This is a genomic window from Calothrix anomala FACHB-343 (assembly GCF_014696435.1).
Classification (GTDB): Bacteria; Cyanobacteriota; Cyanobacteriia; order Cyanobacteriales; family Nostocaceae; genus Aulosira; species Aulosira anomala_A.
The window spans coordinates 1-57,671 of sequence record NZ_JACJQG010000022.1 but is presented as its reverse complement, the minus strand read 5'-3'; the positions used below and the strand labels follow the sequence as shown (position 1 = coordinate 57,671).

General features: G+C 41.6%; 42 protein-coding genes and 1 pseudogene (1 of these 43 running past the window's edge). 26 read left to right on the top strand and 17 right to left on the bottom strand.

The genetic code is table 11. The features are described from left to right. The 3 genes from H6G08_RS14515 to H6G08_RS14505 all read left to right on the top strand — a co-directional run. Nucleotides 1-106: the 3' portion of a hypothetical protein gene (locus tag H6G08_RS14515; RefSeq protein WP_190543632.1), read on the top strand. Its footprint begins 74 nt before the window's first position; 106 of the gene's 180 nt are visible here — the last part of the coding sequence; its start codon lies off the left edge, out of view; it ends in the stop codon at nt 104-106. 175 nt (nt 107-281) lie between these two features. Continuing rightward, on the top strand, nt 282-944 hold the full coding sequence (locus H6G08_RS14510) for a hypothetical protein (protein ID WP_190543629.1): 663 nt from the start codon (nt 282-284) through the stop codon (nt 942-944). Nucleotides 945-1,175: 231 nt separating this feature from the next. Further along, nucleotides 1,176-1,904, top strand: a complete 729-nt coding sequence (locus tag H6G08_RS14505) for a chromophore lyase CpcT/CpeT (protein WP_190543627.1) — start codon at nt 1,176-1,178, stop codon at nt 1,902-1,904. A gap of 60 nt (nt 1,905-1,964) precedes the next feature. Here H6G08_RS14505 and H6G08_RS14500 read toward each other — a convergent pair whose 3' ends face one another. From H6G08_RS14500 to H6G08_RS14490, 3 genes are all read right to left on the bottom strand, one after another. Then, nucleotides 1,965-2,351: a type II toxin-antitoxin system death-on-curing family toxin gene (locus H6G08_RS14500; protein WP_190543623.1), complete on the bottom strand. Its 387-nt coding sequence runs from the start codon at nt 2,349-2,351 to the stop codon at nt 1,965-1,967. Next, nucleotides 2,351-2,548 carry a DNA-binding protein gene (locus H6G08_RS14495; protein WP_190543620.1) on the bottom strand — a complete coding sequence of 66 codons (198 nt, stop codon included), beginning with the start codon at nt 2,546-2,548 and terminating at the stop codon, nt 2,351-2,353. Before H6G08_RS14495 ends, H6G08_RS14500 begins: the two co-directional genes overlap by 1 nt. A gap of 183 nt (nt 2,549-2,731) precedes the next feature. Then, nucleotides 2,732-2,986 carry a TIGR03643 family protein gene (locus H6G08_RS14490; RefSeq protein ID WP_096644949.1) on the bottom strand — a complete coding sequence of 85 codons (255 nt, stop codon included), beginning with the start codon at nt 2,984-2,986 and terminating at the stop codon, nt 2,732-2,734. A 270-nt stretch (nt 2,987-3,256) separates the two neighbouring features. Between H6G08_RS14490 and H6G08_RS14485 the strand changes: the two genes are divergently transcribed. From H6G08_RS14485 to uvrA, 6 genes are all read left to right on the top strand, one after another. Then, a complete protein-coding gene (locus H6G08_RS14485) occupies nt 3,257-3,511 on the top strand; it encodes a hypothetical protein (protein ID WP_190543617.1) in 255 nt (84 codons plus the stop codon). A 141-nt stretch (nt 3,512-3,652) separates the two neighbouring features. Continuing rightward, entirely contained in the window at nt 3,653-6,022 is a 2,370-nt protein-coding gene (purL, locus tag H6G08_RS14480; protein ID WP_190543614.1) for a phosphoribosylformylglycinamidine synthase subunit PurL, read from the top strand. A 78-nt stretch (nt 6,023-6,100) separates the two neighbouring features. Beyond that, complete coding sequence (locus H6G08_RS14475; protein WP_190543612.1) at nt 6,101-6,262, top strand: hypothetical protein; 162 nt, start codon at nt 6,101-6,103, stop codon at nt 6,260-6,262. Then, nucleotides 6,259-7,752 (top strand): amidophosphoribosyltransferase, encoded by a 1,494-nt coding sequence (gene purF, locus H6G08_RS14470; protein WP_190543608.1) that lies wholly within the window; start codon nt 6,259-6,261, stop codon nt 7,750-7,752. Before H6G08_RS14475 ends, purF begins: the two co-directional genes overlap by 4 nt. A gap of 125 nt (nt 7,753-7,877) precedes the next feature. Continuing rightward, the gene (locus H6G08_RS14465; RefSeq protein WP_190543605.1) at nt 7,878-8,444 is read left to right on the top strand and encodes a Uma2 family endonuclease; all 567 of its coding nucleotides are present in this window, start codon (nt 7,878-7,880) and stop codon (nt 8,442-8,444) included. A gap of 210 nt (nt 8,445-8,654) precedes the next feature. Next, the gene (gene uvrA / locus H6G08_RS14460) at nt 8,655-11,558 is read left to right on the top strand and encodes an excinuclease ABC subunit UvrA (protein WP_190543602.1); all 2,904 of its coding nucleotides are present in this window, start codon (nt 8,655-8,657) and stop codon (nt 11,556-11,558) included. Between the two features lie 273 nt (nt 11,559-11,831). On the opposite strand, the gene H6G08_RS14455 is transcribed toward uvrA, so the two are convergent. From H6G08_RS14455 to H6G08_RS14445, 3 genes are all read right to left on the bottom strand, one after another. Then, entirely contained in the window at nt 11,832-12,110 is a 279-nt protein-coding gene (locus tag H6G08_RS14455) for a hypothetical protein (RefSeq protein ID WP_190543599.1), read from the bottom strand. Nucleotides 12,111-12,286: 176 nt separating this feature from the next. Then, nucleotides 12,287-13,048: a circadian clock KaiB family protein gene (locus H6G08_RS14450; protein ID WP_190543595.1), complete on the bottom strand. Its 762-nt coding sequence runs from the start codon at nt 13,046-13,048 to the stop codon at nt 12,287-12,289. Nucleotides 13,049-13,261: 213 nt separating this feature from the next. Further along, nucleotides 13,262-14,599, bottom strand: a complete 1,338-nt coding sequence (locus tag H6G08_RS14445; protein WP_190543592.1) for a type IV pilus twitching motility protein PilT — start codon at nt 14,597-14,599, stop codon at nt 13,262-13,264. 695 nt (nt 14,600-15,294) lie between these two features. On the opposite strand from H6G08_RS14445, the gene H6G08_RS14440 reads away from it, so the two are divergent. The 3 genes from H6G08_RS14440 (at nt 15,295) to sppA (ending at nt 19,635) form a co-directional block, all read left to right on the top strand. After that, nucleotides 15,295-15,669, top strand: a complete 375-nt coding sequence (locus tag H6G08_RS14440; RefSeq protein ID WP_190543589.1) for a hypothetical protein — start codon at nt 15,295-15,297, stop codon at nt 15,667-15,669. Nucleotides 15,670-16,010: 341 nt separating this feature from the next. Beyond that, the gene (wecB, locus tag H6G08_RS14435; protein WP_190543586.1) at nt 16,011-17,123 is read left to right on the top strand and encodes a non-hydrolyzing UDP-N-acetylglucosamine 2-epimerase; all 1,113 of its coding nucleotides are present in this window, start codon (nt 16,011-16,013) and stop codon (nt 17,121-17,123) included. A gap of 673 nt (nt 17,124-17,796) precedes the next feature. Further along, entirely contained in the window at nt 17,797-19,635 is a 1,839-nt protein-coding gene (gene sppA, locus H6G08_RS14430; protein ID WP_190543582.1) for a signal peptide peptidase SppA, read from the top strand. A gap of 482 nt (nt 19,636-20,117) precedes the next feature. Here sppA and H6G08_RS14425 read toward each other — a convergent pair whose 3' ends face one another. The 4 genes from H6G08_RS14425 to H6G08_RS14410 all read right to left on the bottom strand — a co-directional run bounded on the left by H6G08_RS14425 (nt 20,118) and on the right by H6G08_RS14410 (nt 26,608). Then, nucleotides 20,118-23,138 carry a response regulator gene (locus H6G08_RS14425; RefSeq protein WP_190543579.1) on the bottom strand — a complete coding sequence of 1,007 codons (3,021 nt, stop codon included), beginning with the start codon at nt 23,136-23,138 and terminating at the stop codon, nt 20,118-20,120. After that, complete coding sequence (locus tag H6G08_RS14420; protein ID WP_190543576.1) at nt 23,135-23,614, bottom strand: response regulator; 480 nt, start codon at nt 23,612-23,614, stop codon at nt 23,135-23,137. Before H6G08_RS14420 ends, H6G08_RS14425 begins: the two co-directional genes overlap by 4 nt. Before the next feature lie 78 nt (nt 23,615-23,692). After that, nucleotides 23,693-25,942, bottom strand: coding sequence for an ATP-binding protein (locus H6G08_RS14415; RefSeq protein ID WP_190543573.1), 2,250 nt, complete (start codon nt 25,940-25,942; stop codon nt 23,693-23,695). 174 nt (nt 25,943-26,116) lie between these two features. Further along, a complete protein-coding gene (locus tag H6G08_RS14410; RefSeq protein ID WP_190543565.1) occupies nt 26,117-26,608 on the bottom strand; it encodes a hypothetical protein in 492 nt (163 codons plus the stop codon). A gap of 222 nt (nt 26,609-26,830) precedes the next feature. Between H6G08_RS14410 and psb34 the strand changes: the two genes are divergently transcribed. Both psb34 and H6G08_RS14400 read left to right on the top strand, forming a co-directional pair. Continuing rightward, entirely contained in the window at nt 26,831-27,001 is a 171-nt protein-coding gene (gene psb34 / locus H6G08_RS14405) for a photosystem II assembly protein Psb34 (protein ID WP_190543559.1), read from the top strand. A gap of 461 nt (nt 27,002-27,462) precedes the next feature. Next, a complete protein-coding gene (locus H6G08_RS14400) occupies nt 27,463-28,668 on the top strand; it encodes a response regulator (protein WP_190543555.1) in 1,206 nt (401 codons plus the stop codon). 136 nt (nt 28,669-28,804) lie between these two features. Here H6G08_RS14400 and thrS read toward each other — a convergent pair whose 3' ends face one another. Continuing rightward, on the bottom strand, nt 28,805-30,634 hold the full coding sequence (gene thrS / locus H6G08_RS14395; RefSeq protein ID WP_190543553.1) for a threonine--tRNA ligase: 1,830 nt from the start codon (nt 30,632-30,634) through the stop codon (nt 28,805-28,807). A gap of 928 nt (nt 30,635-31,562) precedes the next feature. Between thrS and H6G08_RS14390 the strand changes: the two genes are divergently transcribed. Both H6G08_RS14390 and H6G08_RS14385 read left to right on the top strand, forming a co-directional pair. After that, entirely contained in the window at nt 31,563-31,895 is a 333-nt protein-coding gene (locus H6G08_RS14390) for a DUF2605 domain-containing protein (protein ID WP_190543549.1), read from the top strand. 378 nt (nt 31,896-32,273) lie between these two features. Then, a complete protein-coding gene (locus H6G08_RS14385; RefSeq protein ID WP_096644966.1) occupies nt 32,274-32,591 on the top strand; it encodes a DUF2973 domain-containing protein in 318 nt (105 codons plus the stop codon). A 550-nt stretch (nt 32,592-33,141) separates the two neighbouring features. On the opposite strand, the gene H6G08_RS14380 is transcribed toward H6G08_RS14385, so the two are convergent. Then, nucleotides 33,142-35,433: an amylo-alpha-1,6-glucosidase gene (locus H6G08_RS14380; protein ID WP_190543544.1), complete on the bottom strand. Its 2,292-nt coding sequence runs from the start codon at nt 35,431-35,433 to the stop codon at nt 33,142-33,144. A gap of 1,290 nt (nt 35,434-36,723) precedes the next feature. Here H6G08_RS14380 and H6G08_RS14375 point away from each other — a divergent pair. From H6G08_RS14375 to H6G08_RS14355, 5 genes are all read left to right on the top strand, one after another. Continuing rightward, a complete protein-coding gene (locus H6G08_RS14375) occupies nt 36,724-38,790 on the top strand; it encodes a DICT sensory domain-containing protein (protein ID WP_190543542.1) in 2,067 nt (688 codons plus the stop codon). 136 nt (nt 38,791-38,926) lie between these two features. Beyond that, entirely contained in the window at nt 38,927-39,346 is a 420-nt protein-coding gene (locus tag H6G08_RS14370) for a photosystem I reaction center subunit II PsaD (protein ID WP_190543788.1), read from the top strand. 162 nt (nt 39,347-39,508) lie between these two features. After that, nucleotides 39,509-41,020: an anthranilate synthase component I gene (gene trpE, locus H6G08_RS14365; protein ID WP_190543539.1), complete on the top strand. Its 1,512-nt coding sequence runs from the start codon at nt 39,509-39,511 to the stop codon at nt 41,018-41,020. Between the two features lie 21 nt (nt 41,021-41,041). Further along, nucleotides 41,042-41,998, top strand: coding sequence for an RpnC/YadD family protein (locus tag H6G08_RS14360; RefSeq protein WP_190543536.1), 957 nt, complete (start codon nt 41,042-41,044; stop codon nt 41,996-41,998). Nucleotides 41,999-42,052: 54 nt separating this feature from the next. Further along, complete coding sequence (locus tag H6G08_RS14355) at nt 42,053-42,364, top strand: RpnC/YadD family protein (RefSeq protein ID WP_190543533.1); 312 nt, start codon at nt 42,053-42,055, stop codon at nt 42,362-42,364. A gap of 185 nt (nt 42,365-42,549) precedes the next feature. Here H6G08_RS14355 and H6G08_RS38810 read toward each other — a convergent pair whose 3' ends face one another. Continuing rightward, complete coding sequence (locus H6G08_RS38810; protein ID WP_449244383.1) at nt 42,550-42,948, bottom strand: TOBE domain-containing protein; 399 nt, start codon at nt 42,946-42,948, stop codon at nt 42,550-42,552. A gap of 291 nt (nt 42,949-43,239) precedes the next feature. Then, nucleotides 43,240-43,716 (bottom strand): annotated as a pseudogene (locus H6G08_RS38805) (ATP-binding cassette domain-containing protein); the annotation flags it as partial. 354 nt (nt 43,717-44,070) lie between these two features. Between H6G08_RS38805 and H6G08_RS14345 the strand changes: the two are divergent. Then, the gene (locus tag H6G08_RS14345) at nt 44,071-45,333 is read left to right on the top strand and encodes an FAD-dependent oxidoreductase (protein WP_190543527.1); all 1,263 of its coding nucleotides are present in this window, start codon (nt 44,071-44,073) and stop codon (nt 45,331-45,333) included. A 205-nt stretch (nt 45,334-45,538) separates the two neighbouring features. Here the strand turns inward: H6G08_RS14345 and H6G08_RS14340 are convergent, their stop codons facing one another. Next, entirely contained in the window at nt 45,539-45,793 is a 255-nt protein-coding gene (locus H6G08_RS14340) for a hypothetical protein (protein ID WP_190543524.1), read from the bottom strand. 1,037 nt (nt 45,794-46,830) lie between these two features. On the opposite strand from H6G08_RS14340, the gene H6G08_RS14335 reads away from it, so the two are divergent. Both H6G08_RS14335 and H6G08_RS14330 read left to right on the top strand, forming a co-directional pair. Next, a complete protein-coding gene (locus H6G08_RS14335; RefSeq protein WP_190543521.1) occupies nt 46,831-47,388 on the top strand; it encodes a single-stranded DNA-binding protein in 558 nt (185 codons plus the stop codon). Between the two features lie 372 nt (nt 47,389-47,760). After that, nucleotides 47,761-49,641 carry an ABC transporter ATP-binding protein gene (locus tag H6G08_RS14330; protein WP_190543518.1) on the top strand — a complete coding sequence of 627 codons (1,881 nt, stop codon included), beginning with the start codon at nt 47,761-47,763 and terminating at the stop codon, nt 49,639-49,641. A gap of 94 nt (nt 49,642-49,735) precedes the next feature. Here the strand turns inward: H6G08_RS14330 and cdf31 are convergent, their stop codons facing one another. After that, nucleotides 49,736-50,629, bottom strand: a complete 894-nt coding sequence (gene cdf31, locus H6G08_RS14325) for a CDF family zinc efflux transporter Cdf31 (protein WP_190543515.1) — start codon at nt 50,627-50,629, stop codon at nt 49,736-49,738. Nucleotides 50,630-51,172: 543 nt separating this feature from the next. On the opposite strand from cdf31, the gene H6G08_RS14320 reads away from it, so the two are divergent. Beyond that, complete coding sequence (locus H6G08_RS14320; protein ID WP_190543512.1) at nt 51,173-51,697, top strand: hypothetical protein; 525 nt, start codon at nt 51,173-51,175, stop codon at nt 51,695-51,697. A gap of 71 nt (nt 51,698-51,768) precedes the next feature. Here H6G08_RS14320 and H6G08_RS14315 read toward each other — a convergent pair whose 3' ends face one another. Further along, nucleotides 51,769-52,296 (bottom strand): SH3 domain-containing protein, encoded by a 528-nt coding sequence (locus H6G08_RS14315; protein WP_190543509.1) that lies wholly within the window; start codon nt 52,294-52,296, stop codon nt 51,769-51,771. 699 nt (nt 52,297-52,995) lie between these two features. Between H6G08_RS14315 and H6G08_RS14310 the strand changes: the two genes are divergently transcribed. Further along, nucleotides 52,996-56,946 carry a DUF8508 domain-containing protein gene (locus H6G08_RS14310; RefSeq protein WP_190543505.1) on the top strand — a complete coding sequence of 1,317 codons (3,951 nt, stop codon included), beginning with the start codon at nt 52,996-52,998 and terminating at the stop codon, nt 56,944-56,946. Nucleotides 56,947-57,671: the final 725 nt, after the last annotated feature.

Genomic DNA, 57,671 nt, shown 5'->3' with positions numbered 1-57,671 from the left:
AAAACCGACAGTCTTCGATAAAGACTGTCGGCAAATATTGTGTTCCCTATTAATGACTCGGCTAGAGTTCAGTTATAAGGAAGTATTGCAGCTTGATCTTGGTTGAGAGACGATCTTAATCATGAGTGCTTGTGATTGTTATCACTAGATGGTCACAGCCCGTCTGTATCTGTTTAAGCAATTGCTTGCGATTCCAAGGAAAAAGCACATCGCGGCAATAGGAACTGTAATTTAAGTCACACAGTCTTACATTATGTAAACATCGATTTAGATTCAGGAATATGCATCTTTACTCTAAAAATATCCTGATTGGCGCAATCCTCTTAACATCATCTTTGGGTTGTGCAGCGCCAATCAATAACCAACCGTCCTCAGATGCTAGTGTTTCACCTACACCTACTGGGATTCAAACCAGTTATAACTCAACCAGCAATCGACCAGCCACTAAAACTGCCACTATTGGCGTAGAAGGGGAAAAAGTTCCCGTTACTCTTAAACTGTATGACCAATACAGCGATTTATTTAGCACCTACTTTCCCGATAAAGAATTTATCGCTGAAGGTTTGAGTTCTGGTGAAGGTACAGGAGTCAAGTTTATTGCTAATTTTGGCGGTACCAGAAATGAGAATGCTTATGTTCACATTGCTTTTTTAAATGATGTCAAAACCCTGGAACAGTTAAAAAGCTTTGTCAATGGACAAAATGGTTTAATTGCTACTAATAAATGGCAGGTAGTGAACCGAGAACAACCAGTTACCTATCCTTGGGCGAAAGAAAAAATTGTTTTCAATCAAGGTAAAGATATTGTAGGCAATATTTACCTTGGTCAGCAAAACGATAAAGTTTTCTATGTCATTACCCAGTTTCCTGTAGAGTATGGTGATGGCTTTCCACCTAGAGCTAATTTGATTTTGGAGAATTTGCAAGCTACTGGTATGAAATAAATTATCCCGCAAATATGGAAGTCATATCTAAATATTATTTGTATCAATTGCAAATAATATTGGCGGCTAATCAATTGATGCTTAATACCATAATAATGTTGTGGTATTAAGCATTTGTTGTATTCTGATTTCATATTCAAAAATTTCAACAGTAGATTTATCATCCATATTCCTTTAAAATTTGCTTGATTTAATCCGGAATTGGTGAAGAGAGATTAACTGGCAATAGAGATGATGAATCAACTGAAGGCTTGCACCTTAACGTTTTTACTGGCTGGATTTGTTTTTCCCCAACAGAGTCTTGCTGCTAATGTACCACCGCTTTCAAACCAGCTTAAACAAGTAATCCAGTGGTTTACGGGAAAATTTGATAATTCTCAAAATGTAGCCAGCAATCCAGCAATACCATTGATTAATATGCGGAATTGTTCAGTGCAATTAGCTGGTGGTGGGACTGATGGTACAGGAAGTGTTTATTTAGAACAGCAAAGTCCTGTATTTAACCGAGTCCGCTTTTATTCCTTTGGCTTAGGCAGTGGTACGATTAACCTGGGTATTCGTAGCTTTATCAATTCCAGCAGTTTGAGTGGAATTTGCGATCGCCCTGCATCCGAAAGAATTATCAGCCAAGATAATCTCGCAGCTGCTGTTTGTAGTCTCAATCTCACCTATGAACCAAATCGCTATGTGGGAAATAATGCACCAAACGGTTGTCCGACAATCACCGGCGGTAAGGTAGTATCTGATGTTTCAATTCAAGCCAACAGCATCAACTCGTTAGACCAAATTTTTGACAGCAGTGGTAAGTTGTTAGCTGGTTCGCGTATAAATTTTCAGCGCCTAGCTACAGTTCCTGAGTCTTCACCTTTAGCCGGATTTGCGATCACCGGTGCTGGCTTAATATTTCTAAACAGGAGAAAGCAACAAGAAAAAAGGGTTAAATCTGTTAAACAATCATAAAAATCAAGGGTGCTGATGCACCCTGTTATTTTTGGATATTTGAGAGAAAGTGCTGTGAAATCAAGTAAGAGGCGCGATATGCTGGCGAAGCCATTGAGTAAATTCATCTCGCCTCAACTCACCAGATGCTACTTGCAAAATTACCTGTTCTTGTTCATCTACTGTGGCTTTAATCTCAAAACCGTTCAAAATTAAGAAAACTTCCATTGCGGCGTGACCGATGCGTTTATTACCATCAATGAAAGGATGATTCTTGATGAGTAAAAAACCTAGCGCTGAAGCCTTTTCAATTATAGTTGGATAAAGTTCCTCTCCGCCAAAAGTCATTGTTGGCTGCGCTAAAGCTGATTCCACGCTACCAAGGTTAGCAATACCTGCTGAACCACCAGACTGCTGGATGATGCGATCGTAAAGTTCTAGGACTTCTGTTAAAGTCAGATATCGCATTATGCTAGCCGCTTGTAAAGTTCAGCATTTTTATTGAGTACATAATCCATAACATCTTTAAACGATGTTTCTGGCTGATTGAGCAATTCTTCAACACCCATTAACACTAATTCTTCTACTGATATACCAAGACGAGTAGCTTTTTGTTGTAACTTCAGCAAATGCTCATCGGGAATGTTGATTGTAATGGTATTCATGGTTTGATCTGAGGCTTGAAGATACCATTACTGTAGCACTGTAACTTATATCCCAAAAGCGCGATCGCACTTTTGGGAGTTTAGTTATGAGAAAGCGATCGCATCGAAATTATTGATAACTGCCAAATATTTCAGCAATTAATTTTACCATTGCCTTTAACTTTGTCCATCATACATTCATGTTCATGATTTTTGATTTTGTGACTTAAATCTACCTGCAATAAACTCTCGCTTATTTAAATGTTTAGTCTTACGTTTGGTAACTCGCTTTCGCCACATATAGAAACTAGATTCTTTCATTTGCTGCCGCATTAAGACAATTACCTGTTTCTCTTTTAGCCCAAACTGAGTTTCAATAACATCAAAAGGTGTTCTATCTTCCCATGCCATTTCAATGATGCGATCAATGGTTTGCTGATCAAAATTTGGTAACTTCATGATGAGAGCTTGTCAGGTCAATTCGAGCTATATCTATTTTACTTGAGGAAGCAGAGGGAGTAAGTAAAAAGTTGAATAAGGGTGTCTGCCGAGATATCCACAAAATAGGACAGGTGATAAGGAACTTCCAAATAAAAAAATATTCCAATCATTAACTTACCAAACCCGCAAATTGTAGGGGCGGGGTTACCCCGCCCCTACAATTTGGCATAATTTATTTTTTGGAGTTCCCTAAACTGAAAACTTCGGTTTCTTAAGGATGGAACATAAATGATAAAACTCAAACTTGCTATTATTGCGATGGTAATCGTCATATTCTCTGTTCCCGCCTACTATTCTAAGTCGGTTCTCGATTGGGCAGCAGAAGCTGGTGGATTTGGTTCTTGCTCTTGGTGTTCCCAAACCCACCCTTTCTACATAGCAACAAACCAGGAAATAGCTGACTTTTTTACTCTTTGTTGTCTTACCGGAGGACTAACAATTTCCACCTGGGTTATGCTGCTCAATTTTGACAAGAATAATTGAGTAAGGGACAGCTTGGTCAGCGTCTTTGCGCTACTCGCGAACTTCTCGGTTTAACCCAAGAGCAATTTATTGATCAGTTACCTGCATTTGCATCATTTAAACCGATAGAATAATGCTCTGTCCTTTTGGTGCATTATTTCCATGACCGCCAAATCCTCTGCTCCCTTTTCACCCAAAGAAATCGCCGCCGAAGGTTTGAAACCAGAAGAATACGAGGAAATTGTCCGACGGTTAGGGCGACACCCTAACAAAGCTGAACTCGGCATGTTTGGGGTGATGTGGTCAGAGCATTGTTGTTATAAAAACTCCCGCCCTTTACTCAAACAGTTTCCCACAACAGGCCCCCGCATTTTGGTTGGGCCTGGTGAAAATGCTGGTGTTGTAGATTTAGGCGACGGATTGCAACTTGCATTTAAGATTGAATCCCATAACCACCCCTCAGCAGTTGAACCTTTCCAAGGTGCGGCGACGGGAGTCGGAGGTATCCTCAGAGATATCTTTACAATGGGTGCGCGTCCCATCGCTTTATTAAATTCTCTGCGCTTTGGTTCCCTAGAAGATGTGAAAACTCAAAGGTTGTTCCAAGGTGTTGTGGCTGGGATTAGTCACTATGCTAATTGCGTTGGAGTTCCCACTGTTGGCGGTGAAGTTTACTTTGACCCCGCTTATTCTGGAAATCCCTTGGTAAATGTCATGGCACTGGGATTGATGGAAACGCCAGAAATCGTCAAATCTGGGGCTTCTGGGATTGGTAACCCCGTGCTATATGTCGGTTCCACCACGGGACGGGATGGTATGGGCGGCGCAAGTTTTGCTAGTGCAGAATTAAGTGATGAATCCATAGATGACCGTCCGGCGGTGCAAGTTGGCGATCCATTTTTGGAAAAGTCGTTAATTGAAGCTTGTTTAGAAGCCTTTAAAACAGGTGCGGTTGTCGCTGCTCAAGATATGGGTGCTGCGGGTATTAGCTGTTCTACATCAGAAATGGCGGCTAAAGGCGGCGTTGGGATTGAACTGGATTTAGATAAAATTCCGGTGCGGGAATTGGGGATGGTTCCCTATGAATATCTGCTTTCGGAATCCCAAGAAAGAATGCTGTTTGTCGCCTATAAAGGACGAGAACAGGAGTTAATTGATATTTTTCACCGTTGGGGACTTCAGGCGGTTGTCGCGGGTACGGTGATTGCAGAACCGATTGTGCGGATTCTCTTTGAAGGAGGAATTGCAGCTGAAATTCCTGCGGATGCTTTGGCAGAAAATACTCCCTTATATCATCGGGAATTGTTGGCGGAACCTCCCGAATATGCGCGTCAAGCTTGGGAATGGAAGGCTGATTCTTTACCTACCTCCAATACTGCGGGGATTGAAATTGATGGAAGTCTGCAAAGTTGGAGTGATATTTTGTTAACTTTGCTGGATACTCCTACTATTGCTTCTAAAAGCTGGGTTTATCGCCAGTATGACCATCAGGTGCAGAATAATACGGTGATTTTCCCTGGTGGTGCTGATGCGGCTGTGGTGCGCTTACGTCCTTTAGAACCCCCCCCAACCCCCCCCGTAAACGGAGGGGGCAAAAAAGCTGTGGCGGCGACGGTAGATTGCAATCCGCGCTATGTTTATCTTGACCCTTATGAAGGTGCTAAGGCGGTGGTGGCTGAAGCTGCACGCAATCTTAGCTGTGTGGGTGCTGAACCTTTGGCGGTGACGGATAATTTGAATTTTGGTAGCCCAGAAAAACCAATTGGTTATTGGCAATTAGCAGAAGCTTGTCGCGGTTTAGCTGAAGGTTGTCGGGAATTGGCTACGCCTGTAACTGGTGGGAATGTTTCTCTTTATAATGAAACCCTAGATTCTCAAGGCAATCCCCAGCCGATTTATCCTACCCCAGTTGTGGGTATGGTGGGATTAATCCCGGATATCAGCAAAATTTGCGGTCAAGCTTGGCAAAGTGTTGGCGATGGGATTTATCTTTTAGGTGTGCTGCCTACATCTGATGAGAATTTGGGCGCTTCCGAATATTTAGCCGCAATTCATAAAACTATTGCTGGTAAACCCACCAAGGTGGATTTTGAGTCGGAACGCCGGATTCAAAAAGTTTGCCGTGAGGGGATTCGTGCTGGTTGGATACGTTCAGCCCATGATTGTGCTGAGGGTGGATTAGTAGTGGCTTTAGCTGAATCTTGCATTGCGGGTAATTTGGGCGCACAAATTACTCTAGATATCTCAGCTAATCAATCAATCAGGTTAGATACTTTGCTATTTGGCGAAGGTGGGGGACAAATTTTAGTATCTGTGAGTTCAGAACAACAAGAAATTTGGGAATCCTACTTACAGGAACATCTCGATCAACAATGGCAAAAACTAGGCACTGTGGTTAATTCCGAGATGGGTTTGGGGGTCTTAACCTCTGATAACCAAACCTTAATAACCGCTAGTATCAACGATATGAGCGATCGCTTTTCTGATGCGATCGCTCGACGGTTAGCAGTTCAAATAACTACCCCTAGTTAATTCGTAAAATCCCCCCTATCCGAATTACTAACCTCAATTAGCATAATTACGGTACTGTTTTAATGGAGAGTTAAAGTTTTGTTAAGAAAACTGCGGCTCTCCACTCGCATCAATTTTGGATTGCGAATTTTAGAGACTGATACAAATTTTCTCAAATTTCTCAAATCTCTAAGACTGCCAATTTTGATATCGCCTAATCCCAGTGACTTGACACCACCACCAGGAGCAAAGCTAGCATGATTCCCTACGATTCCACTATGGATGACTACCCCCAACAATCAAGCAACCAAATCAATCAAGAAGATCGTCCCGACAAGCCAGAAGAAGCTTGTGGTGTTTTTGGTATCTACGCACCAGGAGAAGATGTTGCTAAATTAACTTACTTTGGATTGTATGCACTCCAACACCGGGGTCAAGAATCAGCTGGTATCGCTACATTTGAAGGTACAACAGTCCACCTCCATAAGGATATGGGGTTGGTGTCTCAAGTCTTTAATGAATCGGTTCTCCAAGAGTTACCAGGTAACTTAGCTGTTGGACACACCCGTTACTCAACTACAGGTTCTAGCCGCAAAGTTAACGCCCAACCTGCTGTAGTCGAAAGTCGCTTAGGAAAATTAGCTTTAGCACATAATGGTAATTTAGTCAATACAGTGCAGTTGCGGGAAGAATTGCTGCAAAGCCAATGCAACCTAGTAACCACAACAGACTCAGAAATGATTGCATTTGCGATCGCCGAAGAAGTCAATGCAGGTGCTAATTGGGTAGATGGCTGTATCCAAGCTTGTCGCCGTTGTCAAGGCGCTTTTAGTTTAGTGATTGGGACTCCTGATGGGGTAATGGGAGTACGCGATCCTAATGGGATTCGTCCCTTAGTTATTGGGATATTAGCAGGCGAACCAGATCGTTATGTCTTAGCCTCGGAAACCTGCGGCTTAGATATCATTGGTGCAGAATACCTGCGAGATGTCCAACCAGGAGAATTAGTTTGGATCAATGAAGAAGGTTTAACTTCCATTCAATGGCAGCAGCAATCCCAGCGCAAGTTGTGTATCTTTGAAATGATTTACTTTGCGCGTCCTGATAGCCTGATGCATGAGGAAACTTTGTACAGCTACCGGATGCGTTTAGGACGGAGACTTGCAGCAGAATCGGCGGTTGAGGCTGATTTAGTCTTTGGCGTTCCTGATTCGGGGATACCTGCGGCTATTGGCTTTTCTCAAGCTTCTGGTGTCGCCTATGGTGAAGGATTGATTAAAAATCGTTACGTGGGACGCACCTTTATTCAACCAACTCAAACCATGCGCGAATCTGGTTTGCGGATGAAACTCAACCCACTTAAAGATGTGCTAGCAGGTAAGCGAGTGGTGATTGTGGATGATTCTATTGTGCGGGGAACCACCAGCCGCAAATTAGTCAAGACTTTGCGCGAAGCCGGTGCTGTGGAAGTACACATGCGGATTTCTTCGCCACCAGTTACTCATCCTTGCTTTTATGGGATTGATACCGATACCCAGGATCAGTTAATTGCGGCGACTAAATCAGTAGCCGACATCGCCAAGCAGTTAGAAGTTGATAGCCTCGCTTATCTCAGTTGGGAAGGAATGTTAGAAGCAACCAGAGAAGATACCAATAGTTTCTGTTCTGCTTGCTTTACAGGCGATTACCCTGTGGCGATTCCCGAGCAGGTGAAGCGTTCTAAGTTGATTTTAGAAAAGGCGACAGTTTAGGCGGTAAGGAAAGGGGGACGAGGGGGACAAGGGGGACAAGGAGGACAAAAAATCAATCCCCCATGCCCCATGCCCCATGCCCTATGCCCAAGCTAAAATAGGTAAATACCCCAGAGAAATATCTCATGAACCAGCAGATAAGTGAGAGAGTGCGCTGGACTAACGCTGATTTAAAGTTGTTTCCAGATAACGGAAACCGCTACGAAATTATTGATGGGGAATTATTGGTGACGAGAGCGCCTCACTGGAAGCATCAAAAAACTTGTGTCAGAATTAGCGGGGTTTTGGATAACTGGTCGCAAGTTAGTGGCTTGGGAGAAGTTGTGATAGCTCCAGGGATAATTTTTGACGATAATGATAGCGTAATTCCTGATGTTGTCTGGGCTAGCAACGATAAATTAGCTACTGTGTTAGACGAAGCGGGACACTTGACTGCTGCTCCAGAATTGGTGGTAGAGGTGCTATCTGCGGGGATGGAGAATGAAAAGCGCGATAGAGAACTTAAACTGAAGCTTTATTCATCGCGGGGTGTTAGGGAATATTGGATTGTGGATTGGCGCAAACAGCAGATAGAAGTCTATCGCAGAGAACAAGGAATTTTAAAGTTAGCCGCAACTTTGTTTCAGGATGATGAATTAACATCACCGTTATTGCCTGATTTTAATTGTGCGATCGCTTTTTTGTTTAAGTAGCGCGGTGCAATTAAAGATAGCTGACATGGGCTGTCATTTGTCATCAGCAGGATTTTTGGTAAATATGCTCTCAAATTAGCAGATCCTGAGCTAAGACAATGTTAGATCGGGATTCGCCAAGAAAAACAGTACGATTGTTCTATTATAGACGCAGTAAAGATAGTATTATTAAGGACTGTTTCACGCCTTCCTCACAATCAGCTTGCCGATATGTCAGATCAAAAGCTAGCCGAATCCTTAAATGGACATCTTCCGCAAAAGAGCCACCTCAACCAGAATACTATCCGGATTCGGGGTGCAAGGCAGCATAATCTGAAAAATATTGATTTAGAATTACCACGCGATCGCCTAATCGTGTTTACTGGCGTTTCTGGTTCGGGTAAGTCTTCTTTAGCCTTTGATACCATCTTTGCTGAAGGACAACGCCGTTATGTAGAATCCCTCAGCGCCTACGCAAGACAATTCTTGGGACAATTGGATAAGCCTGATGTCGAAGCGATTGAAGGCTTAAGTCCGGCGATTTCCATCGATCAAAAGTCTACTTCCCATAACCCCCGTTCGACAGTCGGGACGGTAACAGAAATTTACGATTATTTGCGCCTGTTGTTTGGACGCGCAGGTGAACCCCATTGTCCGATATGCGATCGCTGTATTTCGCCGCAAACCATTGATGAAATGGTAGATCGGATTATGGATTTAAGCGATCGCACTCGCTTTCAAATTCTCGCCCCCGTAGTCAGAGGTAAAAAAGGTACGCATCGCAAACTTTTATCGAGTTTGGCGTCTCAGGGTTTTGTCCGGGTGCGCGTTGATGGCGAAGTCAGAGAATTATCTGATTCCATTGAATTAGACAAAAATTTTATTCACACAATTGAAGTAGTTATTGACCGCTTAATTAAAAAAGATGGTATTCAAGAACGTTTAGTTGATTCACTTTCTACCTGTCTTAAACTATCAGGAGGAATCGCCAATATTGTCATCGGTCATGCTCAAGAACAAACCACCAATGACCCAGAAGAGGAATTAGTATTTTCTGAAAATTTTGCATGTCCTGAACATGGGGCGGTAATGGAAGAATTATCGCCACGATTATTCTCCTTTAATTCACCTTATGGCGCTTGTCCTCACTGTCATGGATTAGGCAGTTTAAAACGATTTTCACCTGATTTAATCGTACCAGATATTGAAGCGCCAGTTTATGCCGCTATTGCCCCTTGGTCAGAAAAAGATAATTCTTATTATTTAGAATTACTTTATGCTTTAGGGCAAGCTCACGGTTTTGAATTACAAGTACAATGGGGTAAATTAACTCCCGAACAGCAACAAATTATTTTGTATGGAGAAGAAGCCAATACCGCAGCCGAAAGAAAACAAACCTTTAAAGGCGTGGTTCCCATCCTGCAAAGACAATATGAAGGCGGTTCCGAGCTAATTAAGCAAAAATTAGAAGATTATTTAATCGATCAGCCCTGCGAAGTTTGTCACGGAAAACGATTAAAACCAGAAGCTTTAGCAGTTCGTTTAGGACAATATAAAATATTAGATTTAACTGGCGTTTCCATTCGCGATTGTCGCCAGAGAATTGAACAATTAAAATTGAGCGATCGCCAATTTCAAATTGCTGATTTAGTCCTGCGAGAAATTAAATCTAGATTGCAATTTTTACTCGATGTTGGCTTAGATTATCTCACCCTCGACCGTCCCGCCATGACCTTATCTGGTGGCGAAGCTCAACGTATTCGTCTCGCTACACAAATCGGTTCCGGCTTAACAGGAGTTCTTTACGTTTTAGACGAACCAAGCATAGGTTTGCATCAAAGAGATAACAGCAGATTACTCAACACTTTAACCAAATTACGCGATTTAGGTAATACCTTAATCGTCGTAGAACATGATGAAGAAACCATTCGCGCAGCTAACCATATAGTTGATATTGGCCCTGGTGCAGGAATTCATGGCGGTCATATTGTCGCCCAAGGTGATTTACAAACTTTGCTAACAGCAGAAGCTTCATTAACAGGTGCTTATTTATCAGGAAGAAAAGTAATTCATACACCAGCAGAACGCCGTGAAGGAAACGGACGCAGTTTAATAATTAAAAATGCCCATCGGAATAATTTAAAAAATATCGATGTCGAAATTCCTTTAGGTAAACTCGTTGCTGTTACTGGTGTTTCTGGTTCAGGAAAATCTACATTAATTAACGAATTACTTTACCCCGCATTACAACATCATTTAACAAAGAGAGTTCCCTTACCTAAAGAATTAGAAGAAATCAAAGGCTTAAATTCTATTGATAAAGCCATAGTCATAGATCAATCACCAATCGGAAGAACGCCTCGTTCTAATCCCGCAACTTATACGGGTGTTTTTGATGTGATTCGGGATGTATTTTCCCAAACAGTAGAAGCCAAAGCCAGAGGTTATAAACCCGGACAATTTTCTTTTAACGTTAAAGGCGGACGTTGCGAAGCATGTAGCGGACAGGGTGTAAACGTCATTGAAATGAACTTTTTACCCGACGTTTACGTACAATGTGAAATTTGTAAAGGCGCAAGATATAACCGCGAAACTTTGCAAGTGAAATACAAAGATAAAAACATTTCCGATGTTCTCAACATGACAGTTGAAGAAAGTTTAGACTTCTTCCAAAACATTCCCAAAGCTGTAAATCGCTTACAAACTTTACTTGATGTTGGCTTAGGTTATATTCAATTAGGTCAACCAGCAACCACCTTATCTGGCGGCGAAGCACAAAGGGTAAAATTAGCCACAGAATTATCACGCCGCGCTACAGGTAAAACACTTTATTTAATCGATGAACCAACAACAGGATTATCTTTTTATGATGTTCACAAATTACTAGATGTAGTTCAACGTTTAGTAGATAAAGGTAATTCAATTTTAGTAATTGAACATAATTTAGATGTAATTCGTTGTGCAGATTGGGTGATAGATTTAGGCCCTGATGGCGGCGATAAAGGCGGAGAAGTAATTGCAGCAGGAACACCAGAAGAAGTGGCGAGTAATCCTAAATCTTACACTGGAGAATATTTGCGTCAGGTTTTGCAGCAGTATCCACCACAGCAATTACAGCCTGTTTCCAAAAAATAAATTATTTAGTTATGGGCATAATATATGTGCCCATAATATTGATGATTATTCTAATAATAATTCTCTATAAACTTGCACTAAATTATTACCTCTCTCTTTCTTGGCGTACTTGGCGGTTCATTTATAAAAATTTAAGTGTATCGTCACAGAGAAATAGTATAGGTTAGTGATATTAATTTACAAAAATAACACAACATAAGGGTAGGGGCAAGGCAGTGCCTTGCCCTTAATAATTAATGCTGCTCCAATACTATTTAAATCAGTATTAATCTATTATGAGTACTGAACTTTGAATACAATCAGACCAATCAATACAACCAGACCTAAACCTCTGCGGAAATAATTAACACCGTCAAATAATTCCAGCCACGCCCAAGTAAACAAAGAGCCAGTTGCAACTACATCTAAAACTGTATGGATTGTACCGCCTGTAAACACGAGAGACAGTAAACTACTAACTATCCAAACAATCAGGGGTGGATTTGGTGCTTGAGCTATAACAATATTGCCTTCGCGATCGCGGAAAGTTTTATCAACTAATGTATTGTCCATAATTTCAAATTTAATCGCAAATCTTCTCATCAGATTAAAACATTTACACAAATGCCATGTCACCTATCTAATTGCTGAGATGGTAACTAAGAAGCATACTTATATATGCATATATTAAAAGGCATAGTCAGACAAAATGAGCTATAGTTGCTCGCTGAATCAAAACATATTTAAATTTAAGTTTTATCTTGAGCGCCTAACATTTGTAAAATCTTATCTCCCCGATCCAAATCGCCAACTAAGCGGCGAATAGGATGCGGCCAAACTTTCACCAGGGTAGGTGTAGCAGTCACCTGATCGATTTCTGCTTGTTCGGGATTAGTTAAAACATCAACAACTTTGAGCGTATAGGGTTGAGCGAGCGATCGCTCTAATAATTCGTGTAAATTATGTAAAATCTTTTCTGTGGTTGCACTATGTCCGGCGACAAATAAGCGCAACACGTAAGCTTGAGTTTTTAAGGGGAGATTTTGTACCTTTTTCGCTACCCGTTCGCTCTGAAAAGTCGGTTCAGCAATATCTAATTGCACAATCAAATCGTGGTCTTCCCAAAGCTGGGGAAATGAAGCGCGGTAAGTTGACAATACCATGCGATCGCACAATCCATCAGGCCAGGGTGCTGCTTGCCATACTAAATCCCCTGTACCAAAAATCGCATTTAACACAGCCTGATGTTTTAACACTGCTGGATAAGCTTCTGCAAAAGTTCTAACTTGTTGCGTGCGTGGATCTAACCAATGATCGACAGTCGCCGTGTAACAAGGAACTAAAAAATGCGGCGGTTCTACTAAGTCTAAAATTTCCTGTAAAGCAGCGCACAAATGCAAATGCCATCGACCTTGTTTACTAGGGTCGATGGTATAAATCAAATCTCCGCCGGGTGTAAATAGAGCAATACCTTTAAATAGCTGATTGTGGGATAGTTTGCCTTGATTCAACGTCTTTCAGAAAAATAGAGAAATTAATTATGGGCATTGGGCATTGGGCATTGGGCATTGGGCATTGAAACAATTTTGGATTTTGGATTTTAAATTTTAGATTGAAATCCAAAATCGCAAATCTAAAATCTAAAATTCCTTGTCTCCTTTGTCTCCCTTGTCTCCCTTGTCCCTCTCCTTCTGCCCTCTGCCCTCTGCCCTCTGCCTTTTTAATTAAACTCTGCCTCGGAGGAATTGCGCCATTTCGTTAGGAGTTGGTGACATTTCCAAAGCGGTTTCTTCAGTGATTCGCCCGTCTTGGTAGAGGTTGTATAACGACTGATTCATCGTAATCATGCCATCAAAGCTGGCTTGTTTCATCAGTTCGCTAATTTCATCGTACTTACCGTCTTTGATCCACTCCTTAATTGCCTCAGTGTTAATTAGGATATCGTGGAATGCCGCCCGCTTACCATCTGTGGTGCGGCACAAACCTTGGGCAATTACGGCCACTAAAGACTCAGAAATTGCCACCCGCATAGCATCCTGTTCTTCCCCAGAGTAAAGATTTAATATCCGCTCAATGGTTTTGACTGCGCTATTAGTGTGCAGGGTTCCCATAACTAAGTGACCTGTCTGAGCAGCTTTTAAGGCGGTATTCACTGTTTCTTTATCCCGCATTTCACCCACCAGAATCAAATCTGGATCTTCCCGCAAAGCTGCTTTTAAGGCGTTATCAAATTTGCGGGTGTGCATTCCTACTTCGCGCTGTTTAATTAAGGATCTTTGGCTGCGGTGGACAAATTCAATCGGGTCTTCGATGGTAATGATGTGCTTCGGCATTTCTTTATTTATATAGTCAATCATTGCCGCCATCGTTGTGGATTTACCAGAACCAGTAGGCCCGGTGACCAAAATTAACCCTTTATGAACGTGACAGATATCTCTAAATACAGGAGGTAAGCGCAACTGATCGATGGTTAAGATTTTTAGCGGAATTAACCGCAATACCATTGCATAGCCTTTGAGGGAGTCAAAAATATTAATCCGCACGCGAGCAAATTCATACTGGGTTGCACCGTCAAACTCTAAATGCTCTTGAAACCTCTGAATTTCTCCTTCTGTCATCACCTCCCGCATCCAACTCATAAAAGTTTCTTTATCAGTTTCGGGATAACTTGTGGGTTCAATTTCCCCTCGGTTGCGAAAGCGGGGTACTTCACCTACACCCAGGTGAATGTCAGAAAATCCTTTATCGTAAGCTTCCTTAATGATGAATTCTAAAGTCAGGCTGGGGGTGCTGTTTTGTTTGGGTGCAGCATTAGGAATTGGTGGTGGAGTTCCCGGACGATGAGTCGTTCCTGGGTTAGGAGTTGGTATCGGCGGTGGCGGTGCAGCACTCATTCCTGGAGCGTTTGACAGATCTAATGTTTGTGTCGCTTGACGTTGGGTGCTTAAGGTTGGGGGTGCTGGTGGTGGTGGTGGTGGTGCTGGCGGTGGCGGTGGTGGTGCAGGTGGCGCTGGACGTGTAGCAGCTGAATTAGGACTTGGTGGACGCTGTAAGTCTGTCATATTTCTTTACAATGAAGAGAACAAAACATAAATTAGTTAGAAGTCACCTGTAAATCGGCTGAAGGTGCTTCTGCGTTGAATCGTCTGTGTTTGTGAGTCAATTCCTGTGGAGCGCTAGCGTCAGTATTTTTTATTACTTTCTTTTTGGCATCGATTATTCCAATTAATTTTTATATATTATCTATACACCTGTTTAACATACTTAAACCCTGCATAAACATCAGGGATAATACATATAAATATATGTATTTAAATTAACTTTTGTTTTTGTTCGATATTTGCGGCTGTTTAAATGAGAAAGTTCATCTCAGATTTAGACAAAAGTGGATAGCAATTAACAGCACAAAACATTAGCAGATATTTTATTCACACACATCTCAGAATTATGAGAATAGTAGTCTGTTAATATAAGAAATGTTAAGCACCATCGTCCTTAAAGGGCGATCGCACATCTTTCCAGCAGAGTTCGTTGAGCTTCTATACCTGAAGATAGATGTTGATACCAAGCATTTTCTCTATATGTAAACTGGGCTTTACATTCATAATTACAAAAAATTAACTGTAAAGTTTAGTAAAGAAATGCTCATTTAACGAATAGGTTTTTATATACTTAACTTCTAATTAATAGTTTCAGTTTCTTCGGAAACCGAAACAATTGCAGTTCAGTTTTTGCTCTGTATTTGGGAGGAAAAGTCATGGTTTCGGCAGATAGCTCTAATCTCAGTAAGACCTACTCCTTGTTAACGATCAAAAGTTTTTTGATCTGGACTTTCACATTGGCAGTATGTTTGTTAGTTGTCGGATTTCCATTAGTTGTTTTGATGGCTACGGTCGGGTGTCTGTTGTCGATTGTGTTGCAATCTGTGATGCCTGTTAGTGCAGTTTTGTTAGTAGCAGGCGGCTTGATTTTATTTAATATCATGGCAGTCGTATTTGCAGCTGGAATACTAACTGCGAAAGGAGTTCATCCAAAAGAAATTAAATGGTTAAGTTGGTTGCATGGAGAAGCAGAACAAATTCAAACTACAGTTTATGCTTCTTGCCCATTAACTTGTGAAATCAAAATGTAATTAATCAATTCGACAAACAGTACATCTGCCCGGTTCAGCCGGGTTTTTTCATGTTTAATTGTCATTAGTCATTAGTCATTAGTCATTAGTCATTTGTCATTTGTCAACAGTTAGTAGGGGCGGGTTTATTGAGAATTATCGTTGATCGGTGAGGATATTTGTGAACCCGCCCGTACAGTTGTCATTAGTCAACAGTCAACAGTCAACAGTCATTTATTATTTATTATTTATTTGTCTTCCTTGCGTTATCCCCTTCATCTCCTCATTTACCACGTTACCCTCATTATTCTTGTAGGTAGTTTACTATTGACTATTGACCACTGACCATTGACCATTGACTAATGACTAACCAAAAACGAGTTTATATAATCCTTGGTACTCGTCCGGAGGCGATTAAACTAGCTCCGGTAATTCAAGTCTTTCAAAGGTCTCCAGATTTTGAGTCACAAGTAATTTTGACTGGACAGCATCGGGAAATGGTTGAGCAAGTAATGCAACTATTTGACCTGAAAGCAGATAATGACTTGGAGATTATGCAGCCTCAGCAATCTTTAAGTGATATTACCTGTCGCAGTCTACGGGGTTTAGAGGCGCTGTTTCATCAACGCAAGCCAGATTTAGTCATAGTTCAGGGAGATACAACTACAGCTTTTGCGGCGGCTTTGGCAGCATTTTATCAAAAAATTCCTGTGGGTCATGTGGAAGCTGGGTTACGAACTGATGATTTATTTAATCCTTACCCAGAAGAAGCTAACCGAAGGCTGATTTCCCAAATTACGCAATTACACTTTGCACCCACACCCTTGGCTGTGGAAAATTTAGAGCGTTCTGGGGTGTTGGGTGAAATTCACTTGACGGGGAATACTGTAATTGATGCGCTGTTAAATGTGGCTGCAAATCAACCAGCTTGTAATATACCTGGTTTAGATTGGTCATCTTACCGCACATTGCTGGCGACAGTTCATCGCCGGGAAAATTGGGGAGAACCACTACAAGGAATTGCGCAAGGGTTTTTACAGATATTAGATAAGTTTCCTGATACAGCGCTGCTATTACCATTACATCGTAATCCGACAGTCAGAGAACCATTACAAGCGCTGTTGGGAAATCATCCGCGAATTTTTCTGACAGAACCTTTAGATTATGCAGAATTAGTGGGTGCGATCGCGCGATCGCATTTCTTACTCACAGACTCCGGTGGTTTACAAGAAGAAGCACCCAGTCTCGGTAAGCCTGTACTAGTATTGCGAGAAACCACCGAAAGACCAGAAGCAGTGACGGCGGGTACAGCTAAACTAGTAGGAACGCAAACACAGAATATTGTAGCGGCGGCATCTGAGTTACTGAGTAATTCTGTAGCTTATGACACAATGGCTAATGCGATTAATCCCTTTGGCGATGGTAAAGCGAGCGATCGCATTTTGCAAATCGTCAAAAATTATCTAGGAATTTAGTTAGATCGCAATAGATACAGCAGATTGCCAGTTAGTGAGGTAGAAACGATCGTTGATTGTAGGGGCACTGGCACTGCCATGCCCCGAAGCGCATACCTCATTTACCTGAAATATGCTGTAGTAATTATTTCTTTTTTCAGTTTTGTAAAACCTACCCAAAACTACCCATGTAAGTCATATCATGTCCGGGTAATTAGTTATGATTCCCATAGTCACTGCACCCCACACGCCAGTCCGCTCAAGTCGGGAAACCCGCCCACGCGGCTGGCTCCCCTTAATCCCCTCCCCGCTTGCGGGGAGGGGACACAAAGCATCGCTTTGTTGGGGTGGGGTTCTTGAGATTTAGTAAGTAATCAAGCGGACATGATATCAAAAGTCAAAAGATTTATATTCTAGGCTTTTGCACCATTGGTAATGGTATATTTATTTACGCTTTGGTCTACTAGCCCCTAGCCCCTAACCCCTAACCCCTCTTCCCAAGGCATCAAAGTATCAAAACATCTACAATAGTTATAAGTTGTTTAACAAACAGAATATAACTTGCAGATTAGACATATATTTCTAGATAAATAATAGCTTTTGGCTGTTAGGGCGTCAGATATGAAAAGTTAGCTGTAAATACAAAAAAATCAAACTTTTGTTGACAACTATTGACTATTAATTATTAACTAAAATGCGTAATTTTCTACAACAAACCTTTGCTAGCTTAGTTGGTAGCTTACTCGGATTGATTATTTTCAGTGGTATCAGCGCTACTGGACTATTATTATTATTGTTTGCGGCTGCTAGTTCTAGCGAATCAGGGCCGGAGGTAAAAGATAAGTCAGTAATAGTTTTTGACTTATCAATGAATATCACCGATGGCGAACCCAATCCCGATCCGATTTTTCAAAAGGCGCTATCTGGTGTGGAAGAAAATAGAATGGGACTGCGCCAAGTTTTGGAAACTTTAGAAAAGGCGCAACGCGATTCGCGAATTGTGGGTGTGTATTTGGATGCAAGCCGCACGGATGCAACTAATAGTGCAGGTTATGCATCTTTGAAAGAAATTCGCCAAGCGCTAGAGAAATTTCGTGCATCTGGGAAAAAAGTCATCGCTTATGGGAAAGATTGGGGAGAACGGGAATATTACCTCAGTTCGGTAGCGGATACGGTGGTACTTAATCCTTTAGGATTAATGGAAGTTAACGGTTTAAGTTCACAACCGATGTTTCTTGCAGGTGCATTAGAGAAGTATGGCGTCGGCGTTCAGGTTGTGCGCGTAGGTAAATTTAAGGGCGCTGTCGAACCATTTATCTTAAAACAATTAAGTCCAGAAAACCGCCAACAAACACAGAAATTATTAGATGATGTTTGGTCAGAATGGCGCAATGCAGTGGGAGGAAGTCGCAAACTGACGCCGCAAAAGTTACAGGCGATCGCAGATAATCAAGCTATCTTAGAAGCATCCACCGCTAAATCTCAGGGTTTAGTAGACAAAGTAGCTTATGTTGATGAAGTAGTTAACGACTTGAAAAAGTTAACCAACAGCGATAAAGATGATAAAACTTTCCGCCAAATTAGCTTAAGCAATTATGCGCAAGTTCCCGCCAAATCTGTTGGTTTAGAACGCAATTCCAAAAATGAAATTGCGGTAGTTTATGCAGAAGGCGAGATTGTTGATGGTAAAGGTGGTGATGGCGAAATTGGGGGCGATCGCTTTGCCAAAATTTTCAACAAATTACGTCAAGATGATGATGTTAAAGCTGTAATTTTGCGCATCAATAGCCCCGGTGGTAGCGCTACAGCTGCTGAAGTTATGCAACGGGAAGTTAAACTGACTCGTCAGGTAAAACCAGTAGTTGTCTCAATGGGAGACATGGCTGCATCTGGTGGTTATTGGATTGCTAGCGATTCCAACCGGATTTTTGCTGAACCAAATACGATTACAGGTTCAATAGGTGTATTTGGCTTACTGTTTAACGGGCAAAAGTTAGCCAATAATAACGGTATTAGCTGGGATTCTGTAAAAACTGCCACCTATGCTGACAGCCAAACGGTATCTCGCCCCAAATCACCCCAAGAATTAGCCATTTATCAGCGCAGTGTCAACCGAATTTACAATATTTTCCTCAATAAAGTTTCCCAAGGTCGGAAACTACCAGAATCTAGGGTAGCAGAAATTGCCCAAGGCCGGGTTTGGTCGGGGACAGCTGCTAAAGCTATTGGTTTAGTTGATGAAATTGGCGGTTTGAATACAGCTATAGAATATGCTGCTAAACAAGCCAAATTAGGAAAAGATTGGCAAGTTAAAGAATATCCCCAAACTAGCAGCTTTGAAGAACGCTTTTTTGGCATATCTTCTACTGAAGAAGGGAAAACTATTTTTGGCATGAAAGCCCAACAAATCAAGCCATCAAATCCCCTCACAGCTGAATTGCAAAAACTGCAACAAGAATTAGCAACTCTGCAAAAAATGAACGATCCCCAAGGTGTTTATGCTAGGTTACCGTTTAACCTAAAAATTGATTAGCAATAGAGAGCATGGCATTGCCTAATTAGTGGCAACTTAAGCTTAGATGCATACAGCGTAAGTCTTTGGGGTTGTCTCTTTTTGCACCATAAACTTTCGATCCCCCCTAACCCAATACCGTTCAGTTAGCGTCAAAAACCTTAAACCACGTAGGTTGGGTTGAGGAACGAAACCCAACATTTTCGGCGATTTGTTGGGTTTCACTTCGTTCAACCCAACCTACATTTATCCTTAACTGAACCGTATTGCCCCCTAACCCCCCTTAAAAAAGGGGGGAAAAGAATCAAAGTCCCCCTTTTTAAGGGGGATTTAGGGGGATCGAATTTGAGCAACAAAGCCTTTCACGTTAAGTTGACACCTATGGGCATTACCATGCCCCTACCATCTGTCGCATTCTTGTATAATCCCATGCCCCATGACGCCAGTTGCTACAACGGGGGGAACCCCCGCAACGCACTGGCTCCCCCATGCCCCATGCCCCATTACAGTAGCTGATTCATCATTTCTAATAAATGCTTGAGTCTGACAGGCTTGGCTAAATACTTATTTGCACCCGCTTCTAGACAAAGTTGCTCATCACCAGGCATAGCTAAGGCTGTCAGGGCAATAATGGGAATAGCTTGCATTGGCGTATAAGCACGGATTTGCCGAATTGCTTCTAATCCGTCCATCTCTGGCATTTGAATATCCATCAAAATTAAATTAGGCTGATGTCGTTTAGCCATTTGCACAGCTTCTACACCATTGCGAGCCAGAATCACGCGAAAGTTGTGTGCTTCCAAATAGCTCATGGTGGTGGTGATATTAGCTTCATTGTCTTCTGCTAACAAAATGCTGGGTTTTTGTGATGATTCCATAGCTGCAATGACGAGAGCAGTGTGCAAATTTGGCTCTTGTACATTAGCGAAAATTTGGCTGAGTGCTTGGTAAAACTTTTGGCGCGATAAAGGTTTTAAAATATGTTCCACAGCACCTAACTCTAAACTGCGCGATCGCTGATCGACTACAGAAATGATAATTACAGGTATATGCTGCGTTTCGGAATGTCCTTTTAATTTCGCTAAAACTTCCCAGCCGGAACAATCAGGTAAATATACATCTAAAACAATCACATCTGGTTTGACGCGCAAAGCTAATTGCAATGCTCCTTCGCCCACTGGATGAATAACACTGGTTGCCCCCATTTCCGCTAAGTAGTGCTTAATTTGACTGGCAGCAGCCGTAGAATCCTCTACTACTAAGGCTTGTTGCATGGATATATCTTGCAGCATTCCTAAATCGGAGAGTAACGGCAATTCATCTTGAGTGAGCAAGGGATGCCAAGGTAAGATGACTATAAAGCAACTGCCTTTACCTAGTTGACTTTCTACGCGAATACTTCCCCCGTGCAAATCGACAATCCGCCGCACTAGAGATAATCCCAAGCCTGTACCAGGATATCGTCGTGACAGAGAACTGTCTAACTGTACAAATGGCTGAAACAGCTTGCCCATATCTGCCGCCGCAATACCAATACCAGTATCTCTAACGCGAAATTCTACCGCTTGTTCTAAGAAGTTCATGCGCACTTCTAAATTAACGCTACCACCATCGGGGGTGAACTTGACAGCATTAGCTAGCAAGTTAACTAATACTTGCAGTAGGCGACGCTCATCTGCTTCGATTTCGGAAACGGATTCTTCAATGTCACAAGTCAGTTGAATTTGCTTGTGTCGTGCTTGTTGCTTCACAAAGTTCAGACTAGATTCGCACAGGGGATGAACTGATACAGAAGTCAGTTTCATCTCCATTTTGCCTGACTCAATTTTCGAGAGGTCTAAAATATCGTTAATCAGCTCTAGTAAATGTTGACCGCTTTGTTCTACTGTATGTAAAAACTGGCGTTGTTGAGCAGTTAAGCTACCAAATACTTCTTCTAACAATAATTCTGCCATGCCCAAAATTGAGTTTAAGGGCGTGCGTAATTCATGGCTCATGCTGGCTAGAAATTCATCTTTGAGGCGTGCGGCTCTTGCTAATTCGGCATTGGCTAAACTGATACGTTCGCTACTGCGGCGGAGTTGTTCTTCTGCGCGTTTGCGCTCGGTAATATCATGATTAATTTCTAAAATTTTTACCGAATTTCCTTGCTCATCTCGCTGTAACACCCAGCGACTAGCAACGATGATGGGTGTATTATTGCGGTGTACTTGGATAAGTTCACCTTCCCAGAAACCTTGAGCAAATAATTCGGCTTCTACTTCAGCTAGCGATCGCGGAAATTGCGTTTGCAGCAGTTCATGAGATATTTGTCCGCTAGCTTCAGATGCAGTCCAGCCATACATTCTTTCTGCACCTTTGTTCCAGAAGGTAATTCTGCCATCCAGATCGCGGGTCATTATGGTATCATGGGCGAGATATAATAACTGCGCCTGTTCTTCTAAAATTTGCTGGGTGCGTTGTCGCTCTACTAGTTCCTGTTGCAATTGAGCGTTGACAGTGGCTAACTCTCCGGTTCGTTCAGCTACTCTTTGTTCTAAAGATTCATTTGCTTCTTGTAATAAAGCTTCTGCCCGTCGGCGCTCGCCTAATTCATGCTGTGCTTGTTGATACAACTCCGCCTGTCGTAAGGCAATACCTAAATGAGTTGCCAATTCTCGCAGCAAACTTACTTCTAAAGACTGCCATTGGCGCGGTGCTTGACAATGATGGGCAATTAACATTCCCCACAGCTGGCCATCTTGTAAAATAGGCACCACCAAATTTGCCCTTACCTGTAAATTTGCGAGTAAATTCACATGGCAAGGATCGATACTACCATCATAAATATCCGGCTTGATGGTGACCAATCCTTGGCGAAAAGGTTGAATATAGTTCTCACTCAAGCAGGGATCGTAGTGAGAAGTCGAGAGTAAGGGAGTCCAGTCTGCTGCTACCGATTCTGTGGTGACAATTCCCGATCCATCTGACTGTAAACGGAAAATCAGCACGCGATCGCTTTTGAGAAATTCCCTGACTTCGTCAACAGTTGTTTGTAAAATTTCTTCTATTTCCAAAGATTGATGGATTCTTTGGGTAATTTGAGAAACTAGCCGATCTTTTTCAATTCGCAGTTGCAGTTGAGATTGTAGCTGTACTCTGGAGATCGCCGAATTCACTGCCAAGATTAACCGATCTGGCGTAATCTGATCCTTAACTAGATAATCCTGCGCCCCAGCTTTCATAGTTTGCACTGCGATCGCTTCACTACCTTGCCCAGTCACCACAATCACAGGTAAATAGTTCTCAGAAGATGGAGGATGCAATCTCGCAATAAATTCTAGTCCATCTAAATCTGGCAAGCGGTAATCCAATAACACCACATCTGGCTGATGTTGCTGCCATAACTCTAAACCTTTTTGCCCTAAAGTTGCTTCCAGAATGTTGTAAGTGTAATCTCGATCGCGAAACAAACACCGCCGATAAAATTCTCGGTCTTCTGGTGAATCATCTACTATTAATACAGTACGCTGATGCTTACTCATGTTGGACTATCGGGGTAATCAGGCAAAGTCGTGACTTCAAACCAATAATCCAACAGTGTTTGAATGTCTCGCTTCAATTGAGCAAAGTTAATCGGCTTGACAATGTAGCTGTTGACTCCATATTTGTAGCAATCCTGAATATCTTTAGGATTATTGGATGTAGTGAAAACCACAACAGGAATGGTCTTTAAACTATCATCTTGTTTGATTCGATGCAATACTTGCCGTCCATCAGTTCCTGGCAGATTGAGATCAAGGATAATCATTGCCGGACGGGGAGCCGTTTCTAAATTATTGTATCTTCCAGTGCGATAAAGAAACGCCAAGGCCTGATCGCCATTAATACAGCGATGAATTGGTATCAAGAATGGCGATCGCTGCAGAAACCGTTGAATAGTTTCAAAGTCTTCATTGCTATCTTCCACAATCAACAGTGGCGGAGTATGTCTGACAGTCGGCGGGGAAACATTGATCATAAGCAAGGGGACTAGGGAGGACAAGGGAGACAATTGTACAGACGCGATTCATCGCGTCTCTGGATAAATGACCAAATTTCATCCTACCTCTGTGGCTAGGGTGAAATAAAAGGTACTACCTTCGTTTATTATTGACTCAACCCAAATTTTACCGCCGTGTCGCTCGACAATTTTACGGGCAATGGTTAATCCGGCTCCATTACCGCCACCGTATTCTTCTCTACCATGTAATCGCCGAAAAATCTGAAAAACCTTTTCTTGATGTTCTTCGGGAATACCAATACCGTTGTCGCGCACGTAAAAGGTATAGGAACTAGTTGCTGTGGTTTTCGGGTTGGCGATAAAGCCAATTTCTACCCATCTTTCTGGTTTGTCATTATATTTAATCGCATTACCGATCAGGTTAGTAAATACTTCATTAACTTGAGCGCGATCGCATTCGATGGTGGGTAAATTTTGAGGAATGCGAAAGTCAATTTGGGATTGGGGTCGAGATATAGTTAAGGTGGCGATCGCTTGTTGCACTAAATCTTGTAAATTCACTGGTTGACGCATGAGTTCAGCGCGTCCCAAGCGGGAAAAGTGCAGCAGGGAATTAATTAAATTTTCCATTCGTTGGGTCAGCTTGACCAGAGTTTGCAGTTTAGCTACGCCATCTTCATTTAAGATATCGCTATAGTCTTCCATTAAAAAGTTGGCGTAGTTATGAATCCCGCGCAATGGTTCTTTCAAGTCGTGGGAAGCTACATAAGCAAAGGAATCTAATTCTTCATTACTGCGCTGTAGTTCCATGTTCATCGAGGCGAGTTCGTCGGCTTGGCGCAAAACTACACCCACAATTAAGCTGCGTAATTCTGCTACAGCAGCGATTTCACAGGGTTTCCAAGCTAGAGAATAACCCTTAACTATTTGTTTCCATAAAGCAAAAGATTTACGCGGCGATAAACGCAAACTACCATCATCCGCGACTTCCACTGGTTTATCAGGATTCCCACCCCAATTTACAGTTTGCTGCACTTCCGGACGAAACCAGACAATATAATGGCGATGAATGCGGGAAATTTCCAAAGCTAACACACCACTCGCCACAGCTTTAAAAGCTTCAGCCGCCGGATAAATATGAGAAAGCGATCGCGTGTGAAATAAATTATCTTCCAGTTGGGGTTTAATCCAATCTAATAAAACGGGAATTTCTGCTTCTGGAGGAGTTTCACCGATGCGAATACAGCGATCGCTATTGCAAATTACCGCACCTGTAGCACTCACTAGCGATAATAGCTCTGTTCCCATCTGTGCAATCCCATCGAGAAAGTACTGCGCCTGCGATAGCGATTCCACAAATTGAGTTTGCAAAGACTTTAACTGCATCTTATAATCTTGGTCTTCGCTGGCTTCTTTGTTTGCCAGTTCCAGTGACATCACCTGCCCAATAAACTCGCAAACTGCCCTGATACTATAGGGAATATATTTAGCAGAAGAATGATGACAGGCAATTAAACCCCACAGTTTTTTGTCATGTACTAAAGAAATCGACATAGAAGCGCCTACCCCCATGTTTTGCAGATACTCTAGATGAATTGGGGAGACGCTGCGTAACACTGACAAGCTTAAATCAAGTGGTTGATTAGTTAGAGGATTATTTGTCGGTATCAACTCTACAGGCTGATAATTGACACTGGGAATGATACGCAGCCAATTACTAGTATAAAGCTTTCGCGCTTGCTTCGGAATATCGCTAGGTGGATAGCGCAAATCTAAATAAGGAATTTCCCGATCTGTATCCTCTGCAATCACAATCCCGGTTTCATCATCATCAAAGCGGTAAATCATGACGCGCTCAAATTCCGTAATTTTGCGCACTTCTTTCACTACCAATTGACACATCTGCTCCATTGTCGCCGCTTTTTGAATCTTGGTGATTACTCCCTTCACCTGCTGATAAAAATTAAAAAAGTCAGCTTTTCCCTCGTGATTCTTCGGTTCTAACTCCAACAACGCCACCCCATCCCATTGATGAACAATGCCATCAAATCGTAGGGTTTTACCTTCATGCTTAATAGAAAGGTGTAGGGGATTGAGGCTTTCAAAGTCTCCATTTAAACATTGCTGAATCGTCACAATTTGTTTGGCTTCAAACAGTTGTGACAACGGCTTCCCTAATAAATCTTCCGGTTGGCGATAGAGGAAATTAGCTGTATTGTTGCTAACTTGAATGATTTCTATGGTGGATAAATTGATCGCCAGCAGCACCCCATGCGGCTGAATCAATCCGGGAATGTGAATCGGTTCGCGATCGCAGTTGGTTAAATCCACTGTCTGAACCGTCATGCTTACTCAAACTCCTTTTACAATTTTTTCTAGTTTTTTCCGCCACCAATTCCCAACCTAAAACACCCAATTAAGAGTGAAATTGTCACTTTCCAAGCCCGAATTACTATACCGCGATGGCAGATAATCTGTCATAAGGTAGATATAATTTATAACTTTAGATAGGTTTCTACCTCAATCAGCCTGTTCTGCCTTCTCCACTGTATTATCGTTAACACCCAAGGTAAATTGTAAAGGGATGCGAGATGGGTAAGCCTTGACTATTTCTCGATAGACATCATAATTAGTCGGCAATGTCTGCCGTTGCCCACCTACACTATAGGTAACTTTATACTCTACACTCTTCAGTAACTCCGGCTTGCTTACCTCTTGCTGCGGCTGTTTGCGCCGTTCCACCTCATCAACTGTTGGGCGAGGTGGTAGTGCAGGCCACCATAAACCGCGATCGTCCGGGCCTGTTACTGCACCTTCTGGCTTCAAACCATTACGATTTAACAATGAAGTACTAGCGAAAGTTGTAAATTGCGGTGATGGTTCATCAATATATTGCACGCGCCAAGTATAAGTCGTCAGTGCGGTGCCTTCATAGTCGCTAGTTTTGACTGTGCTGCAACTAGTCAGAGTCAGCGCCATCACCATCAGAGGTATGTAGCTAGATTTTTTCATTACTTATCAAAATACCTGTGTGAGGAATAAGGCTTTTTTCCTCATTCCCAGAGTTTAACCATTTACAGAAGCCCTTTCCTAATCATAACCCCAACACATAAGCCAGGCTTATTAACCCAATGTGTAATTATTTGTCAATCCATCTTGACACTTTGTAACAAACTTGTTAAATTTATTTACATAAAGTAACAAACACAATAAAAACAACCAAGGAAAAAGATTATGTATACCACCGTTAACGAAGATGGCGTTCTCAACAACTACGCAACCGAACCCCAGATGTACTACGCTGAGTACCCAGCAATTTGGGAACAACGCAAATATGTAATTCAAGGTATTTTTGCCAGCTTGATTGTTACAACCTTGGCTTTGGTTGCTGTCAGCGTCAGCTAAGATTTCTAGATTTCTAGATTTCTGTATTGGTATCTCTCATCGTCACTCGTTCTTCTCTGTCTCACCCCGGTTAGTTTCGCCGGGGTTTTTTGTTGAGAGAAAAATCTTTATAATTCCTATAAATTACTGACTTTGAAATCAGTATTATTACGGTTATCCGAATTGTTGAGATAAATTAACATCATAAATAATAAATCATTTAATTGTTTAGAAGATAAATTAATTACTATCCAATACCATCAAAAAATGCTGAGTATTTTTTGAAAAAAAGCATTTTTATCTTCAAAAATTACCGATAAACAAAAAAATAGCAGTTTCCAGCAAGACTGCTGATTTTGTCATGTTTTTAGGGTAATTAAGCATCCTATAGATTACCTAATTGCTAATCAAATGTGGTGAGCAATTAGGTTGTCTTATCCTACAACTACCATACTGGCTGGCTGAACTAACCAATTACTTTTATGCTCTTTTTGGCACAGGCAAAATTAGATAACTTATTAGACAATCTGCAAAAATTTACTAATATTCGGTATAGCGGTGAGCTAAAAGTCAAAAGTTCTCATAAATCACAATGGACTCTGTATTTTCATCGAGGAAATATAGTTTGGGCAACGGGAGGCGATCATCCTTATCGGCGATTACAACGCTATATTAAACAGTATTATCCTCAGTTAGAAATCAACAAATTATTTTTAGATATTGAAAATAAATCTCTAGATTATTGGGATTATTGTTTATTAGAAGTTTTAGCAAACAAATATCAAGTCGAACCGCCAAAAATCAAGGCTATTGTGAGAGGAATAATATCAGAGATATTATTTGATATGGCTCAACATATTAATAAAGCCAAATTAGATTATGAGCAATCTCAAGAAGTAATTTTTAAAGCATCACCTGGTTCAACAATTGCCGAGATAAATTTTCCACAAATCCAAGAATTTTGGCAGAATTGGTTAAAAGCTGGGTTAGCCAGTGTTTCTCCTCATTTAGCACCAATCGTCCGCCAACCAGACGAACTGCAAAAGTTTTTAAACACAACCATTTACGAAAACTTGGCTCATTCGATTAATGGCAAATATACGTTATGGGATTTATCTGTAAAAATGAATCAGAATGTATTGTCACTAACTCGTTCACTCATTCCCTATATCCGCAAAGGAATTGCTGAACTAATCGAAGTAGAGGACTTACCTTTACCAACAACGCCAGAGAAAAATAACCGTAACTTTGCACAGCCTAACAACACAAATGCGCCGTTGATTGCCTGCGTAGATGATAGCTTGCAAGTATGTAAAATGTTAGAGCAAGTAATTACCGCAAATGGTCTGAGATTTATTAAGATTCAAGATTCTGCACAAGCTTTGCCAATTCTCATTCAGCATAAACCGGATTTAATATTTTTAGATTTGCTGATGCCAGTTGTCAATGGATACGAAATATGTGCCCAGTTAAGGCGCATTTCTGCATTATCAAACACGCCAGTGGTAATTTTAACAGGTAATAATGGTGTTTTCGATCAAGTTCGCTCTAAGGTTTTTGGTGCGACAGACTTTATGACTAAACCTGTAGAGGCTGATAAAGTTGTGGAGATGGTGTATAAATACTTGCCCCTGGCATTAATAGAGGCTAATCTCTGGAAAGGGCAAACTTATTTTGAAATTCCTTAACTGTTACTGTTATCAATATAAAAATGGTGTGTTGATAGGCGACAACACACCATTTTTTGTGTTGTATGATGCTTGACTGTTGACTGTTGACTGTTGACTGTTGACTGTTGACTCTTGAGTGTTGAGTGTTGACTGATTAGAAGTTGTCGAAATTAGCGATCGCAGTTTTTAATTTATCTAATACCTCATCCACAGCTACAGCGCCTAATTCCCCAGAAGCGCGGGTACGGATACTCAAGGTGTTGGTTTCCACTTCCTTAGCTCCCACCACAGCCATTACGGGTATTTTATCTTTTTCGGCATTGCGAATCAATTTACCCAAGCGATCGCCACTTAAATCAACTTCGGCACGAATGCCTAAAGCTTGCATTTTGGCAACTACATCTTTAGTAAAATCAATTTGCGCTTCACCCACCGGTAGCAATCTCGCTTGTACTGGTGCTAACCACAAGGGGAAATCACCCGCATACTCTTCAATTAAAATTCCAATCAGTCGTTCCAAAGAACCAAAAGGTGCGCGGTGAATCATTACCGGACGTTTGCGGGAACCATCCTCAGCAACATATTCTAAATCAAAGCGTTCTGGCAAATTGTAATCTACTTGTACAGTTCCTAATTGCCATTCTCGCTCTAACGCATCCTTAAAGATAAAGTCGAGTTTCGGCCCGTAAAAAGCCGCTTCGCCAATACCTTCAAAATGTTCCATCCCCAACTGTTCTACCGCGCGGCGAATTGCACCTTCCGCTTTATCCCAAACTTCATCACCACCAATATACTTATCACTAGCCGGATCGCGGAAACTCAGTCTAGCTTTAAAGTTCTTCAGTTGCAGTTTATTGAACACCGACAAAATCAAATCGACAACGCTGAGGAATTCGGTGTCTAGTTGTTCCGGGGTGACAAACAAATGAGAATCATCCACAGTAAAACCGCGCACTCTGGTTAAACCGCCTAATTCTCCTGATTGTTCGTAGCGGTAAACAGTCCCAAATTCCGCCAAGCGCATTGGTAATTCCCGATAGGAACGCAACTCACTCTTATATATTTGGATATGAAACGGACAATTCATCGGCTTCATCACAAAGCCTTGTTCTAAAGCCGCAGCTTCTGCATCATCCGCCATCAAGGGAAACATATCTTCTTTATACTTCTGCCAATGTCCAGAAGTTTTAAATAAATCCACCCTGGCGATATGGGGGGTAACTACAGGTAAATAACCGCGTTTTAGCTGTTCCTGTTTCAAAAAGTCTTCCAACATACTCCGCAACAAAGTACCTTTGGGAGTCCACAAAGGTAAACCCGGCCCCACCAGGTCGGAAAATATAAATAATCCCAGTTCCTTACCGAGTTTGCGGTGATCTCTTCTTTGTGCTTCTTCTTTGCGTCGCTTATACTCCGCCAATTGTTCGGGACTTTCCCAAGCGGTGGCGTAAATTCTTTGTAATTGCGCTTTGGTTTCATCACCCCGCCAATAAGCACCCGCAACGCTTTCTAATTCAATGGCTTTGGGGTTAATTTCGCTGGTATTTTCTAAATGAGGCCCCGCGCACAAATCCCACCATTCATTACCCAGGTGGTAAATTGTAATCGGTTCTTCTTTAATATCTGCGAGAATTTCTAACTTATAAGGTTCTTTAATTTCCTCAATCCGGCGTTTGGCTTCTTCCCGACTGACTTCTTCCCGAACTACTGGGAGTTTGCGATTAATAATTTTTACCATCTCTTTTTGGATGGATTTTAAATCTTTATCGCTAAAGGGTTCTGGATTGTCAAAATCGTAGTAAAAACCGTTATCAATCCAGGGGCCAATTGTGACTTGCGCCTTGGGAAACAGCTTTTGTACAGCCATAGCCATCACATGGGAAGCGGTGTGGCGAATTTTTTTTAAATTTTCCGATTCGCTGCTACGAGGTAAATACATTTTTGCAGATTGTTCTGATTGATTAGGAAGTTGATTAGGCGACATCGGCTGCTAAACCATTGGCGAAGTGATTGAAATGCTGATTTATCCAGTGTGGTGCTGAAAAATCTACCCAAATATAGCATGGGCAAATATGCTATATTAACAGGCTTTTTCCTATGCTAGACCAAGTTTACTTAACTGGGCATGGGGCATGGGGCATGGGGCATTGGGCATGGGGTTTGATGTTGGTAGAGGAATTATCGGCTAGATCAATGCATAAGCTAATCTGCTTTTAAGTTGCACAATCCATTGTGAAGGCTGTTGACTGTTGACTGTTGACTGTTGACTGTTGACTGTTGACTGTTTAAAGCCCTTATTAGTAGTTATGCCATTTAGATGGGCATGAGCTTATCAATATATATGTACTTGAGTTTGGTATTTCAGAGCTTGGCAAATCATCATGGCGCGATCGCATCTGTGTATCAGACAAGCTACAAACATCTAATATGATTGATTTTCGCTGCTTTATACCATCTCACGAAAAATTTGATACAGCTTCCAACTGTACAACCTATACTGAGTCTCACTTTCTTAATTTTGAATTTTGAATTTTGAATTGGTATTACCCCTTCAATATGATACCGTCTGTAATTTGCTATGATTTGCGGATATTTTCTCTTGAAATTTCTCAATGTAAACGCTTAATATAAAAGCAATATTTCGCAATTTCTCATCATAATTAACGCTCTATCTTCAGGCTGATTTATTTTTATAATAAAGATATTGACTTTTTTGTGTCTTTGTGCATTAAAAACGAAAAAACCATACCTGAGATAGCTATTCCAGGCACTTGAGTGACTCTAGAATAGAAAAATGTATATTAAAATACATCTTTTTGTAAAGTTTGTTCTATTAAGCAAAAAAAAAGGATGTGAAGATTTGTAAATAAAGTTAAGATTAGAGGGAAACTTTCAGAATATGCTTCTCATTTATGGGAGACTCAAATTTACCAGGGTCTGAATTGCTCAAAAGCCTCTTAGAACCGTTGTTAGATGATTTTCATTTTTGGTTTACGCGATCGCGCGATTTTTTGGAAACCAGACAACTCTCATTTATGAGCGAGCAAGAGCAAGATGACTTGCTTTCCAGAGTCAAACAAGCACAAGAGGAACTTAGAACAGCGAGAATGCTATTTAATGCAACCGATGGACAAGTTGGACTTGATATGGGCACCCTTAATCCTTGGCATGACATAGTAACAGAATGCTGGAATGCAGTTATGCGCTTTCATCAAGAAAAAGGGGAACAAGAGACTGAAGAATAAATTTTTTATAAGTTAGGTTCGCTAAACTTAGTTAATAGCAGCAAGTCAGTATTTGTGAAAACCAGCGCGTAGCTAGACTAGCTAGCGGCAATCATTGCCAACCTTAGCTTGATTAGCTGTTGAAATTTTGTCTAGTTGGTATGTAGATTTTCTCAAAAGTCACAATCCTTAATAAATTTTGAATAAATCAGAAAATTAGGTATCCCATGCTACCGTGTTCTGAATAACGTTTACTAGATTACCTTTAATAGAAAACACCATACGTACAAACAGTACGTAACTTAATCGCTATTGCTATTGGTGTACTTGAAATTATTAGCAAAGCGAAGCTTTACAGTAAAAACTTTTAAAATTCACTTCCTCTGGAGGACAATTCCGATGTTACACCTGCTTTACATTCTTGCCTTTACAATTCTTGCTGTGATTGCTGTTGCCAATTTAATTCGTAACCTGATTATGTTCAGTTTTGATCGAGACCGAACATACCCAACAATGAACGATCGCGGACAATATGGTTATCCCACATCGAGAAAACAGTTTACACCACATCCAGAGTTATTAGATAGTGCAGGTAATTTAATTAAAGAACCTTTATTAGTCATGCGGTCAATCAATGTAGAAGACGCCCGCCAACAACTAGATGCTTTATATGAATCTTCTCCAGGTCGTAAAGTGGAGAATCAAGAAGAAAGCTAAATCAGAATACTGTATTCCTGAGCGAAGAACAAATTAACATTAAAAGGTAAAGAAAGGAGTTTAGATCTTCTTTCTTTTTTTGTCATTAGTCATTAGTCATTGGTCATTTGTCATTGGTCATTTGTCATTGGTCATTGGTCATTTGTCATTTGTCATTTGTGAGTTTATTTTTTCATATTTAATGACGATTCTCGTAGGGGTGGGGTTTCCCCACCTGTGTCAACTTAAGGCAAAACCCAGCTACCGCAAGGAACTGAAGTTCCTTGCTAATAGCCAAAGTCATCTAAAGATAACTAAATCTCCTCAAAATCTTGAGTCTACTTTAGTAGACTTGGGCTATTAGCCTGAGAATGAATTCTCAGGCGGGTGACAAAGCTAAGACAGAGGCTATTTTTAACTTAAATTGACACCAATGGGTTTCCCCACCCTTCCAAGAATTTAATTTGACGTTTTAAATTGTGAGTCAGAAACACAGGATACAAGGACAAGAAGAAAAACAAAAATCAAGACTTGCCCCATGCCCTATGCCCCATGCCCCATGCCCTACTAATTACGCCTCAATCACTACGCGCAGATTTCCGCGTTTTTTGGCGACACGACAAGCAGTAGTATTACCAGAACGCTCAAATTCTAAATCAAGAACGGTGGTACCAACTTGCAAATTATGGAAGGATAAACGATTAATCGACTCTGGTAAAGCCGGATCGATAATCCGCAAGCAGTTATTTTGCGCATCCGGTACGAGATTCACCATCATTTGCAAAAGTTGGAAAACACTACCAGTAGCCCAAGCTTGAGGCGTACAAGCAACTGGGTACTGTACGGGGGCGTTATCTCCGTTGCGTTCGTAACCACAAAACAGTTCTGGGGGACGAAAATATGGTTGCTGACTAGTCATATCAAACAAACCTTGGAATAATTCTAAGGCTTGATCGATTAAGCCAAGCGATCGCAATCCCATCGCAATGATGGCGTTATCATGGGGCCAGACTGAACCGATGTGATAGCCCATTGGGTTGTAAGCTGGAGATAAACTACTTAAAGTGCGAATTCCCCAACCATTAAACATATCAGGGGCGCGCAATCTTTCCGCAACGCTATAGGCTTTTTCTGGTGTAAAAATACCTAAATGCAAACAATGGCCGGGATTAGATGTAATACTATCTACCTGCTTACCATCGCCATCTAAAGCTAAAGCACAGAAATCTTGGTCTTCCATCCAAAAATCGCGATTAAAGCGAATTTTGAGATTTTTGGCTTCTTCTTGCCATCTATCGGCTAAATCTAGCCGCTTTTTCATCCGCGCAATTTCTGCGAGGCGCATTTTCGCTGCATAAACATATGCTTGCACTTCACAAAGAGCGATCGCACCGTTAGCTAATTCTCCCTTATGGTCTACAATACAGTCGCCGGAATCTTTCCAACCTTGGTTAGCTAAACCACGTTTAGATTTACGATTGTAGCTTAAGTAGCTGGTTTGTTTAATATTGCGGTCAATCCACTCCATTGCTGCTAAGGCATTAGGCCAAAGTTGCTCTAAAGTTTCGCGATCGTTTGTCCATGCATAATACTCTGCATAGAGCATCAGCCACAACGGAGTAGCATCAACTGTACCGTAGTATGGCGTATGGGGAATTTCTTGACAGCGCGCCATTTCTCCCAAGCGCAACTCGTGTAAAATTTTCCCTGGTTCTTCATCGCGCCATTCATCCTCAACTTTACCTTGATATTTCGCTAACAGCATTAGCGTTTCTTTGGCAATTGTGGGATTTAACATCAAAGTTTGGGAAGCTGTGATGATGGAATCTCGTCCAAACAGCGCCGAAAACCAAGGTACGCCTGCTGAAACAGTCTTATACTTGCCAAAAGACTGGCGCAACAAATACATATCTTGTTCAGCGCGTTCAATCACGCGATTGAAGATGCTTTTATCTGAACTAATCCGGGTAATTTGGTTTACCCATTGTTGCTCTTCTATTAACTCAGCAGCTTTTGCCTGTGGTAAGGTAATGGCGGCGCTGACGGTAGAACTGGGTTGATTATTGCGGAGTAAATTTACCCGGTAAGCTAACTTTTGGGTTTCGTGGGGAGTTAACTCTAACTGCCAAACCGCAGTGTAACCTTTAAAGTAATCTGGTTGGCGGTGCTGAAATTGCAACCGAGATTCCATGACTAAGCCATCCAAACCTTGATAAGCCATAGTCAAAGATTCATCCCGCAATAGCACTGGTTGAGTTTGCACAGATGCAAAGCCATCGCCTTCTGTAGATGTACCATCTTCCTGTAGCGGTTCGACTAAACGCAGCAATCTACCCCGTTTACCTCTGTCATAGCCGCGCACTTCAAATAAATCGACAAAATCGGCATCAAAGCTGATGCTGAGTTCAAAACTTACAGTAGTTGTGCTATAATTAGCTACTTCGATTTCTTCAAACAGTGCCCCGTTAAGTACCATTTCCCGGCGAATGCCTACGGTGTCAGGCCGCAGACGTTCATCAATTCTGGGGTTAGTACATAACACTGAGAGAGCAAATCCTTTTTCAGCTGTACTACTGAGTAGGATAGGCGATCGCCCTTCAATTTGTAACTCCAAGCGATTGAGAAATCTGGTATCACAGCAAAACAGTCCCATACTGGGGTTACCATCGTTGAGAGAACAGCCCGAAATGTTCCCCAGCGTGTCTGTCACTAAAAATAAATCGTCATCTTTTACCGTCAGGGTTGGTTGTGCTCTGTCACTGAGAACACAAGGCCATTCTGGTATAGGTAATTGTTCTGCGGGAATATAAGTTTTTCCATCCAGGAAAATTTTTTCCGGTGTCATTAGTATATCCGGTGTCATTAGGCAACGTTCCGTGTACAGGTCTAGATTTTCGTGTAGGCTTTAGCGTCAACAGGAAAAAAGTTCTAGTTGAGAACCTTACCCAGAGATTTGAAGTAAAAAGACGCTCTAGTAAACGTAGTTAAGCTATTTCAGCCAAAATCATACTGACACAATCTCGAACAAAGGACAGCTATAAAATCTACAGCAATCAGAATCTAGGACTAAAACTGCCTATTTGAGATTTATAGTTAAGGCTGTCAATCGTTAAATATCGATTGTGTCAGAAGGTAAACTTATACTTTTTAAAGTTTTATTAAGCTGGCGTCAAGTCCAAATAACTGTGATTTTCCGTTATTTCGCGGATTATTTGGCGATGAATATATATTTATATGCATATAGGTTATTATATCCGCCGTTTATTTAATTTTTGGCATTAATAAATCTACTGGCAGATTATTTAAAGTTTAGATTGCAGACTTTTGTCAAAAAATCAGGGATAAATCTGCTGACTAGAGAAAAAATTTGATTTTTTGTGATATTGGCTGATGTAGGATTGGCAATCATATAAATAAAGTGGGCAATAAGTAGTACTTCAATAGCTCGCCTACTATATAAATTTATGTTGAGAAATAGTAGTTATTACCAATTCCAAAAAATTCCGCAAAAATTGAATGTGACAATGTATGATATAGTTTTTAATAAAAATTAAAACTAAATAATTAATTTATATGAAATCAAATTACAAACTATCCGGCTTGACGCGAAATTTTATGAAATTTACGCTCATAAAATCCATAGATAGCAGGTATTATTAGCAGCAAATTCATGGATGCTAATCAGAAAATAATGTTTATAATTTAGATTTACCCACATTTACACAAAAGCAAAATGGGAATTGATGTCAAGCTGGCTACATAAATACAAAAATATCAAAAACTATAATAAGATTAGAAACGGTGAGACATAAAACTTAGTTAAAAAGTACCGTTAACTAATATATTTAATTGGCTGATGTTCAATTAATCAGCGATAATTGAGCCAGGATTACTCACAAGTGGTCTATCTGTAAATTTATCAAGTGTGCCTGTTACATTCAGGAGTAAATTCCTGACTACAAAAAACAAATGGCTAATCAAGCGGTGCCCAGTCTTCTTAACGACAAAGAGGAATTTGGCACTGTTACAAAAAGTCATTTTTACGATTCTTTACATATTCTCATTGTCTAAATGACTTTAGAGTCCGTTGTAATTTGTACAATGCATCTGTGACTTGGATTGAGATCGAATTGGGCTTTTTATAACGACATTCATGAGCATTTCAACTTCTGTGCTGAGTGATCTGCTACAGTTCCTCCCCTACCTAAGACCCCAGCTATATTTTAAGGCTTCACTAACGGCGCTCTCCCATGCGATGGAAGACCAAGTTCTGGCGGCGACTTTAGAGCAGCCGTTGGTAATTGCGAGCTTTCAACGCGAGCGATTTTATCGTCAAGAAGCCCATCGCTACCAACGTTTGTCGGAGCGAAGTAACCAAATATACGTATTATCTGCCCCAGAAACAGATTTTACTAATAGCTCGGAATATTATGAAAAAGTAGCTTTTGAGCCAGATGACGCCCTCAGCCAAGAATGGCATTTAGTAGTAATTGGTGATAATTATGCTACTTGCCTGGTATGTCGAGAAAGCCTGGGTTCTATAGCCAAGAATAAGCAGAATCCGGAAATGATTCCTAGCCTGGATATGGATACAGCGCGGAGGTTTGAGGGAATTTGGACATCAGAACGAGGCGTGAGTCTCAAAGCTGCTCAATTACTTTTAGAGAGAATTGTAGTTTACAGACCAGATTTAGCGAAGAAAGTAGAAGCAGCACGCCAAAGATTTGGAATTGGGACACCAAAAATTGCCTCAGATACAGAGCAAATCAGCAAATATGCTTGTGATATAGACACAGATCCATTTGTGCAACGCTTGGTAACTTATCTGCAAGCTAGTCAGTATAAATTACATAAAGCTTATCGTTCGATTACAGCCCAAGCACGTAAAGAACAGTTAATTAATTCAATTAGTACTGCAATTAGGCGATCGCTCGATCCGCACGAAGTACTGCAAATAGCCGCCCAAGAATTGGGGCAGCACCTGGGATCTGGACGTTGTTTAATTTACCGCGCCCAAGCTACAGACGCCCAAGCCATTATTGAACATGAATTTTTAAACCCAGGGGTATCATCGGTATTAGGGCAAACTTGGCAACTAGAGCAAAATAAACTATTTCAGGAAATAGTCAAACAAGGCGAGGGTGTGTGTGTGAGCGATACCCTAGAAGATCCTTGGGTGATTGATTCGCCAATCTTATCAGCGATCGCTAAAAAATTTGATATTCGTTCTTGGCTAATTGAACCAGTATTTTATCAAGGGCGATTGCTGGGCATAGTAGAGTTACATTACTGCAATCCCTCACCCCATGAGTGTTTACCAGGGGAATTGGACTTAGTAAAAGCGATCGCTACCCAAGTAGGTGCAGCCTTAATTCAAGCAGAAGCCTACGCCAACCTAGAAGAACTCAATCAGCAACTAGAAGCCCTCGATCGCACCCGCAGTAACCTCATAGCCATTACCGGACACGAACTGCGTACCCCCCTATCAACAATTCAAGTTTGCCTCGAAAGCCTCGCCAGCGAGCCAGATATGCCCCAAGACTTACAGCAGGTAATGCTGAGTACAGCCCTGGCTGATTCCGAAAGAATGCGCAAACTAGTGCAAGATTTCTTAACACTTTCCAACTTAGAAAGCGGTCGCGTAGAATGGCACCCCGAATCGCTGACGTTACAAGAATGTATAGACTTAGCCCTAAGTAGAATGCGGACGCGCCCCACCATCGAAAAACCGCCCGAAATTTCTACAAATATTGCCGAAAACCTACCTTTAGTCAAAGCAGACGGCGATTGGCTAGTAGAAGTAATTGCCAAACTCGTAGACAACGCCTTTAAATTTACACCCTCCCACGGCGACATTACGATTAGTGCCATACGTAACGAAAAGCAAATGGTCGAAGTCACCGTAGCCGATACCGGACGAGGTATCGAACCCAATCGCCTAGAGATAGTATTCGACAGATTTTATCAAGAAGAAGGCGCACTCCGCCGTAGCACAGGCGGTACAGGTTTGGGTTTAGCAATTTGTCGGCAAATTGTCAATGGCTGGGGCGGAGAAATTTGGGCGACTTCCAAAGGTAAAGACCAAGGCAGCCAGTTTCACTTTACCGTCCCTATTGTCCAGAGCAGCCCAGAGCGGGGCAAGGGGGCAGGGGGCAGGGGGATAGAGGGGACAAGGGGGACAAGGAGGACAAGGGAGACAAGGAGGACAAATGACAAATGACCAATGACCAATGACCAATGACAATTGCCCAATAACAACCAAAAAATGACTAAAAACTGTTACAGTCTATGACACGATTGCAACACGATCCGTTTGGCAGTGTTAGGATGCCCTAAAAACGTTGAGAGACTACTTTATGGCAGAAGCACTTTCTGGAAAAACTCCGCTATTTGCTGGCAGCACTGGTGGCTTGCTGACAAAAGCAGCAACGGAAGAAAAGTACGCTATCACCTGGACTAGCCCCAAGGCTCAAGTTTTTGAATTGCCTACAGGTGGCGCTGCTACTATGCAAGAGGGTCAAAACCTGTTGTATTTGGCTCGGAAAGAATATGGTATCGCTTTAGGCGGTCAACTCCGGAAATTCAAAATCACCGACTACAAGATTTACCGGATTCTGCCTTCAGGTGAAACCACTATGATTCATCCTGCTGATGGCGTATTCCCTGAAAAGGTAAACGCAGGTCGTGAGAAAGTCCGTTTTGTGCCACGCAACATTGGTAGCAACCCCAGTCCATCTGCATTGAAGTTTAGCGGTAAATATACCTACGACGCTTAGGTAATAGGTACTGGGAACTAGTAGGGAATAGGGAATAGGGACTAGGGACTAGAGGCTAGAGGTTGGAAAAGATGTTCTCCCAATCGTTTATCCTTTATACTTAATTCTCTATGCCCTATTCCCTATACCCCAATGTTCCAATCCTCAATCCCTTAGTAGTTTATGATTTTTCCCGATTTTTCTGAATTTTCCCAATTAGCTGCACAAGGTAACTTTGTTCCCGTATATCAGGAATGGGTAGCAGATCTCGATACACCAGTATCTGCTTGGTATAAGGTTTGTGCTGGTCAGCCTTACAGCTTTTTGTTGGAATCGGTAGAAGGTGGGGAAAAGCTGGGACGTTATAGTTTATTGGGATGCGATCCGTTGTGGGTGTTGGAAGCCAGGGGTGAGACTACAACCCAAACACACCGTGATGGTTCTCAGGAAGTTTTTGCAGGCGATCCATTTACGGCTTTAGCTAATTGTCTGGAACCTTATAAACCAGTCAAATTACCCCAACTACCACCGGGAATTGGCGGTTTGTTTGGCTTTTGGGGTTATGAATTAATTAATTGGATTGAACCCCGCGTACCCATTTACCCCCAAGATGAGAGAAATTTACCTGATGGGTTGTGGATGCAGGTAGATCACCTGTTAATTTTCGATCAGGTGAAGCGGAAAATTTGGGCGATCGCTTATGCTGATTTACGAGATCCGCAAGTAGATTTACAAGCAGCTTATCAACAAGCAGGCGATCGCGTGACGCAAATGCTGAATAAGTTATCTCTGCCATTATCACCAGAGAAAACCCAATTTGCATGGACGCCTCCTGGTAACAAAAAAGCAGCAACAACAGAATATAACAGTAATTTTACGCGCCCGGAATTCTGCGCCAGCGTCCAAAAAGCCAAAGATTACATTAAAGCAGGCGATATCTTTCAAGTCGTCATTTCTCAGCGATTATCTACAGAATATACAGGCGATCCCTTTGCCCTTTACCGTTCCCTACGGCAGATAAATCCCTCGCCTTACATGGCTTACTTTAACTTCCAGGATTGGCAAATTATCGGTTCTAGTCCAGAAGTGATGGTAAAAGCCGAACGCGATCGCGATGGAGAAACAATCGCCACAGTCCGTCCAATTGCGGGAACGCGCCCTAGAGGGAAAACTAGTAAGGAAGATGCAGCATTAGCCGAAGATTTGCTCCAAGACCCCAAAGAAGTGGCAGAACATGTCATGCTAGTGGACTTAGGGCGAAATGATTTAGGGCGAGTTTGCCAAAGCGGTAGCGTGAGAGTTGATGAGTTAATGGTGGTGGAACGCTACTCTCATGTAATGCATATTGTCAGTAATGTAGTAGGTAAATTAGCCACTGATAAAACAGCATGGGATTTACTCAAAGCTTGCTTTCCGGCGGGAACAGTTAGCGGTGCGCCAAAAATTCGGGCGATGGAGATTATTCACGAGTTAGAACCAAGCCGTCGCGGGGTTTATTCTGGCGTTTATGGTTATTATGACTTTGAAGGACAATTAAATAGCGCGATCGCTATTCGGACAATGGTAGTTCGCGATCGCACTGTTACAGTTCAAGCTGGTGCGGGTTTGGTAGCTGATTCCGAACCTGAAAAAGAGTATGAAGAAACCCTCAATAAAGCTAGAGGTTTGTTAGAAGCGATTCGTTGTTTGCGTTAAACAAACCACGCCAGAAAGAAAATGACTAGGTTTCTCTACGATCAGTTTGCCAAAGATTATCTGACAGAATTATTACAACCTTTAGGGGAAGTAGATACGAGTCGAAAAGTAGCAGCAGAAATCCGCGAAATAGACGTATATTTCACACCGACAACCCAATTAACCAGCGATACAATAGAATTAGGGCTGCTAGGAAAACTTGCAGCTACACCTGCGTTGATTGAACCCTTTAGAAATGCAGCGACAATTGCGGAAATTCGTAGTTGTCTGAATAAATTATTTGATATCTTTGCTGAGTCAAAGCGTCAATCTAAAGTAGAGAAAAAGCAAATTGCTGAATCAGATTTACCTAAATTGTGGATTTTGTCGCCCACAGCCTCTGAAGGGATATTGAATGGTTTTAGAACCAACTTAGATATAGAAAATTGGGGAGTAGGAATACATTTTTTCGGAGATTATTTCCGTACCGCAATTGTCGCCATTCATCAATTACCCGTTACCCAGGAAACACTATGGTTAAGAATTTTAGGTAAAGGAAGAGTTCAGCAACAAGCGATAGATGAACTAGAAGCACTTCCGCCAACAAATCCCTTACGTGCGAGAGCAATCGATTTATTATTAAATTTAAAGACTACATTGGAAGTAAATCAAAATATAGATCAAGAAGATAGAGAATTAATTATGCGCTTATCTCCTATTTATGAACAAAAATTAGCAGAATCTAAACAAGCCGGAATTCAAGAAGGAATTCAAACGGGAATTCAAGAAGGAATTCAAGTGGGAATTCAAGCAGGCATTCAGCAAGGCGTAAACGCAGAACGTCGTCGAGTTATAGAAAATTTACTGCGCATTAGGTTTGGTATTTTAAGTGATGATTTAACTAGGATTATTGAACCTTTATCATTATTACCACCGGAAGAATTTACTCCTTTATTACTGCAATTATCACCACAAGAATTAATCGATAGATTTTTGTAAAAAGAATTCATAGGAATTACGCAAAATATCGACCAAGAAGATAGAGAGTTAATTATGCGCCTATCTCCTATTTACGAACAAAAATTAGCAGAATCTAAACAAGCTGGAATTCAAGAAGGAATTCAGCAAGGCGTAAACGCAGAACGCCGTCGAGTTATAGAAAATTTACTGCGCATTAGGTTTGGTGTTTTAAATGATGATTTAACCAGGATTATTGAACCTTTATCATTATTATCACCGGAAGAATTTACTCCTTTATTACTGCAATTATCACCACAAGAATTAATAGATAGATTTATATCTCGTTTCCAGCCTCTGGCTGGAAATGCGTATTGTGAGGCTCCGCCTCGTCTTCTGATAGATTGAGGCAGAGCCTCACGATTTTCGCTCCCACGCAGAGCATGGGAGCTAGATGAAATGGGGGTTTCGCGTTAAGTTGACACCAATTGGTACTGCCATGCCCCTACCATCTGTCGCATTTTTTCAAATTGGGTAACAGTAATAAATACTGAATTCTTTAACAGAAAGTAATTGTTAATTGCTGATAATTGTTATTCAGCCTGAGGAAATATTGCTAAATCTGTCATCGGATCAAAAAAGTGGATTTTTTCGGGAATGAGGGATAACCAAAGTTGATCGCCTACATTTACTAATCTTTCTGGTGGAACTCTTACTTGTAGGTAATCGCCTGTGTTTTCAGCAAAACCGGCTTCGCCAAGTCTGGCGCTGATAAAGCTATCGTTGCCTAAATTTTCGACTAAATCTACTAAAACAGGGAGATTTTTTGTAGCAGGTACGCTGACAATAAAATGTTCTGGACGCACACCTAAAATTAAAGTTTGTCCATCATATTTTTGTAAGGCACTTTCCCAAATTTGTGGGAGAGTGAGACGAAATTGAGAATGGGTAATTAATAAAGGTGCATGAAATTCTACAGGAATGAAATTCATTGGTGGTGAACCAATAAATTCAGCAACAAAGCGATTGGCTGGACGATTATAAAGTTCTAAAGGCGAAGCAACTTGCTGTATTTGTCCTTGATTCATAATCGCAATGCGATCGCCCATTGTCATCGCTTCGGTTTGATCGTGGGTGACGTAAATTGTCGTTGTGCCTAACTGGCGCTGTAATTTGACAATTTGGGCGCGGGTTTCTGCACGTAATTTCGCGTCTAAATTAGACAATGGCTCATCCATTAAGAATACTTGGGGATTACGAGCGATCGCTCTTCCTAAGGCTACCCTTTGTCTTTGTCCCCCGGAAAGCTGTTTGGGTAGGCGATTTAGCAAAGTTTCAATTTGTAATAATTGCGCCACATTCCGCACCCGCCGATCTACTTCCCGTTCCTTGTGAGAAATGTAACGCAGTCCTTTCGGTAGCGATCGCGTTATCCCCACAAATAAATTTTCTGCCAAAGTTGATAAAGTAGATGCGGAAATGGGAAACCGAGAAGAATTGGCAATTTCTGCATCTTCTCTTTCCCTACTGTCAAAACGACGCCGCAGTCCAAAGGCGATATTGTCATACACTGACATGTGGGGATAAAGAGCGTAATTTTGAAACACCATTGCAATATCCCGTTCCTTCGGTGGTAAATCGTTCACTAAGCGATCGCCTACCCAAATATTACCGCCCGTCATCGCTTCTAAACCGGCAATTAACCGCAGCAGGGTACTTTTACCACAACCAGAAGGCCCCACCAATACCATAAACTCCCCATCAGCGATAGTGAGGTTAATTCGCCGCAGGACATTGATATTATCTGCACGTTCTCGGTGTGCATCAGTTTTCTTACCAGAGGATAAAGCCGTTGAGGTTGGCTCGGCAATACTTTCCCCTTTACGCGGGGGGAAACTTTTATAAATATTTTCTAATACAACTTGAGACACGAGTGTTAATGATTCTTATTGGGGATGGGGCATGGGGCATTGGGCATTGGGCAACTGTACAGACGCGATTAATCGCGTCTCTAGCAACTGATAACTGACAACTGAATACGAAAAGTTAAAAAAGTAGCTCGCAGCCATAAAAGCAAACTAAGGTTAATTTTAGGACTTTCTGAAGGTCAGCTTATGACTAACTCTTTATCTGAAAATCCTGCCCATGATATTCATGACATTATAGATGTCCAAACCACTGATTGTTGTATTGTTGGTGGTGGCCCGGCTGGGGCTGTATTGGCTTTATTATTAGCCCGTCAAGGGATTCCGGTGATGCTGTTGGAAGCACACAAGGACTTCGATCGCGATTTTCGCGGTGACACCATTCACCCATCTGTAATGGAGATTATGGCGGAATTGGATTTGAGCGATCGCTTGTTGGCACTCCCCCATAGTAAAATTCGCCAATTGCGGATTCAAACCGCCGAAGATAGCCTGACTTTGGCAGATTTTAGCCATATAAAAACCAATTACCCTTACATCACTATGCTTCCCCAAGTGAAATTTCTGGAATTTATCACCCAGGAAGCGCAAAAATACCCCAGTTTTCAGTTAATTATGGGGGCGAATGTTCAAGAATTAATTATCACAGATGGCGTAGTTGCGGGTGTACGCTATCGCGGAGGCGGTGGTTGGCATGAAATTCGCGCAAAACTTACCGTAGGTGCAGATGGACGCCATTCCAAGTTAAGACAACTGGGTGGTTTTGAGTCTGTGGAAACTTCCCCATCAATGGATGTGCTGTGGTTCCGTCTCCCCCGTCACCCAGAAGATGCAGAAGGGGGAATGGGAAGAATTGCTAAAGGACACATTCTCGTCATGCTGGATCGAGGTGAAGAATGGCAAATTGCTTATGTTATCCCTAAAGGCGGCTATCAACAACTACGCACTGCGGGTTTAGAGGAGTTAAAAAAATCTGTCGTCGCAGTTGTACCAGAATTAGGGAATCGCATCTCTAATTTACATGATTGGTCACAAGTAGCTTTTCTTTCCGTAGAATCCAGCCGCGTTAAGCGTTGGTATCGTCCCGGATTGCTACTGATTGGCGATGCAGCCCATGTCATGTCCCCCGTGGGTGGTGTGGGGATTAACTACGCCATTCAGGATGCTGTTGTTGCAGCAAATGCGTTGGCGAAGCCCGCCGTAGGCATCGCCAAACCCCTAAAAAATCAAAATTTACAACTCCAAGATTTAGCAAAAGTCCAAAACCAAAGAGAATTACCCACAAGAATCATCCAAGGATTTCAGACTTTAATCCAAAAACAAATATTTACCCGCATACTCACATCCGATGAGACTTTTCAACCACCAGCTTTCCTCCGGTTACCCATCCTGCGCGACTTCCCCGCCCGATTAATTGGTTTGGGTTTGTTCCCAGTTCACGTGCAAATTTAATTTGGGCATGGGGCATTGGGCATTGGGCATGGGGTATCATTCGTAGGGGCGGGGTTTCCCCGCCCTTGACGACAACGGAATTGGTATATTCGTAAAATTTTCGGACAAAAGGTCAAAATTCCAGGCTCAAAGCCCCAACATTCAAGCTCAAACCTGCAAATTTCCAGATAAAAACCGCAACGTTCAAGCTCAAACCTGCAAATTCCTAGATAAAAGCCGCAACATTCAAGCCCAAAGCTGCAAATTCCCAGATAAAAGCTGCAACATTCAAGCTCAAAGCTGCACATTTCCAGATAAAAACCGCAACGTTCAAGCTCAAAGCTGCACATTTCCAGATAAAAACCGCAACGTTCAAGCTCAAAGCTGCAACCTTCACCCTCAAAGGCTCAACCTTCAGCCTCACCTCACCAAAAATTGTGTCTCCCTCATCTGTGTTATCCCCACAATCCCCAATCCCCAATTATCAAAAATAATTCTTGCCTTATTCCACAACTATAATGGTACAATTATACTACTCAGTTGTAGAATTCAATGCTTGCTCTAGTCAGGCGAAGGGTGCGTTAGCATCCATCGCTTGGCTTTTATGGTGAAGTACCAACACTTCTGCAAGCAGTAAGTGTTGGCTTCCTGTCTCATCTGCCATTGCTCTGTTAGGAACATTGTGAAAACAATGTGCGTTACCAAAAACGCTCTGAGCCTTACATGGCATCTCTGTGGTTTCCCCCTTTATCTGGTCAAAGCCAGAACCCAGGCAGCCGCCCTGCTTCCCAAGGCAGTTTAATTTGTTAATCCGAGAATTTACATGGAGTGTGCCTATGCGTCCCAGTGGCAAATTCTCTTCCCCCTTACTCACGCTAGTTACTACGAGGCGCGTCGTACCGCTACTTCGTTTTGTTTACAGCCGTGTGGGTGGGTCAATGACCATTTATATATTACCATAGCTATGTACATAATGTGAACATATTTATGGAAAAGAAAGACCTACATATCCGCATATCTTCCAGGAGACATGATAAGCTCAAATCTTATGCACAGGACAAGGAAAAGACGGTTACTCAACTTATTGAAGACTGGATCGATAGGCTGCCAAGCCAAAAAACTGGTGAGGCAGTTCGAGTCTTGGCGGTTTCCGTCGAGTCGAAACTGCCGAACCCGAAGGGCGATTCCTCCTCGACCCCACTCCCTAATCAACCTAACGGTTGATAATGGTCGGAGGTCAACTCGTCATTGCCCAAAAATTCATCTCCGAAGCCTCCCGTTCCGGGTAGGCGAGAGGCTTCTTTTTGATCAAGCGAAAACTGTCTAAATATAAAGAATGTATATTAAAAAATGCCAAGGTTAACAATATATAGATAGTAATTAACGCTACACAGCAAAACTTGAAACCAATCGCCAAAATATAGATTTAAACTCAAAAACCTTTTTGCCATCAGGCTTTTGTAATTTTGAATTGGTATCACTTCTCACTCAGCAAGTTCAATTATCAGGAGGATTTTAATGAATAGCTGCGTTTTAATGGCGGAAATCATCCAAGAACCACAACTACGCTATACGCCAGATCAATTGGCGGTAACGGAAATGTTGGTGCAATTTCCCAATTCCCAAAAAGCAGAAGATGCACCAGCGACATTGAAAGTAGTCGGTTGGGGTAACTTAGCGACAGAAATTCAGCAAAACTATCATCAAGGCGATCGCGTTATTTTGGTAGGAAGATTAGGGATGAATACTATCGATCGTCCCGAAGGATTTAAAGAAAAACGCGCTGAATTGACAGTACAGCAAATTCAAAACATCGGTGGTAGTTTCAATCTGCACACACCACCAGTCACAGAAACTTACTCTCGCCCCCCAGCTAGCGCCCCTGTCGCCTCAACTCCACCCCAAACAACTGCGGCTAATTACGAATCACCTCGTCCCGCACCAGCCCCAGCTACACCAAAAGCTAACGTTCCTCCTAGAGTCAGCAATCCCGAACCTGCACCTCAACCAGCAACCTTTGAACGGACTACTTATACCCCAGTAGAAGAACCGAATATTGATGATATTCCCTTTTAGACTTGCTAAATCCTCGACTTGTTGAGAGCTACAAGCGACGAATCAGGGGTAAGATCTATCGCTTAACCAACAAATCGCCGTCACCCTAGAAGGGTGCGGCTAATCGCACAAAGCCCACCTTTGTGGGCTAAAGAATTCAGCCCACGCAGGTGGGCTTTGTAACAATAGCCCCAGGCTTCCAGCCTGCGGGCGATATGTCGGGTAAGCAAGAACACTGTTTGTATCGCTATTATTTGCCAGCAGTAGCCCTGAAGAAGTTGGATATCTGAGCATAACTAATATTTTTATTGATTCTTTTGTAATTGAGAACCGATCGCTTAAAATCACTGTTACACTCCAAATAACTATTGGCAAAACTTATAACTAACTTCCATGACAGCAACTATCCTAGAGGTTCGTAATCTCCAAGTTGAATTTTCCGGTGATGGTAACACCCTCAAAGCCGTTGATGGAATTTCCTTTCAACTCAATCGAGGAGAAACTTTAGGAATAGTTGGCGAATCGGGAAGTGGTAAATCAGTCACCTCTCTAGCCATCATGGGTTTGTTGCAGAATCCGGGGAGAATTAGTGGCGGGGAAATTTTGTTTCACGCCCAGGAGAATGCACCAGCAATTAATTTAGTAGAGTTACCGCCCCAAGAAATGCAGCTTTATCGCGGCGGTGACATCGCGATGATTTTCCAAGAACCGATGAGTTCACTCAATCCGGTTTATAACATTGGCTTTCAGCTAACAGAAGCAATTCTGCGACATCAAAAAGTCTCAGAAAAAGAAGCGCGAGAAATTGCGATCGCAGGTTTGCAAGAAGTGAAACTTCTCCCCAGTGACGAGCAAATAGCACAGCAATATCTTGATACTTGGAGTCAAACTAATTCCCAATACCCCAAGCCAGAGGGACGTAAACTAGGCGAATTGGTAGAACAGCATAAGCAATCTATTTTAGAACGCTACCCTCACGAACTTTCTGGAGGACAGTTACAGAGAGTAATGATTGCAATGGCAATTTCCTGCAATCCATTATTATTAATTGCTGACGAACCAACTACAGCTTTAGATGTCACCGTACAAGCGACAATTTTGGAATTAATGGCAGAATTGCAGCAAAGCCGGGACATGTCCATGATTTTCATCACCCACGATTTAGGATTAATTTCCGAAATTGCGGATAAAGTCGCGGTGATGTATCGTGGCAAAATTGTTGAATATAATACCGCGACAGAAATTTTCAGCAATCCCCAGCATCCCTATACTAAAGGTTTAGTTGCTTGCCGTCCTACATTGACGCGCCATCCGCAAAAACTCTTGACAGTTTCTGACTACATGAATGCAGAGGAAACATCTACAGGAGAATTAGTAATTCAAGAGAAAGTACCCTTAGCACCGCTAGAAGTTACCAGAGAAGAGATAGTTACCAGATTAGCTGAACTCAACGAAAAACCACCTCTGCTACAAGTCCGCAATCTCAAAGTTGGCTTTCCTGTTAAAGGTGTGTTTGGCGGAACAAAACGCTACAATATGGCAGTAAATAACGTTTCCTTTGATGTTAAACCAGGGGAAACGGTGGGATTAGTTGGTGAATCAGGTTGTGGTAAAACGACTTTAGGAAGAACCATATTACGGTTAATAGAACCGATGGGTGGTGAAATTATTTTCGAGGGACAAAATATCACCCAACTCAAAGGCGAACCCTTGCAAAAACTCCGCCGGGAAATGCAAATAGTATTTCAAAATCCCTTTAGCGCCCTCGATCCAAGAATGAAAGTAGGGGACGCAATTATGGAACCCTTAGTCATTCACTCTGTCGGCAAAACCAAGCCACAACGGCGAGAAAGGGTAGTTGAACTGTTAGAACGGGTGGGATTGAGTGCAGATGCAATTAACCGCTATCCTCATCAATTTTCCGGCGGTCAGCGTCAACGAATTTGCATTGCCCGTTCTCTAGCATTAAATCCCAAATTTATCATTTGCGATGAATCGGTTTCCGCATTGGATGTATCAGTACAAGCGCAAGTATTAAATCTGCTGAAAGAATTGCAATCAGATTTTCAGCTGACTTATATTTTCATTTCCCATGACTTAAGCGTCGTCAAATTTATGAGCGATCGCATTTTAGTCATGAATCGCGGTCAAATAGTCGAAGAAGGTACCGCCGAAAGCATCTACCGCGAACCCAAAGAAGAATACACCCAAAAACTCATCGCCGCCATTCCCACAGGTAGCCCGGAACGGCGGCGGAATCGCCTAGCTTCTTAGGAAGCAGGGCGAGCGGAGGGTGCAGAGGAAGCAGAGGAGGCAGAGGGGTAAATAAATGCCCAATGCCCCATGCCCAATGCCCAATGCCCAATGACTACTTTTCAAACGTAATCGCCTCAGATTGATAAGCTGGCGGTTCTACGTGAATGAGAACGCGCACCGGTCGGAAACGTTCTTCAAGTTGTCTTTCTACTTCTTCGGTGATGCGGTGGGCGGTGTCTACGTCAGCAGCAGCGACTATTAGATGCATTTCGATAAAAACTTGACGACCGAGAACCCCACGCGAAGCAATATCATGACAGTTAATTACCCCAGGTACAGAAAGAGCGATCGCATGAATGGCTTCTGGCGCGATCGCCATTTCATCGACTAATGAAGGTAAGTTATCTTTTAATACTGACCAACCACTCCAAAACACCAACACAGCCACAGGAAAAGCTAAAACTATATCTAACCATTGATAACCTAGCGATACCCCAACTAAGCCACCCATAACGGTAATCGTTACCCACACATCACTCATGGTATGTGTCGCATCAGCAATCAAAATCGGGCTATTTACTCGCTTTCCTTCGTTGCGTTCGTAAAATGTTACAAAAATATTTACGCCCAACACAATTAGTAATAACCATAATTCTGCTGTGGAAATTTTCACAGGTGCGCCACCTTTAATAATGCGTTCAATTGCACCTTGGAGAATTTCAAAACAAGCTATGCCTAAAAATGCAGAAATTCCCAAAGCACCCACAGCTTCAAATTTTTGGTGTCCGTAAGGATGTTCGCGATCGGGATGAGGTGAAGAAAATTTACTAGTAACTAATCCTAAAACATTGTTAGCGCTATCTGTCACGCTGTGCAAGGCATCAGCTAGCAAGCTGAGAGAACCTGTTGAGTAACCGACAAAAGCTTTTAATGCCATGACAAACAGGTTTAATAATAAGGTGATAATTAGAACCTTGCGTACCACCGCGCGGTTATCGTAGGTCATAAATTATTTTTAACATCAAATTCTACGTTGTTTTATTAAAACTCAAATTGTAATTAATGTGTATCAAACTATTTTTGATTAAAAGATACATCTCTCTACAGACTAAATTTTTTTAATTTATTTATTGAGATTATTTCTAATTAACAGTTTGTCAAAGCTGAGGATTTATTAGTATTTCGTTTCTGACTTATAGCCAATTAATATCAACAATTTAATTTTTAATTTCTCTGACTTTGCGGAGATTCGCGTAAATTTATACTTTTGTGACTTCTAATTAGACTAATGGCGATAAACATAACTACCTTAAGAAGGAGTAAAGGTTTTTACCTTTAACATTTAAGATTTCCCCTTCTTTAAGCCGAAACTCTGCCAAAAATTTGATTGAGCGCACAAAGTTTGAGAATATTGTTGTTGAGATTCCAGCTTGTAGCGAGATGAACTTCCTAGAATAGTTAAAGCATTAACTATCTCTCTGAGTAATCAATCTTGTTATCAAATGTCCCACTCATTAAAAGATTTGGAAATATAAATTTAGGAGAAAAAATGCCAAAACTGAGTATCAAACAGAAAAACTGGTTGCTGTCTGCACATGTTAGTTTCGCCGCACTTTGGACAGGAACCGTCTTAAGTATGTTTCTTTTATCACTAAGGAATATGCAAGCTAATAAGGGGGATGCTCTCTATGCAATTAACTCAGCAATTAATTTACTGGATGATTATATTGTAATTCCCTCAGCGATGGGTGCAGTTATCACAGCAACGTTTCTTTGCTGGACAACAAATTATGGATTTACCAAATTCTACTGGGTGATTGTCAAGTGGATTTTAACAACTGGATTGATTATATTTGGCACATTCTGGCTATATCCTTGGGGAAATACAGCAGAAATTATTTCGGCGCAAGAAGGATTGCAAGCGTTTAAAAATTCAATCTATTCTTTTGATACTAGAGGAGTTTTGATTGGATCTGTAATTCAATTTCTTTGTCTTGTTGTCATCATTGGAATTTCAGTTATTAAGCCTTGGGGAAGGCGAACAATCAAAGAAAAACAAGAAGCTGTTAGTTAATAGTCAATGGTCAATGGTCAATAGTCAATAGTCAATAGTCAAATGTTTTCTTTACCCCTCTAGTTTATTAATTAAGAACAAGTAGTTAGTGCTGCGCCACATTGATCTTCTCTAGTTAACCAACCTTTAATGCCTTTATATTCTATTAGCGCCCAGCCTCCTTGACAGCCTAATAAATTCACACTTGTACTAGAGGGAACTCGCAGGATTACTTGGCTATTTTGATTAGTTTTGGCATAAAGCCTCACACCTTTAGTACCATAGCCTGTTGTCGATAAACCTAACTTTGGTAAAGACACCCAACCAGTACCTTTATAACCAGCACTAGCATTAGTAATTCTTGCCCAATTTGAAACAACTGCAATTACATTAACAGTTTCGTTTACAGGCACTTGTCCTAAAATTTTATTTTGCATACTTGGGCCTGTACGCACATTTAAAGCTTGCCCAGATGAGACATCAACATAAGCATAAATATTACACTTGGTAGGAGTTTTTGTTTTTGCTAATACCATTTGATTGGCTATACCTGTGTTGATAGTTACACTGGCACATATAAGTGCTAATCCGGTAGATATTTTCAATAGTTGATTATTCATGTTTTTTTCTAAGATATGTCAATATTAGGACACCAATATCAACATTGATGTCTTATTTATAACTCATATTTTAACTCATAAATTTCTGCTTAAATCAAGCATAATATCTACTAGAAATTTATTTTAAAAACTAAGTATAAATCATATATTTTTTGAAAAAATATATATTTTGAATAATTTTTTTCAATTTTTATTAAGAGTATTCAACTATCAAGATATCCAGCCGTTTTGGCTAGTGAGTAAATAATTCGTAATTCGTAATTAGTAATTCGTAATTACTAAATTCTGAAGCAGAGGTAAGTTGCTTATTTTTTAATTTCTAATTCTTGAAAGAATTATTCCTGTTTTTTATAGGAATTATGCAAGTGTAACAAAAAATGACAGTTTTTTCTGTATTGAGCGGCTCTATCCCTTATTTTCTGGACTAAATTTATCTGTTCGAGAGGCTCTTGCTTCCTTCCTTGCAGGAGTACAGTATGAGCTTAAAATAATATGCCGATTGTGTAATTCCTTTTTTAATTAACAAAATTTACCAATTCATAGTTTATTTTTAACCTTGATTCAGTACATTTGTTGTGAATATTTAGACTTAGAAAAATATTCTGCAAAAACTATTACTTCTCTTCAATATTTAGTTCCTAATTTAGCTGATTTTCCAGTTAAATCCATCTAAAAACAACTGTTAAGGAGACAATTCTCATGGCTTTGACAACAGGGGATATTGCTTTTATATCCTTCAATGCAGATGAAGATGGCTGGTCTATTGTGACATTTGTAGACATACCAGCTAATACAATCATTTACTTTAACGACAACGAAGCTACAAGTACAACTGCCTTTAATACTGGTGAATCAGCATTTCAATGGGATACGGGAGCTAACACGATTGTAGCTGGAACTGTAGTTCGTTTTAGTGCAATTGACGCAGCTACTCGTGCGGCATCTATTGGTACATTTACAGTTGTTGACGGGAGTAATATCGCACTGAGTGCGACTAACGAGACTGTATACGCCTATATTGGCACTAGTGCTACTCAACCAACCACATTTTTGACAGCAGTATCAACGGAGGGATCGACAAATCTCACTCCTGCGGGACTAACTAATGGAGTAAATGCGATCGCACTCACCAATAGCACTGACTATGCTGAATATAATGGTTCACGCACTGGTCAAAGCAGTTTCGCTGACTACAAAGCACTTGTTTTTAATAGTGCTAATTGGACAATTGATACCACTAATGATTATTCTACGGCAGTTCCTAACACCACAAACTTTGCCATTACTGGTGGAACTCCCACAGTCAATTTATCAGTTAGTAGTAATTCTGGTTCAGAGACCGAACAAACAATTATTACTGTAACGGCTACTGTTTCTAATACTGTTTCCGGCAATCAAACTGTGAATTTGGGTGTTACAGGAACGGGAATTACCACAGGAGACTATACCCTGAGCAATAGCGTCATCACCATCCCCAATGGTGCAACTTCTGGTTCTGTCACCTTTACTGTTGTTGATGATGCTGTGTTTGAAGGTACGGAAACTGCAGCAATCACGATTAGTAACCCATCCTCAGATATTACTTTGGGTAGCACTACTACTGTGAATATTGCGATCGCAGATAACGATTCTGCACCCACTACCCGGATTCATGAGATCCAAGGTGCAGCCCATCGTTCTCCTTTAGTCGGGCAAAATGTCACCAATGTACCAGGTATTGTTACTGCCGTAGCTAGCAACGGATTTTACTTACAAGACCCCAACCCCGATAATGACGATCGCACTTCCGAAGGTATCTTTGTCTTTACTAGTTCCGCTCCCACAGTTGCAGTAGGCGATTACATCCAGGTGAGTGGTAGGGTTTCTGAATTCCGTCCTGGTAACAACCCTAACAACCTGACTAATACGCAAATTACCAATCCCACAATCAATAACCTATCTTCCGGTAATGCCTTGCCTGCTGCTACCATTCTCGGTAATGGTGGTCGTACCATCCCCACAACCGTAATTGAAAACGATGCCACCAATGTAGAAACCAATGGCACCTTCGATCCGGATAGCGATGGCATTGACTTCTATGAAAGTTTAGAAGGAATGCGGGTGCAAATCAATAACCCGATCGCCACTTCACCCACTGCAAACTTTGGGGCAGGATCGCAGGAAATTTGGGTATTAGCAGACAATGGTGCAAATGCAACTGGGCGCACAGCTCGCGGTGGTAGTCTAATTAGTGCCTCAGATTTCAATCCTGAGCGGATTCAGATCGACGATCTCAATAATGCCCTAGTGCTACCTGATGTTAATGTTGGTACGCAACTTAGCAATGTTGTTGGTGTAGTTAACTACGACTTTAGCAACTATGAAGTTTTAGTCTCGACTGCGCCTACAGTAGTACAGAACAGTACTCTTCAAAAAGAAGTCACGAATTTAACTCCTACTGTTAACCAACTAACAGTTGCTACCTTCAACGTTGAAAACCTCGATCCTGGTGATGGTGCTACCAAGTTCAACAACTTGGCGACTAGGATTGTGAATAACTTGAAATCTCCAGACATTATTTCTCTGGAAGAAATTCAAGACAATAACGGGGCAACGAATGATAGCGTAGTTGATGCCAGTGTTACTTACCAAACATTAATTAATGCGATCGCAGCTGCTGGTGGCCCCACATATCAATATCGCCAAATTGACCCAGTAGACGATACTAATGGCGGTGAACCTGGTGGTAATATCCGCGTGGGTTTCTTATTTAACCCCAATCGTGTCAGTTTTGTAGAGCGTCCTGGCGGTACTTCCACCGCCAATACTACAGTCAGCAATATTGGGGGAACTGCTACACTTTCTGCTAGTCCTGGTTTAGTTGATCCGACAAACTCCGCTTTTAATAGCAGTCGGAAGCCGTTAGTTGGTGAATTTACTTTCAACGGTCAGACTGTCTATGTCATCGGTAATCACTTTAACTCAAAAGGTGGCGACCAGCCTTTATACGGGCCGAATCAACCACCAACACTCACCAGCGAAACACAGCGCCAGCAGCAAGCCACAATAGTCAAAGACTTTGTGCAGAGTATTTTAGCTATTGACCCTAATGCTAATGTGGTTGTCGCAGGTGATTTGAATGATTTTGAGTTTTCCAATCCCCTAAATACCCTCAAAAATGCCGGACTTACTGCTTTAATTGAAACTTTACCTGCAAATGAGCGTTATACCTACAATTTTGAAGGTAATGCTCAGACTCTGGATCATATCTTGGTAAGTAACAACTTATTCAATAAACTCGACGGGTATGATGTAGTACATATCAATTCCGAGTTTTCCGACCAAGATAGCGACCACGACCCCAGCGTCGCTAGATTTAATTTCCCAGCTAATCAAGCACCAACAGCAGTTAACTTGAATAATCAAGTTAATAGTATCAATGAAAATAGTGATACAAGTAGCAGAGTACAAGTGGCAGAAATTGCGATCGCCGATGATGGTTTAGGTACAAATAACCTCAGTCTAACTGGTACAGATGCGGCTTCCTTTGAAATCGACAATTCTGTTTTGTATCTCAAAGCCGGAACCATTTTAAATTACGAAAGTACATCCAGCTACAATGTCACCGTTGCAGTAGACGACACCTCTGTTGGTAATAATCCCGATGCGACTGCTGGCTTTACTTTGAATGTCGCCAACGTGAATGAAGCGCCAATTGCAAACAATGACAGCGCTAATACTACTGATACTCAAGCGATCGCTATTAATGTTTTGGCAAATGATAGCGACCCCGATAATGACACATTATCTATCAGTAATTTCACCAATGCTGCTCAAGGTTTAGTCGTTAAAAACGCGAATAATACCTTCACCTATACTCCCAATATCGGCTTCTCTGGTACTGATAGCTTTACCTACACTGCTAGCGATGGTAAAGGTGGTACAGCATCAGCAACCGTAAACCTGACAGTAAACCTGGGTAGTAATACAATTACTGGTACATCTGGTAAAGATAAACTCACAGGTACTAACAGAGACGATATTATCTTGGGTCTAGCTGGTAACGATACCCTCAAAGGTGGTAACGGCAATGATACCCTGTATGGCGGTCAGGGACAGGATAATATTCAGGGAGAAAATAATAATGACATTCTCTACGGAGATGATAACAACGATACCTTAGTTGGCGGGCTGGGTAACGATACCCTATACGGTGGTAGTGGTAACGATCAGCTGCAAGGCGGAGATGATAACGACATCCTCTATGGTAATGATGGCAAAGATAAATTATTGGGCGGTAATGGTAATGACTTGCTAGTAGGAGGTCAAGGACAGGATACTGTAACTGGTGGTGCAGGTAACGATAGTTTCTACTTAACTCGTAATAGCGTTGGTGAATTTGATAAGCTTACCGACTTTCTACCAACTGTAGATACTATCGTCATCTCCAAATCAGAATTTGGTTTGAGCCAAGATATAGGTACCCTAGATCCGAACTTGTTCAGACTAGGTACAAAGGCTACCGCAGCTAGCGATCGCTTTATCTACGATATCAGCAAAGGTAACTTATTATTTGATGCAGATGGAATTGGCGGTACAGCCCAAATTCAAATCGCCCAGTTAACGAACAAAGTAGCGCTTACTAGTGGCGATATTAGTGTAATTGCTTAATATCTCCCCCAAACAGCCAGAGAATCATTTCTCTGCCTGATAAGCTAATCAGCTTTTAAGTTGCACAATCCATTGTGAGGGCTGTTGACTGTTGACAGTTAACAGCCCTTATTAGTTGTTATCCAATTTAGACGCGCACAAGTTTTTCAAGTTCAGGGTTTGAAACTGTAACTTGAATTCTGAACAAACCTCCCCATTCTTACCCATTTATAGGTAGTGTTTGCCAGCTATGATATGATGAAAATAGGTAAAGCCGCCGTTAAATCGGACGGTAAGCAGTACTTTACCTATTTTTTGGGACAAGACAACGCCTAATAAGCGTTGAATCAACAGTCTGCAACAATTAGTGCAAGTAATCCCAAACTTGATGGATGGGATAGAGGAGCCAGCGCCGTGGGCGGGTTTCCCGACTTGAGGCGACTGGCGTGGATTGCCGTTTATCCCTGTAGTTTTAGGACTTTGGACTAAGATTACAAACATAGTTGTCTAGTATTGTCTATCTTTGAGTAGCTTTGTACAGATTTCTATGAACGGTTTTAGCTATTTATCTAGCACGAGTGATGAAAGTAGAATAAGTAGCAAACTTGGGAGCATCCCAATTTTGACGCAATACCCTCAAGGGTATTGCTATACCAACAAAGCCTGCCTTCGCAGGCTAAAAGTTTGATAGCCTGCGAAGGCAGGCTTCGTATTTCTAGCCCCACCCTTATAGGGTGAGGGCGTTT

What these genes read in the sequence shown, in the direction of transcription:
- H6G08_RS14345 (WP_190543527.1), top strand. Translation starts at nt 44,071, where the DNA reads ATGACTAACTCTTTATCTGAAAATCCTGCCCATGATATTCATGACATT.
- H6G08_RS14500 (WP_190543623.1), bottom strand. Translation starts at nt 2,351, where the DNA reads ATGCGATATCTGACTTTAACAGAAGTCCTAGAACTTTACGATCGCATC.
- purF (WP_190543608.1), top strand. Translation starts at nt 6,259, where the DNA reads ATGATTCCCTACGATTCCACTATGGATGACTACCCCCAACAATCAAGC.
- H6G08_RS14335 (WP_190543521.1), top strand. Translation starts at nt 46,831, where the DNA reads ATGAATAGCTGCGTTTTAATGGCGGAAATCATCCAAGAACCACAACTA.
- cdf31 (WP_190543515.1), bottom strand. Translation starts at nt 50,629, where the DNA reads ATGACCTACGATAACCGCGCGGTGGTACGCAAGGTTCTAATTATCACC.
- thrS (WP_190543553.1), bottom strand. Translation starts at nt 30,634, where the DNA reads ATGTCGCCTAATCAACTTCCTAATCAATCAGAACAATCTGCAAAAATG.
- H6G08_RS14355 (WP_190543533.1), top strand. Translation starts at nt 42,053, where the DNA reads ATGCGCCTATCTCCTATTTACGAACAAAAATTAGCAGAATCTAAACAA.
- H6G08_RS14385 (WP_096644966.1), top strand. Translation starts at nt 32,274, where the DNA reads ATGTTACACCTGCTTTACATTCTTGCCTTTACAATTCTTGCTGTGATT.
- wecB (WP_190543586.1), top strand. Translation starts at nt 16,011, where the DNA reads ATGACTAACCAAAAACGAGTTTATATAATCCTTGGTACTCGTCCGGAG.
- H6G08_RS14445 (WP_190543592.1), bottom strand. Translation starts at nt 14,599, where the DNA reads ATGACAGACTTACAGCGTCCACCAAGTCCTAATTCAGCTGCTACACGT.
- H6G08_RS14400 (WP_190543555.1), top strand. Translation starts at nt 27,463, where the DNA reads ATGCTCTTTTTGGCACAGGCAAAATTAGATAACTTATTAGACAATCTG.
- H6G08_RS14380 (WP_190543544.1), bottom strand. Translation starts at nt 35,433, where the DNA reads ATGACACCGGATATACTAATGACACCGGAAAAAATTTTCCTGGATGGA.
- H6G08_RS14360 (WP_190543536.1), top strand. Translation starts at nt 41,042, where the DNA reads ATGACTAGGTTTCTCTACGATCAGTTTGCCAAAGATTATCTGACAGAA.
- H6G08_RS14465 (WP_190543605.1), top strand. Translation starts at nt 7,878, where the DNA reads ATGAACCAGCAGATAAGTGAGAGAGTGCGCTGGACTAACGCTGATTTA.
- H6G08_RS14330 (WP_190543518.1), top strand. Translation starts at nt 47,761, where the DNA reads ATGACAGCAACTATCCTAGAGGTTCGTAATCTCCAAGTTGAATTTTCC.
- H6G08_RS14490 (WP_096644949.1), bottom strand. Translation starts at nt 2,986, where the DNA reads ATGAAGTTACCAAATTTTGATCAGCAAACCATTGATCGCATCATTGAA.
- H6G08_RS14425 (WP_190543579.1), bottom strand. Translation starts at nt 23,138, where the DNA reads ATGAGTAAGCATCAGCGTACTGTATTAATAGTAGATGATTCACCAGAA.
- sppA (WP_190543582.1), top strand. Translation starts at nt 17,797, where the DNA reads ATGCGTAATTTTCTACAACAAACCTTTGCTAGCTTAGTTGGTAGCTTA.
- H6G08_RS14410 (WP_190543565.1), bottom strand. Translation starts at nt 26,608, where the DNA reads ATGAAAAAATCTAGCTACATACCTCTGATGGTGATGGCGCTGACTCTG.
- H6G08_RS14510 (WP_190543629.1), top strand. Translation starts at nt 282, where the DNA reads ATGCATCTTTACTCTAAAAATATCCTGATTGGCGCAATCCTCTTAACA.
- uvrA (WP_190543602.1), top strand. Translation starts at nt 8,655, where the DNA reads ATGTCAGATCAAAAGCTAGCCGAATCCTTAAATGGACATCTTCCGCAA.
- H6G08_RS14505 (WP_190543627.1), top strand. Translation starts at nt 1,176, where the DNA reads ATGATGAATCAACTGAAGGCTTGCACCTTAACGTTTTTACTGGCTGGA.
- H6G08_RS14390 (WP_190543549.1), top strand. Translation starts at nt 31,563, where the DNA reads ATGGGAGACTCAAATTTACCAGGGTCTGAATTGCTCAAAAGCCTCTTA.
- trpE (WP_190543539.1), top strand. Translation starts at nt 39,509, where the DNA reads ATGATTTTTCCCGATTTTTCTGAATTTTCCCAATTAGCTGCACAAGGT.
- psb34 (WP_190543559.1), top strand. Translation starts at nt 26,831, where the DNA reads ATGTATACCACCGTTAACGAAGATGGCGTTCTCAACAACTACGCAACC.
- H6G08_RS14415 (WP_190543573.1), bottom strand. Translation starts at nt 25,942, where the DNA reads ATGACGGTTCAGACAGTGGATTTAACCAACTGCGATCGCGAACCGATT.
- H6G08_RS14440 (WP_190543589.1), top strand. Translation starts at nt 15,295, where the DNA reads ATGGTTTCGGCAGATAGCTCTAATCTCAGTAAGACCTACTCCTTGTTA.
- purL (WP_190543614.1), top strand. Translation starts at nt 3,653, where the DNA reads ATGACCGCCAAATCCTCTGCTCCCTTTTCACCCAAAGAAATCGCCGCC.
- H6G08_RS14455 (WP_190543599.1), bottom strand. Translation starts at nt 12,110, where the DNA reads ATGGACAATACATTAGTTGATAAAACTTTCCGCGATCGCGAAGGCAAT.
- H6G08_RS14370 (WP_190543788.1), top strand. Translation starts at nt 38,927, where the DNA reads ATGGCAGAAGCACTTTCTGGAAAAACTCCGCTATTTGCTGGCAGCACT.
- H6G08_RS38810 (WP_449244383.1), bottom strand. Translation starts at nt 42,948, where the DNA reads ATGAATTTCATTCCTGTAGAATTTCATGCACCTTTATTAATTACCCAT.
- H6G08_RS14320 (WP_190543512.1), top strand. Translation starts at nt 51,173, where the DNA reads ATGCCAAAACTGAGTATCAAACAGAAAAACTGGTTGCTGTCTGCACAT.
- H6G08_RS14310 (WP_190543505.1), top strand. Translation starts at nt 52,996, where the DNA reads ATGGCTTTGACAACAGGGGATATTGCTTTTATATCCTTCAATGCAGAT.
- H6G08_RS14420 (WP_190543576.1), bottom strand. Translation starts at nt 23,614, where the DNA reads ATGATCAATGTTTCCCCGCCGACTGTCAGACATACTCCGCCACTGTTG.
- H6G08_RS14485 (WP_190543617.1), top strand. Translation starts at nt 3,257, where the DNA reads ATGATAAAACTCAAACTTGCTATTATTGCGATGGTAATCGTCATATTC.
- H6G08_RS14495 (WP_190543620.1), bottom strand. Translation starts at nt 2,548, where the DNA reads ATGAATACCATTACAATCAACATTCCCGATGAGCATTTGCTGAAGTTA.
- H6G08_RS14375 (WP_190543542.1), top strand. Translation starts at nt 36,724, where the DNA reads ATGAGCATTTCAACTTCTGTGCTGAGTGATCTGCTACAGTTCCTCCCC.
- H6G08_RS14315 (WP_190543509.1), bottom strand. Translation starts at nt 52,296, where the DNA reads ATGAATAATCAACTATTGAAAATATCTACCGGATTAGCACTTATATGT.